We start from the raw sequence: 57,316 nt of genomic DNA, 5'->3' as shown, positions 1-57,316 counted from the left end.
TGCGCACGGCGGATCAGACAGTTGTGCTTGATATGCCGTTCTGCCGGGCCGGCGGCATCCCCGCCGATGGGAGCACTACCCCCCCTCAAATATCCCCGACCACGGACGGGGTGAAAAAAGAGCAGGTCAGGGTTTCAAGAAATAACAGACGTCTGTTGCGTCACCCCCGAAAAACTGTGGCCGGTACCCACCGCGACAGGGCAGCGCCACCACAGCCGGGACGGTGCAACGGATACGGCACCAGGCCCTTGGATCTGGTGGGGGATCGCCGCCCAGGGGCCTGGGGTGTGGGGTCGGCCGCTGCGGGAATCTTTTTTCCACACGTTTCCCTTCCGCCGTTGCTGCCGGGAACTATCCGCGGCGGGTGGAGCGGGCAATGAAAAAACCGGCCCCCGCCCGGTATGTGGTGGCGCAGGCCGGTCGATGGCGGGGGCAGGGGAGGGCGGATTGTCTGTGCCCTCCCGGTTTTCGCCCGCCGGTGCCGTTAGCCGGCGGTGGTGTCGTGGTCGCCGTCTTTGTAGCGGGCATGGGCGACCATGTCGTCCCATTCGACGATCTTGTGGCGTTCGCGGCCTTCTTTTTCGCCGAGGGCTTTTTCGGCCGCATCCAGGCGGTGCCAGCCGGCCCAGGAAGTGAAATCGATGTTCTTTTCGCGCAAAAAGTCGATGATGGCGTCCTGCTCCGGGTGCTCGGCAGGGGTCAGCGCGCCGGAGGTCCAGTCGCCGATGAGCATCTCGGTGGTTTCCTTGGCATCGGATTTGGTGTTGCCGATCAGCCCCACCGGGCCGCGCTTGATCCAGCCGGTGCAGTACAGGCCGGCAATCGGGGCGCCGGTGTCCGGATCCAGCACATGGCCGCCGTCGTTGGGGATCACATTGCGGGTGCTGTCGAAGGGCACGCCGTCAATGGGATCGGACTTGTAGCCGACCGCCCGGTAGACCGCCTGGACCGGCCATTCGGTGAACTTGCCGGTGCCGGTGACCTGGCCGGTGCCGGTGAGTTCCTGGCGTTCGGTTTTAAGACCGGTCACATGGCCGTCCTCGCCGAGGATTTCCACCGGGGATTCAAGGAAGTGGATGTAGAGCTTGTGCGGGGCGTCGGTGCGGTCGGCCATGGCGTAGCCTTCCAGCACCTGACAGACCAGATCCGTGGTCTTGGAATTTCTGCGGGCCTTTTCGCCGGCCTCGTCGTAGATGATGTCTTCCGGGTCGACAATGACCTCGATGGTCGGTGAGTGGGAGAGCTCTTTCAGCTCCAGGGGGGTGAACTTCGCCTGTGCCGGGCCGCGGCGGCCGAAGACGTGCACTTCCGTGGCCTGATTTTTCTTCAGGCTGGCGTAGACATTGTCCGGGATTTCGGTCACATGCAGTTCGTCCCCGGTTTTCGCCAGCACCCGGGCGATATCCAGGGCCACGTTACCGACACCGATGACCGCGACTTTCTCGGCCGACAAATCCCAGTCCCGCTGGAAATTGGGGTTGCCGTCGTAGAAGCCGACGAATTCACCGGCACCGCGGTGCTCGGGAAGATCGGCGCCGGGGATATCCAGATCCCGGTCGCCGTAGGCGCCGGTGGAAAACACGATCGCGTCGTAGAACGGCGCCAGTTCCTCCACGGTGACATCCCGGCCGACAGCCACATTGCCGATGAAACGCAGCTCCGGTTTTTCCATCACCTTGTGCAGGCTCATCACAATGCCCTTGATGCGCGGATGGTCCGGGGCCACCCCGTAACGGATCAGCCCGAAGGGGGCGGGCATCATCTCGAACAGATCAATGGCCACATCCTGGCCGGATTTCATCAGCAGATCGGAGGCGTAAATACCGGCGGGGCCGGAACCGACAACAGCGACGCGTAAAGGACGGGACATGGTTTTGTTCAACAACTTCCTGACAAGGTGGCCTTCGGGGCGGGCGGGCACGGGTGCCGGCCCGCGGGCCGGCGGCCACGGTGGGTTTTCTTCTTTATCGGTAACAGTGGCGGGCGCAGGGTGGTGAAACAACCACGGTGCACCCGCCCACACACTGTAGCCGGTGGGTGCGGTCAACCGGGTGGGGGTCCGGTGACCGGGGCACTGTCCCCGCTACCCCGGGTGGGTGGATCACCGGTTGCCGGGGCCCGGGCTGCCCCGGTTGCGGTGTCTGCGGGACAGTGGTGCCGACCGCCCATCCGGTGCGGGAAGTGACAGTGCGCCACCGCTGATCCAACCCCGCGCCGGGGTGGCGGATGCACGGCACATGCAGCGGTAACGGGACCTGCCGCGGGCCGGGTGGGGTGCCGGCGATACGGGGGGCGGTCTGTGTTCAGTCCGTCAGCCCGGTAGGCTTATGGCATGTTTCACACCGGCCCGCGGGCTATGTCCGCGGCCACGTGTGCTTCCAGCCGTGGCCGGTGGCCCGGCCGCTGCTTTTCCCGCGGGTAAGTTGTTCACGGGACCCGGGTGTGTGCCGCCCCGGTCGTGTGCGCCGCGGGGGACACACACAAGCCGCATACATTCGTTTTTACCGAGAGGACTCATTTTCGTGACCGACAAAGCCAGTAAATCCGTGCTGATTTCCACCGTGGGCCAGGCCCCCGGTGCGGTGGATTACACCGATATCGCGACTGCTCTCGGGCTTGCCTGCAAACCGGTGGTCACCGGCGAACCCGAACTGGCCGCCGTGGTGGGCAGCGAGCCGCTGGCTGACGGTCCCGCCCTGCTGATCGGTACCGGCAACACCGAATTCGATGCCAAAGCCGCCGCCACCCTGGGGGTTGCTCTGCTGCTGGTGTCCGACCATGCGGGACTGCATGTGGATATGGCCGCCGTCCAGGCCACCGCCTACGGGGCGGTGGTGGCGGGCCAGCTGGTCGGTGACGAGATTGATGCCCGGCATCTCAAAGAAGCCGTCGACCACTGCAGCGGTGTTGCGCCGGTCATGGGCCCGGAGGCTTTTGAGCACTGGCTGATCGGCAAAGCCAGGGAGAAGAAAACCCGCATCGTGCTGCCCGAGGGCGACGATGACCGGATCCTCGAGGCCGCCGATATTCTGCTGAAAAAAGATGTCTGCGATCTGATTATTCTCGGTGACCCGGAGACCATGACCGCCCGCGCGGCACAGCTGGGGCTGGATATTACGAAAGCGACCCTGGACGACCCGGCCAAATCAGCGCATGCGGACGATTTCGCGGAAACCTTTGCCGAACTGCGCAAAAACAAGGGCGTCACCCTTGAGCAGGCCCGCGACACGATGCAGGACATCTCCTATTTCGCGACGATGATGATCTACAAGGGCCTGGCCGACGGCATGGTCTCCGGTGCCGCGCACACCACCGCCCACACCATCAAGCCGTCGTTCCAGATCATCAAAACCAAGCCCGGTGTGTCGACGGTGTCGTCGATTTTCCTCATGGTGCTGCCCGGCAAACTGTGGGCCTTCGGCGACTGTGCCGTCAACCCCAACCCGACAGCGGAGCAGCTCGGCGAGATTGCCGCCGTGTCCGCTGAGACCGCAGCCCAGTTCGGTATCGATCCGAAGGTGGCGCTGTTGAGCTACTCGACCGGCACCTCCGGGCACGGCCCCGATGTTGACCGTGCGGCACAGGCGGTTGACAGGGCACGCGAGATCAACCCCGACCTGGTGGTTGACGGCCCGCTGCAGTTTGATGCGGCCGTCGATGAGGGCGTGGCGGCAAAGAAGATGCCGGAATCTGATGTGGCCGGTCACGCCACCGTCCTGATCTTCCCTGACCTGGAAGCCGGCAACATCACCTACAAAGCCGTGCAGCGGACCTCCGGGGCGCTGGCTGTCGGCCCGATTCTGCAGGGGCTGAAAAAACCGGTCAACGATCTTTCCCGCGGCGCGACCGTCCCCGACATCGTCAACACCGTGGCCATCACCGCCATTCAGGCGCAGGGCGAGTAGCACCCGCCGGCCGAGACTTCACCCGCAGCTTTTTTGACAACGACAACGAAACAGGCACCACCCATGGCACTTGCACTGGTCTTAAACTCCGGATCCTCCTCCATCAAATTCCAGCTGGTGGATCCGAAAAAACACGCCACCGACGAACCTTTCGCCGTCGGCCTGGTCGAACAGATCGGGGAGGAGGAAGGCACCGTCACCCTGACCTATGACGGTGAAAAACACCAGGTCCATGCCCCGATTCCCGACCACATGGTCGGCCTGGACATGGCCTTCAAACTGATGCACGACAAAGGCTGCGGTCCAGAAGACCTGGACATCACCGCAGTCGGCCACCGGGTGGTGCACGGCGGTATTTTGTTCTCCCAGCCGGAGATCATCACCGATGAAATCCTCGGCATGGTCAAAGACCTCATTCCGCTGGCCCCGCTGCACAACCCGGCCAATATTTCCGGTATCGAAGTCGCCCGCCAGATGCTGCCCGATGTGCCGCATGTGGCCGTGTTCGACACCGGTTTCTTCCACTCCATGCCCCCGGCCGCGGCCCTGTACGCCATCAACGCCGAAGTGGCGGCCACCCACGGTATCCGCCGCTACGGTTTCCACGGCACCAGCCACGAGTATGTCTCCCAGCATGTCCCGGAGATGCTCGGCAAACCGGCCGAAATGGTTAACCAGATCACCCTTCACCTGGGCAATGGTGCCTCGGCGACCGCCATCCGCGGCGGCAAAGCGGTCGACACCTCCATGGGCATGACCCCGCTGGCCGGTCTTGCCATGGGGACCCGCTCCGGTGACATCGATCCCGGTATCGTCTTCCACCTGCACCGCTCGGCCGGTATGTCCATCGACCAGATCGACCATCTGCTCAACCGGGATTCCGGTGTCAAAGGTATCTCCGGGGTCAATGATTTCCGGCAGCTGTCGAAACTGATCGAGGAAGACGACCAGGACGCCTGGCTGGCCTACAACGTCTACATTCACCAGCTGCGCCGCTACATCGGCTCCTACATGTTCGCCCTCGGCCGGGTGGATGCGATCACCTTCACCGCCGGTGTCGGGGAAAACGCCGCCAATGTCCGCGAGGACGCCCTGGCCGATCTGGAGTACTACGGCATCAAGATCGACAAAGACAAAAACAACCGCCGTGACAAGGGCGCACGGGAAATCTCCACCGACGACTCGCAGGTGAAGGTGTTTGTGATCCCCACCAACGAGGAACTGGCGATCGCCCGCTACGCGGTCACACTCGCCGCCGCCAACTCCTGACGCACCCGCTGGAGGAGAAAGAAAAACATATCTTCTGTTCCCCGGCCGCCACCTGGCTGCGTGCCGCCCGCACGCAGCCGGTGGCGGCTTTTTTTACAGGCTGTATGTGTCTTGCCCCGCGCCTTGTCGTGGTGCCATCCCGCCGCAGCCAGTAGGGTGTGACACACAATGCACCAGGGATCATGGGACAACCTGCGGCGCACCGGTGCCGGATAAAACACAGGGGAAGGAAAAGGTGGTGGCAATGGGTTTTTCACCCACACCGGCGCGTCCGCGCCGCGCGGGGGCGCTCGTGGCGGCAGGACTGCTGCTGGCACAGCTGGCTGCGCCACCAGCGGCGGCAAGCCCGGAGTCGGTGGCCGGCCGGGTCGGGCCGCTAACTGACCACGCGTTGGCCGGGGCTGTCGACGGGGCCGCCGAATCGGGGCTGCTGGGGGCCACGGCGCCGATTCCCGATCTGGGTCAGGCGGGAATGCTTGTCGGCATCATCAGTGATCTTCCGCCGGTCTTTGTCCGGGTTGTGGCGATGGCTTTTCCCGGCCCCCGGATGATCACCGCCGTGGAGACGACCCCTTTTGAAGGCGGCACCCGTTATCTGATCACTCCCGCCGCCACGGTTGCCGGACTGCCTGCCGCAGCGCGTTTCGCCGCCTGGGCGCAGGCGCTGGATATGGGGGTGCCCGACACCCCGAGCCTGCGGCACCAGTTCTACTGCCATTTCGATGCCCGGGGATTGATCGGCAACAAAAAGACCTGGAATATCGAATCCACCCGCCCCGACCGCGGTATGGAGGGCTTCTACCGTCACTGGTGCAACTAGCACACACCCCCTTCACCGCAGTGCGGCCCGTCACCGGCCCGCCCCCGGCAGGTGGTGTCCGCCCTGACGGGCGGCTCTACCATGGACACCATGGAGACAGGCAGCCTGAAAGAAACGGCGCAGGGCGCACTCGAGCAACTGACCGGCAGCAGTGACGCCAGATTCCGTCCCGGCCAGTACGAGGCCATTGAAGCGCTGGTGCACGGGCACAAAAGGGTGCTTGTTGTCCAGCGCACCGGCTGGGGTAAATCGGCGGTCTATTTTGTGGCCGCCTCACTGATCCGGATGGGGTTGTCGACCCCCGCGGCCGACGGTTCCCGGCGCACCGGGCCGACACTGATCATCAGCCCGCTGCTGTCGCTGATGCGCGACCAGGTGCAGGCCGCGGAACGTGCGGGGGTGACGGCGGTGACCATCAACTCGTCGAATGCGCAGGATTTCGACAGCATCCGGCAACAAATCGCCGACGACTGGGTCGATGTGGTGCTCATCAGCCCGGAGCGCCTGAGCAATCCGCGTTTCAAGCAGGAAGTGCTCGATGATCTGGTCTCCCGCATCGGGTTGATCGTGGTCGATGAGGCGCACTGCATCAGCGACTGGGGACATGATTTCCGCCCCGACTACCGGCGAATCTCCAGCCTGCTGTCCGCCCTTCCGGACGATCTTCCGGTACTGGCGACCACCGCAACAGCCAATACCCGCGTCACCGACGATGTGGCCGCCCAATTGGGCCGGGACACCCTGGTGCTGCGCGGCCCGCTGTCGCGGCAATCATTGCGCCTGGGGGTGGAAAAAACCATGCCCGCCGACAAACGGCTCGGCTGGCTGGCCGCCCACCTGAATGATTTCACCGGCTCCGGGATCATCTACTGTCTGACCGTCTCCGCGGCCACCGACACAGCCCGCTACCTGTCCAGCTGCGGCTACAACACCCGTGCCTACACCGGTGGAACCGACCCCGACGACCGCCGGCAGATGGAACAGGCATTGAAAAACAACGAGGTCAAAGCACTGGTTGCGACCTCGGCGCTGGGGATGGGCTTTGACAAGCCGGATTTGGGTTTCGTCGTCCACCTGGGCGCACCATCCAGTGCAGTGGCCTACTACCAGCAGGTCGGCCGCGCGGGACGGGCCACCGACACCGCTGATGTTCTGCTTCTTCCCGGCAGGGAAGACGAACGGATCTGGCACTATTTCGCCACGGCCTCCATGCCGGACGAAGACGATGCGCAGGCGATCCTGACTGCCCTGAAAGCCACGGAAGCCACCGGCAGCCCGCTGTCGGTTCCCGCCCTGGAACCACTGGTGACCGTCAAACGCTCCCGCCTGCAGCTGATGCTGAAAACACTGCAGGTCGACGGGGCGGTGGAGAAAGTCCGCGGCGGCTGGATCTCCACCGGCCGGCCCTGGAGCTATGACGCCGAGCGCTACGCCACGGTCGCGCAAGCCAGGAAAGACGAAGCCGATGCGATGCTCGCCTACCAGGACACAAACGGCTGCCGGATGAAGTTTCTGGCCCGCCAGCTCGACGATGACACCGCCGGTGACTGCGGCCGCTGCGACAACTGTGCCGGGCGCTGGTGGGATGAGACAATCCCCGACGACCAGACGGCCCGGGCCGCCACCGCCATTGGCGGGGTGGGGCTGCCGATTGAGCCGCGGAAAATGTGGCCCAGCGGGTTGCAAAGCATCGGCATTGATCTGGCCGGAAAAATCCCCGACAGTGACCGGGCCGCCGAAGGCCGGGCGGTGGCCCGCTTCACCGACTTGGGTGCCGGGCAAACAATCCGCGATTTCCTCGACCCCGCCCAGCCGGACCAGCCGGTTCCCACCGCTATCGCCAACCTGTGCATCAAGGTGATGGCCGACTGGTCGGCAACCTGGCCGCAGCGGCCGGAAACAGTGGTCACCATCGGCGGCACCGCCCGCCCGATCACCGTCGACAGTGTGGGCCGGGGGTTGGCGGCAGTGGGCAAACTGTCTTTCGCCGGTGAGCTTGAACGCATCCGGGATACCGGGCCGGAAGAAGTCAACAGCGCCTACCGGGTGAAAAACCTCTCCGGGGCATTCCGCGCCGATGACAGCCTGGCCGCAGCCATCCGCGGTCGGGTGGTGCTGCTGGTGGCCGCGACCACCGCAAGCGGCTGGGAACTGACTGTGGCGGCACAGGTTCTGCGCCGCGCCGGGGCGGCGGCAGTCATGCCGCTGTGCCTCGGGGTGAAACGCTAGGAAGAAAAACCACACCCGCCACGGGCACCGGAGGTGGGGCGGGGAAAACACCACCGAAGAAATCCCGGGTCCGGTGAACAGGAGATGGAAAGTGGAGAGCACTTTCCCTGTCACCGGACCCGGGATGGTGGCCGGGACAGCCGCGAAAGGACGATCTTGTGGGGGAGGTTCCTTTCTTTTTTCCGATTCCAATAATGAAGTGAAAAATACGGCTGCCCCGGCACGTTCCGCGGCTGTGGTGGCCCCCTCGCCCGTCACAGCCGAAGCCCGTGGAAAAAACACTGTGGAATTGTTCTTCTCCGGCCCCGGCGGATGGCCGCACGCCACAGGATCCCCCAGTGGCACGCCCACCCGATGGTGGCCAGTTATCGAACACCAGATAATCGCGAGATTAAAAAAAAGGAGTTCGATTATTGCCGTGCCACCACACTGTCCCCACCACCGCGCCCACGGATGGCTGCCCGTGGCCGGTTGCGGGGGATCAGGGATGCGCCCATCATTCACCGACTGGCCGTGGTGAGCGGTGTTTGCCCCCACAAGCCGCCTGACTGGCATTATCGAGCGGATTTGAGGCTGACCTTCCCGCTTCCCCGGCCGATGTTTCAGGCGGTGCATTTGGGTTGGTGTCCCGTCCCCTGTGCCGGTGGCACGGTGACCAAACTAGCGGCCGGACACCTTGTTTGGGAACGAAACTAAAATGTGAGAAAGCTGCACAGACTACGGTGGTGTATTCGAACACCGCGCGGCAGGCAGGGGGCTATTACTGCGAAAACACAAGTCTGTAACTCCGAAAGGGGGTAGCTGAGAGGAGCCTGAACGGGGGTGGGGTATGTGCCCTAAGTAAAGGGGGTAAAGTATTATGTGGTGTGACCAATTCCGGGGTGCTGCGGTCCTGTCGCGGCCGTGCCGGCACCATGGTTCGCCCGGTTTTTTCAAGCACCGGGGTTTCCGGCGGGTGTGGGCTGCCGCCTTGTCGAGTTGGCGGCGAGGGTGACTGCGGCGACAAGTCCCAGGGCCAGAAATGCCGTGCACACCGCAAGCGCCCACCCGGTGGCACCGGCGTAGCCGGTGCTGAGCGCGTCAATGAGTCTGCCGGTTTGTTCTTCCGCCATGCCGGGAAACGTGTGCCCGCTGCGCAGCAGCGTAAGGGCACCGCCGGCCGACTGCTCCACGGCACGGGTGACCGGTGTGAGGTGGTCCGGATCAAACCCCGCCTGTTCCAGGCCGCCGGCAAGGCTGTCGGGCAGATGTGCCTGCAGCGCCGCTCCGGAAACCGCGGCACCAACAGCCGAGCCGATCTGCCGGATGGTCGACTGGGTGGCCGACCCTTGCCCGGAAGCGGCCTTCGGAACATCGCTGAGCACGGTCGATGTCAACTGTGCCGAGGCCAGTCCCAGGCCAAGACCATAGATGACCAGCAGTGCACTGATCAGCCAGAGGCTGCCGGATAAACCGATGGTCAACGCCAGGACCACACATCCGGTGACCTCCAGGGCCAGCCCGATGACCACCACCACCGGGGCGGAGGTTCTGGCTGCCAGGTGCCGGGCCGAGGCCCCGGAGAAAAACGCCCCCAGCGCCATGGCGGCCAGCACCCAACCGGACTGCATCACCGACAGGCCGGCAGAGCCGACGAGAAACAGCGGCAGCAGGAACACAATGCCGAATTCGCCGACAGCCACCGCGAAAGCCGCGATATTTCCCCAGGTGAAGGTGGGGATGGTGAACAGTTCCAGCTCCAGGATCGCATCACGCCGGTTGTTTTTCCGGTGGATCTCCCAGGCGATGAACAGTGCCAGCGCCCCGGCCCCGATCACCAGCGCCAGGCCCGCCGCAGAGACCTCCGCCTGCTCCGGCCAGCTGTGGCCGAGGAAACTGAGCGGCTGGATCGGCGTCCACCACCCGATTGCCGGTCCCTCGATAATGCCGAAGACCAGCGCGCCGAAACCGATGGCCGACAACAGTGTGCCGTCGACATCGATTCCCCGCCGGTTATTCGATCCCCGGGTGGGGCAGACCCACACCACCGCACCGACCAGAACCACCGCGGCCAGGGGAAGGTTCACCCAGAAAATCCACCGCCAGCCAAACGATGAGGTCAACCAGCCGCCCAACAGCGGGCCGACGGCGGCCGCACCGGACATCACCGCCCCCCACACCCCGAAAGCCGCAGCCCGGTCGCCGCCGCGGAATGTGGCGTTGACCGTCGACAGGGTGGCGGGCAGGATCATCGCCCCGCCGACACCCTGCACCACGCGGGCGGATACGAGGTGCTCCACCCCGGATGATCTGGCTGCCAGAACGGAGCCGGCAGCAAAAACAACGATTCCGGCAAGGAAAAACCCGCGGCGTCCGTAGCGGTCGGCCAACCGGCCCATGGTCAGGAGAAGGGCCGCGAAAACCACCGAATACAGGGCATTGACCCATTGGGCGTCGGTGATCGACAGCGACATCTCCGCCATGATCGTCGGCAGGGCCACTCCGACGATGGTGCCGTCGATGACGATCATTGCCAGCCCCAGGGCCAGCACAACCAGCCCGTACCAGCGGGTGGCCGGGCTCTGCCCGGCAGCGGCGGTGGACGAATCTGAAGCCGTGCGGGGACTGCGGGTGCGGGTGATTGCGGGTGACATGGCGGTCACGCTCTCCTTGGGTGATGTGCGGGAAAGGTGGGGAAAGAAAAATCTCCCGCCGGTTCAGGCGCACCGGCCGTTTTCAACGGGGACAACAGCGTTGCGCCACACTCAAGAGTAGGAGTTGAACTGGGAAAACAACATAAACGGAAACGTTGATTTCTATCGTCGTCGAAGTGTTTGTGTCGGTGGCAGCCGAAAGTTTCATCTCCCCCGTGCTGGCGGGGACACGCCGCCCGTTGGGGTGTATGTGTTTTGCCCGTGATCGCCGCAGCCGCCCCCGCCTGCCGTGTGGGAGTGTTTTTTCGGGGCGGGTGGTTTCCGGGACAGTGCCCCGGGTGACGGCGGGGGAGGCTGGAGGTGTGTTAGAACCAGGTGGCGGGGCGGACCGAATTGGCCATATCCACCAGCGCGTAGCGGTGGCGGGGGAAGGGCGCATTGCGGGCCAGGGCGCGCAGCGCATCGGCCAAACCCAACCGCAGGCCCCGCTGGGTGAAGGGGAAGCCGAACAGATCATTGACGCTGGCGGCGGCATCCAGATTGGTGGCCCGCAGCCAGTTCAGTCCGGCGACAATAACCGCGATTTTGATCTGCAGCAGGCGGGGTTCGTTGGTCGGTATTTCCTCCAGGCGGCGGGCCGCCCGCCGGATTCTGGATTCGCTCAGACTGATCGGCGGCCCGGTGACCAGATGCACGATGGTGGTCAGTTTCGCCATCCGGTGGTGCCGGGAGGCCTGCGGGACTTTGTCGAGCGCCTGGACGGCCAGTTCCACCTGTTTTTCGGCCATCAGCTGCCGGGACAGCCCGAATGCCGACGATACGGTGGTCGGGTTGGTCGCCCACACCAAACCGTAGAGCCGCAGTGAATGAAACCGCAGGGCAATCGGGTCATCGGTTAAGTGGGTCCAGCGTTCCCCCAGGATTTCCTGGGTGCGGGCGTCGATGCCGTCGAGGGTGGTGCCCGGCTTGTTCGATGCCCGGGTGTTGGCTTCACCCAACAGGGCGGTGTCTTTCATGCCCAGCTGCTGCAGCCGCAGCTCATCGACGGCGGCCAGTGCCAGTTTCGGGGCCGCCTCCCCGGGAAGAATGTTGAGCACATTGTTGAAATGGTTCTGGCAGGCGGAGAAATCCTCCAGCAGAAGGCTGGTCACCCCCGAATACCACTGGTGGCGCCAGTCGCTGCCGAGGGTGGGTTCCAGCGATTTCAGCCAGGTTTTTGCTTCCGCGGTAAAACCCAGATCCAGCAGGGCGCGCACCACGCCCAGCGGGATTTCGGCACTGGTGGCGTATTCCTCGGAATGCATCGCCTCCCGCATGGTTTCCAGGGCCTCGGACGGCTCCGCGTAGGAGGAACCCGACAGCAGTGAGGCGCCCACATCGGTGCGGTCGATCAGGGGCACCGGCAGCGCCGCCACCACCTCGGGTGAGGTGATTTTCACCTGGCGTTCAATACCGTCGATCAGCTGGTCGGTGCGGAAGACCTTGTGTTTGGTGCCGTAGGTTGTGCGCTGCGGGGAAAACAGGGAATGCTGGGCGGGAAACTGTTTTCCGTCACGGACGGCCAGTACTTCCCGCAGCACCCCGTACAGCTGGGTGGTCAGCTCCCGGATATCGCGGAAACGCAAATCCGGATCCGGGTTGGTGGCGCGCAGCAGCAGCCGGTAGAAACTCAGATGCTCCCGCAGCAGCGGCATCTCGGTTGGCAGCGGCAGGCCCGGCTTGTACACCCCGTCTTCGACCGGCATCGGCACTGTCAGTACCGCCAGTGTCCGGCCGATGGAATAGATGTCGCTGGCAACCGATGGGCCCATGGTGGCTATTTCGGGTGCCTGGAACCCCTTGGTGCCGTAGATGTGCCCGAAAGCCCCGATGCCGGAGACCGCCCCCAGATCAATGAGTTTGACCTGGTCTTCGCTGACAATGATGTTGTCGGGTTTGAAATCGTTGTAGACCACCCCGCGGGCGTGCAGGTAGTCGATGGCGGGCAGCACTTCCAGCAGATAGCCGATGGCGAGAGTGACATCCAGCACATTGTCGGGTTGCCGGCGGCGGCGGTCTTTCAGCGACGGGCCTCCGACATATTCCATGACGATGAACTCGGCCTCGAGTTTCGGGTCGTCGATGAAGTTGAAGATTTTCACGATCCCCGGATGGGTGATGTCGGCCAGAAATTCCCGTTCGGCTTCGGCGATCGCCCGGGAGTGTTTCGAATCCCCGGTCAGCATGCCTTTGAGAACCACCCACCGGCCGGAGACATTGCGGTCTTTGGCCAGGTAAATCCAGCCCATGCCGCCGTGGGCGATGACCCCCGCAACCTCGTACTGGCCGGCAATGACATCGCCTTTGTGCAGGGTTGGTGGGCTGACCCCTTTATCGATGGCGCCTTGCGGATCAATGACCGCGGCCACCGGATCGGAGAGTTGGATAAACGGCAGCTGCACCATGCCGTCGGCGATGAAACGCCCCTCCCGGCCGCCGGTGCGGCGGGATTTGAAGGTGGTCAGCGCCTCCCGCCGGGAGCGTTCCCCGGCATCCTGTTCCGGCCCCGCCGCCGGGTCGGTGGCCACCAGGGCGGCTGTTCCCGCCAGCCCGTCGTCGCGCAAATCCTCCAGATTGTCCAGCAGCGCCCGGATGTCGGTGGCCCCGGTGTCGTCATCGTCGTCGAAGGGGTTAAACGGCACGGCCTCGGTGTGGATGTCCTCGCTCACCGCCGGTCACCTCCTGTGGGTTGGGTCTTACCTGGGGCGGGGTGACGGTAGTTCAGCGGCGGCGGGCCGACGGTCTGCTGGTAGGGGGCCAGCCACCGGTTGAACATCTGCCACCAGGTGCCGTCGCTGCGGATCCGTTCAATGGTGGAGTTGACCTGCATGATCACACCGACGGTGTCCACCAGCCTGGTGGGTGGGGCCACCGCGACCGCATAGTAGCCGTCCGCCAGGGTGGGGCCGGTGATTTTGGTATAGGGGTCCTGGGCGGCGATACCTGACAGCACGGTGTCATCGGTCATCACCGCATCGGCCTGCGCCTGCTGCAGCGCCACCAGACAGTCCGCCCAGTTTTTCACTTTCAGAATCCGCGAATTGTAGGCCACCGCCCGGGCCAGCTGCAGGGAGGTCGAGCCTTCGGCCACACACACTGTTTTCCCCGTGAGATCGTCAATGGTGGTGATGTGGTTTTTCTCCACCGACAGCAGCCGGGTGCGGGCCATGAAATAGGGGGTGGAAAAAAGCACTTCCTGCTCCCGCTGCGGGGTGACGGTCATGGTGCGCACCACAATATCGACCCGCCCCTCTTTCAGGGCGGCCACCCGGTCGGTGGAATCGACGAAACGGAACTCGATGTGGCCGGGTTCGCCGAAAATATCCTCCGCGATGGCTTCGGCCACATCGATTTCGAAACCGGCCAGCTGCCCGGTGGAGGGATCACGGAAACTGAGCAGATGCTGCGACTGGTCCACCCCGACGATCAACCGTCCGCGGGCGAAAATGTGCGGCACCCGCTCGGCCGGGCTGCGCCCGTCCAGCGCCGCCGAGCCGCTGCCCGGGCCCAAGGCCTCGGGCATGGGGGAGGGGTGCCCGCTGGCCGGTTCAAAATGCGCGCCGGGCGGCAGCGGCACCGATCCGGTGGCTGCCGGGGCGGTCCATTGCGGCAGCGGATCGGTGCCGGTGGCCCGGTGGCAGCCGCAGGCGGAGGCCGCAAGCGCCAGCGCGCACACTGCCGCGGCCAGGCGGCGGGCAGCGGCCGGGGGGAAGCGGTGGTCCATCACAGATACTCCTGCAACCGGCGCCGCATGCCCAAGGCCACGGCGATCATCGCCAGCAGTGACAGCACCATCACCACCGCCGACAGCAGCCGGGTGGCCGCCAGCCCGGTGTTCAGGTGCGCCCGCATCACGGTGCGGGCGTGGGTGATCAGGCCCGCCAGGTTGGCGTCCAGGCTGTCGAAGGCGTCCACCGCCGAAGGCACGGGTTGGGGTGGTGTTTGTGCCGGTGACGGTGTCTCGGTGTGTGTCCGGTCGGCTGCGGGCGGCTCGCCGGTACCCAGGGCAATGGCGGAGGCCCGGTCGAATTCGCCGTTTTTTTCCGCCGCGGTGAATAAGTCGTGGGCGGTGCGCCACCGGGCGACATCGTTTTTGGCCCGCTGGATTTCTTCCCTCAACTGGTGGTTGTCGGCTGCCGCCTGGCGGCTGTACTGGTCCAGCGCATTGTTGATCAGGGTGGTCGCGTCGGTGAATTCGCGTTCCGCGTTGTTTGTTTTCTGCCGCCGCACCAGGGCCAGGGTTTCGGCGGTGCGGGTCTGCTGGGCGACAATGCGGGCCTCTGTCAGGGAGGCCAACGGGGTGGCGGCCTCCTCGAAGCTGCGGGTGCCGGAATACCACATGGCGAAACTCGCCCCGCAGGTCCACATCAGGGCCACCAGCATCACCACGGTGGCGGCCACAAAACCCTTGTTCAGCCGCCGCCGGGTGCGCCACCACAACCAGATTTGGGCGGCCACAAGCATCAGCAGGGCAGCCACCAGCCCGGAGATCGGCACCCACTGCGGGCGGGTGAGTATGTCCTGCTGACGGGTCACCTGTGCCGATGTGTGGTCGAACAGTTGTGCCGCGGCCGGCAAAATGGTGTCCCGCATCACATGGGATGCTTCGGCAAGATACGCCGACCCGACGGGGTTTCCGGCCCGGTTGTTCGCCCGGGCGGTTTCCACCAGCCCGGCATAGACGGGCAGCTCCTGCTGCACCGTGACAATGATGCCGATGGCTTGTTCATCGCCGCCGGAAATACCGGCCGCGGCCTCAGTGGCCGACAGGGTGGCCCGCTGAATGGCCTGCATGTAGCGCTCCCGGGTGGCGGCATCCTCAATACCGGCCTGGGCGAACCCGGTGGTGGCGGTGGTGTCGGCCATCGACAGGGAGGTGTAGAGATTGTGGGCGGCAAAAGCCACCGGCTCCGTGTTGGTGATCAGCTGCGTGAGTTTGTCCTGCCGGGTCGCCGAGGACTGTGACAGGGAAAAACCGGCCGCCCCGATGGCCACGATCAACACCAATGTGATCAGGGTCATCACCCCCGGGGACGTGGCCGCAAACGTCACCATCCGCCGGGTGTAGGCCAGCGGCTGGGCGAAGGTTTCTTTGGCCACCGCCCACGCCGGGTGGCGGCCCGCCACCTGCCGTGGCTGGCGGTGGCCGTCCAGCCACCGGTCGTCGCCGACGTTTTTTCCGGCCGCTGCCGCCCCAGGCGGCGGCCCGGGATTGTCCCCGCCGCGTGTGCTCGCCCCTGTGCCGGTCATTGCCCCAGAATACCGCAGCAGACACCGGCTTCAACCGGCCGGCACGCCCGGCTGGTGCCGGCGCCCACCCGCCCGGCCCACCGGTTGAGCTGCTGTGGCAGACTTTCGTGGTGGGAGTGGTTTTTGCCTCCTGTGCGGTGGAAAAACGGGTGTCTTCAAAGAGGTGGGCTGTGACAGGTGGCGGCAACGGCTGGTCGGCCGGACCCGACGGAACCAGGCGCTGGGGGCGTTTCGGCGCCGCCGGGCTGCTGCTGGTGGCCGACCCGGATGACGGCGACACCGCGGCGACCGTGCTGCTGCAGCATCGGGCGGCCTGGACCGCTGACGGTGATACCTGGGGGATTCCCGGCGGGGCGCTGGAAGAAAACGAAAACGCGGTGGAGGCCGCGCTGCGGGAAACAGAGGAAGAAACCGGGATATCCCCGGCAGATGTCTCGGTGCACCGGGCGGTGACCACCGCAGGTCCCTTCCCGAAAGACCCCCACCGCCCGGAGCTGGCCGGCGGGTGGACCTACACCGTGGTGTTGGCCACCTGCCCCGGCCGCTTGGATGTGGTGTGCAACAACGAATCAACCGCCCTGGAGTGGGTGGAAATCGAGGATGTGGCCGGAAAAAATCTGCTGCCCGCTTTCGCCGACAGCTGGCCGCGGTTGAAAGCACTCATCGGATACGACCCCTCCACCGGCGGCCGGTAGTCAAACTCCCGGAAAAAAGGGGGCATCCCGCGGGCACCGTGGTGGTGGACGGTACAGGTGTGCCAGACTGTGGGCATGATTGAAGTGACCGGTTTAACCAAGCGCTTCGGTGATGTCACTGCCGTGGACGATCTGACATTTACTGTCCGTCCCGGCAAAGTCACCGGGTTCCTCGGGCCCAATGGTGCAGGCAAATCCACCACCATGCGGATGATCCTCGGGCTGGACAGGCCCACCCGGGGGCAGGCCACCGTCAACGGCAAGCCCTACACCACCCTGAAAAACCCGCTGACCACTGTGGGGAGCCTGCTGGACGCCAATTCGCGCCACCCCAACAGGTCGGCGCGCAACCGCCTGAAATGGATTGCCCAATCCAACGGCATTGCCGTCAAAAGAGTCGACGAGGTGCTCCACCTGGTGGGCTTGACTGAGGTGGGCAAGAAAAAAGCCGGCGGGTTTTCCCTCGGCATGGGCCAGCGCCTGGGACTGGCCGCAGCCCTGTTGGGGGATCCGGAAATCCTGATCCTCGACGAACCGGTCAACGGCCTGGATCCGGAGGGCATCGTCTGGGTGCGCACCCTGCTGAAAACACTGGCGGCCGAGGGCCGGACGGTGTTCGTCTCCTCCCACCTGCTCAGCGAGATGGCGCACACCGCCGACCATCTGATTGTCATCGGCCGCGGCAAACTGATCGCCGACGCGCCGGTGAACGAATTCATCAAACATTCGGCGAAATCGTCGGCGCATGTGCGCACCCCGGAGCCGCTGGCACTGACCGAGGCCTTGAACGGGCAGAACATCAGCTTCACCGCCGAGAAAGACCCGGAGGGCCGGGAGGTGTTCGTCATCCCCGGTGCCACCACCGACCGTATCGGCCAGCTGGCCCACACCAACAGCATTCCGCTGGCTGAACTGACCGAACACACCGCTTCCCTGGAGCAGGCGTTTATGGAATCGACCGGCGATAAAGCCCAGTACCAGGCGGCGTTCACCGGCATGAAGGACATGCCCGCAGTCGAGGAGGACAAGCAGTGATGCTCAACCAGATCAAAGCCGAGTGGACGAAACTGGTCACCACCAAAGCCGTGTGGTGGACCACCTTCATTTTCCTGCTGCTGTCGATCGGCATGTCGGCGATCGCCGCCCTGTCGGCGAAACTGGGTGCCCGGGATGCCGGTGTGGATGCCGGTTTCCTCACCCCGGACATGGCGCTCAACGGGCTGTTCGCCCTGGGGCTGCCGGTGTTGATGATTCAGGCCGCCATGGTGTTCACCAGTGAATACCGGCACAATATTGCGTCGATGACTTTTTCCGCCAACCCGCACCGCACGCAGGTGATTGTGGCGAAATGGCTGCTCTACGGGGTCATTGCCACGGTGCTGACCTTTGTTGCGGTCATCGGCGCCTACTGGGTCGGCATCCAGATCGCCAGCGGTGCGGCGGATTCGTCGATGGTGTTCAGCTTCTCCGACGACACCGCCCGGCGGCTGATGTGGGTCTACCCGCTGTATGCCTTCACCCTGGTGACTTTGACCATTGGGGTGGCGCTGCTGATCCGGCAGACCGCCGGGGTGGTCTCTTTGATGCTGATCTGGTTCATCGCCCTGGAAGCGGTGATCGGCATGCTGTGGACCCTGGGCGAAAAAGTGGTGCGGTTTTTACCCTTCACCAACTTCAACGCCTTTATGCGGGAAACCGATGTCGCGGGTTCCCCGTTGAGCTGGCAGCAGTCACTGTGGCTGTATCTGGCATGGGTGGCCGCCATCTTCATCATCGGCACCGTGGTGGCCAACCGCCGCGACGTGTAAGGCGCGAAAAAGCCACCGCAGGCCCGAAACCTGCGAGAAAACCCCGTCCCGCCCCGCTTGTGTTGTCCCTTGAAAAATCGGCACAAGCCTGGCTCGGCGGGGTTTTTGCTGTGGATGCCCCATGCCTGCGGCGGGATCCCCCGGTGATTGACGCGGCAGCGGGGAACACCCGGTGGCGTGTGCTGGAGGTGGCCGGTGCTGCATCCCCCAGCCGATTGTGGGCCGACCGTAAACAACAGTCCGCGGCACGCCAATCCGGTGAGTCAGCTGCCCGGTGCCGGGCAGCCTGCGCACACAATCTCCACCACCGAAAAAACAACGACGAACCGTTTTCCCCTTCGGCGGGGGATGATCGAGCCGTGACGTGGGCACCGGCGCCCGGGGTTGTGATCGTGGCGGACAGATGCCTTCCGCACACGCGGCGAGACTGCCGGGAAACTCCCCGCATACACACTGCTGCCCCGTTGCTTGGTATCAAGCAACGGGGCAGCGGACAGCGGCAGAGAGTTTCCTAGTCAGTGCTCGGGTGGGAGCAAACTAGAGCGGAGAGACTACTTGGGGCTCGGAAGTCCGGGGATGGCGGGAAGAGCCATGCCGGGGATCATGCCCTGGGAGACCACGAAACCGAGACCACCGAGAATGGCCGCGATCACAGCGATGATCGCGAAGATTCCGCCACCCTTGGACGAGCTGTCCTGGTCGTTGCTCTTGTTGTCGGGGTTGCTGGAATTGATGCTGATCTTGGGGCTGGACGAAGGCTGCGCACCGTTCTCGGTATCCTTGCCGTCCTTGTTGTCCTGTCCGTTTGTGGTGGAGGAGCCGGGGACGGTCGAGGAGTTTTTCCCGTCATCGTTGGCGGACGCGGGCTTGTTGTAGCTCAGCTTGAACAGCACGTCTTCCTGGAGGTCCCGGTCGCGGGAGGGCTTGGAGGTGACGAACACATTGCCCTTGCCGTCGGTGGACAGCTGGTTGAGGTAGGCGGTCTGGGCATCATCTTCTTCCAGTTTGCGGGTGGCCTTGATCTTCATCGTGTCGGGATCAATGATGTTCACACTCGCGCCGACCCGGTTCATGGACCAGATGACATCGTTTTCCGCGTCGTAGAGCACATCCACCGGGGAGGCGCCGGTGCGGATCGGGTCGCTGACCTTGTTGTTGTCGTTCAGGTCGACGACTTTCACCCACGACGGGGACTGGGTGGCAACCCACAGTCTGTTCCGCTTGGTGTCCAGGGCGAGGCCGGCACCACGGTCGCCGGGAGCATCGGGGTTGTTCAGCTCAATCTCGGTGATGTCGTCGTGGTTTTTAAGATTAACAACAGCGACCATCTTGCCGGCGAAGTCGACGGTGTAGAGCTTTCCGTCGTTGATCAGCATGTGAAGCGCGCCTTTGGGCATGGACGGAATACTGATCGTGTCTTTTTCTTCCAGTGTCTTCGCGTCGTAGAGCTTGATGGTGTCCTTGCCCTCTGTCGCTTCGCTGCGCGAGGTAACGTCACTGACGTAGACGGTGTCGCCGTCGATCGCGATACCGAACGGGTGGCTCAAGCCGTGGTTGTTGTCATCGAAATGTTTGACAACGTTGCCATCAAAATCGAAGACCGTGACGGACGCACCCAGGGTACGGGTGGTCCACACGTGTTCGTTCTTCTCATCGACGGCGATACCGAAGACTCTGTCATTCCTGTTGGTGACGAGCTCGCCGGTCTCCTTGTCCTTCACCTGCTTGGCAGGTTCGTAGGCTTCTTTCAGAGCGAGATCGCTCGGGTCGTAGGCCATCAGCTCGGACAAGCCACCATTGAAATCGGCGCGGGTGACAAACAGCGTGTTCTTGGAGGCGGAGTAAGCGGACTGGTACAGGCCGGGGGCAGTGCGAACCGCCTTCTCGACCTTGATCATGTCTTTGTTGAGGTCCTGCTCGTTGACCGTCACGCCGTAGCGGCGGTTGACCACCGAGAACTTCTCACCGGTGTAGGTGTTTTCAACGATGATGCCGAAGGGCGCATCCAGCGGTGCGTTATCGGCGACGAGAATGTTGGCAACGGTGACCTCTCCGGAGTCATTGACGATGAAATCGCCCTCGACGGGATTGTCTTCAATCTTGACACTGTCGTCGATGACACCGGCGTAGATGACCTTCAGGCCCGGTGTCAGTCGGGATGCGTGCAGGTCGACTGTGGTGCCCTGGGCAACGCCCTCGATGTCGGTGTTGGCGCGCTTGGCGGTCAGCCGACCCTTGGGGAACGGTGTGACGGTCGTGCTGGCGGCGGTGACCGTGAAATCGACTGTCACGCTCACGGGGGCATCGCCCCCGCCAAGAATATTGAATAAGTGATCGCCTTCTGCAATGGTTCTCGGCAGGCGGATTTTCAGCTCGGCTTCGCCGTTTTCACCGGGAAGATTCTTTTCCTCGGTGATGACGCCGAATATTTGGTCACTGCGTGTCATGATCTTGCTGAAGGAGGTTCCCGTGGTGTCCTCGGGAACTGACACGTCCCCGCCATCAATCTTCACGACCAGCCGACGGTTTTGCTCGCCCTCGAATTTTGTGCGGTCGGCGAAACCGCTGAGTTTCAGGGTGACCAGCGAGCCGGGAACAATGTTACGGTCCTGGTCTTTGAGGGTCACCGTGTTGGGGGTGGGGGTGCTTTCAGTGCTTCCGGTACCACTCGGGGCCGCCAGGGCTGCCGGTGCAGCCAGAACGGTGCCGGTGGTGATCATGGAAAAAGCTGCCACCGCGGCGATGGTGCGGCGGCCGATGGTGCGGGGTGAAACAGACAAAAGAAAACTCCTGTGCGTGAATTCCGGAAAAGGCCTCAGTCAACAAGGTTAGGCAGGCCTTTTATGTGCACGGCCTAAAGTAATCATCTGTATTACTTTAAGCAACCAGCATGTGTGGAAAGTGGTCAAGCGCACAGTATTCTTGTGTTATCGCCTGGGACACACTGATGTGGCCGACAGGGCGGGGTGTTCGAGGTGCCGGTGGCGGGGAGGGGGGTGAAACTGCTGCGCACTGTGGTTTTTCGGACGGTGGCGGAGGTGCTGGCCGGGTGCCCGTTGGCGGGGTGTGCGCTACGGAAAAAAGGGGTCAATAGTGTCGCTGCCGGAGCTTGATGGGCCGCTGCAACAGAAAAAGATACCTTAGCCAACACTTAGATAATGGCGGCAATGATGGGGGTGGACGGTTATTTCCGGCGGTGGTTCCCGGGGTTTGTGCGTGGGTTTTTCCGGTAATGGCCTGCCGCTACTGCAGGGCGCTGGTCAGCCTCATGGCGTTGTCGAGGTACTTCGACATCATTGTCCGCTGTGACCATTCTTCGGAGCTGAGTATTCTGCTGCGGGCGCAGTAGGTGTGGGTCAGATCGTGGAGCTGGTCGATCAGGCTGCCTTCGGCGACAAACAATGACACTTCGTAGTTGAGGCCGAAAGACCGCATGTCCATATTCGACGAGCCGACCACTGCGGCCCGGGTGCTGCCATCCGGATCGACCAGCAGATACTTCGTGTGCAGCACCATCGGCTTGGGGTAGAGGTGAATGATCACGCCGGCCTCCAGCAGCGCCCGGTAGTAGGAGGCCTGGGCGTGCCCGACCATGAACTGGTCGGATTCCTCGCACACCAGCAGGTGGACCTCCACCCCGCGGTAGCAGGCCGCGGTGACGGCCTGCATGAGGGATTCATCGGGGATGAAATAGGGCGAGCACATGATGATCTGGTGTTGTGCCTGGTGAATGAGGGCGACGAACATTTTCAGGTTCGGATCCCCCTGATACCCGGGTCCGGACGGCACCAGTTGGACCAGGTTGCGTTCTTTGTCCGGGTTGTCGTCGTCGTTGTAGGGCCGGGCGGCGATGGCGAGTTTCTCGCCGGTTTCCAGATACCAGTCGATGGCGAACAGCTGCTCCATCGACGCCAGCACAGAGCCGGACAGTTCCACCAGCACATCAACCCATTCCCGGCCGATTCTGACATTGCCCGCCGACAGGTAGCTGGGGTCGATGAGGTTCTGGGAGCCGATGAAACCGATCTGGCCGTCGACAATGAGCATTTTGCGGTGGTTGCGCAAATCCGGCCGCCGGAAACGCCAGCGCCACGGCGCCAGCGGCTGGGTGAGGTGCCACTGCACGCCAATGGCATCCAAACGCTGGCCCAGCTGCCGGTAGCCCGGGTATTTCCAGCTGCCCACCTGGTCGAAAAGCACCTTGACATCCACCCCACGGTCGACGGCGCGCTCCAGTGCCCGGAAAAACGGGTCGGTGACCGTGTCCCAGGCCAGAATGTAGAACTCGACATAGACGTAGCTGTCGGCCCCGTCGATAATCCGCGCCATCCGGGCGATGGCTTTGCGGCTATCGGGCAAAATGGCATCCACCCCGGCCCAGCCCGCCGGGACACCGGTCAGATGCCTGTTGAGGCGGACGATGGTGTCAATGGTGGGGGCCAGAGCGGCATCGGGGGGAAGATCCGGCATGTGTTTTTGTGGGTCACCGATGACTTGGGCGGCGGCAACCTGGTTGTCGTGGCGCCGGTCGTTGATCAGTTTCGACCCCATGAGCAGATACAGCGGCAGGCCGATGACCGGAACGAACAAAATAGCCAGCAGCCACGCTGAGGAGGAGCCGGGTTTCTGCCCGCCGGGCACAATTCCGATCGCCAGGATTTTGATGATGTATTCCAGCGCCAGTAGCGCCAGCTGCCACCATTCCATGTGCGCCAGGGCCTCAATGCTGTCCAACATGGTGCCAGCCCCCTTTCCGGGTTCAACAAACAAACGGCCATCCCGCCCGCCCGGCCCGCCCGTGGGGGCGGTGGGTGGGAAAACACCAGTCTAGCCCCTGTTTATCACGTCACGTCATAATCCACGATGACCGGGGCGTGGTCGGAGGTTGCCTTCCGGCCGCGTTCGTCAGTGTCGATGACACAGCCGGTGGCCAGGCGGGCCAGTGCCGGGGTGGCCCACTGGAAATCGATGCGCATGCCTTCCCCGGCGAAAAACCGTCCCTGCTGGTAGTCCCAGTAGGTGTAGGCGCCCGGGGTGAAACGGCGGGTGGTTTCCACAAGTCCCACGCGGCCTTCCAGGGCGGCGAAAAAAGCCCGCTCCGGCTCGGTGACATGGGTTTTACCGCGGAAAAACTCCCGGTCCCACACATCATCATCGGTGGGGGCGACATTGAAGTCGCCGACATAGACGCTCCGGGTGTCCGGTGCGGCAGCAAGCTCGGCGCGGGCATGCCCTGCCAGCGCATCCAAAAACCGCAGCTTGTAGTCGTAGTGCGGATCGCCGATCGCCCGGCCGTTGGGAACATACAGGCTCCACACCCGGATCCCGCCGCACACCGCCCCGATGGCCCGGGCCTCGAGGGTTTGCTCGGCCTGCTGGTCCTTGGCGAAACCCGGCTGGTTGTTCAAACAGGTGGCCACATCATCCAGCCCCACCCGGGAGGCGATCGCCACCCCGTTCCACTGGGAGAAACCGGTGTGGGCCGTCTGATAGCCGCAGTCGGTGAACACTTCCCGCGGGAAGTTCTCGTCGGTGCATTTGGTTTCCTGCATGGCCAGCACATCAATGTCATGGCGGGTGAGGAAATCGACGATCAACTCCTGGCGGGCGCGGGCCGAATTGACGTTCCAGGTGGCAATACGCATGGCCCCCACACTATCGGATGGGGCCGGTCTGATCCGGCGGCGAAGACGGCCGGGCGCCCGGGATGGTGTGCAGGGCACAGAAATGGCGGTGGTGCTCGAGAAAACCGAGTTTGCTGTACAGCCCGATACCGGCGGTGTTGCTGGCGATGACCTGCAGATACGTGGACTGGGCCCGGTGCTGTGCACCCCAGGCGAGCATCACCGTGCCCAGCAGGGTGCCCAGGCCGCGGCGGCGGTGGCCGGCTGCGACCTCCACCGCGGAATACCCCAGCCAGCAGCGCCCGTCAGCCGACTCGGTGACCGTGCCGCGGGTAATGGCCACCGTCTGTTTGGTGGCGGTGTCGATCAGTCTGCCAAACCCCATGGTTCCGTCGATTTCGCCGCGCAGGAACTCCAGGGCTTTCGCCGGCAGCGGGCGGCCGCGGAAATGGTACAGCCCCAGCCAGTCGTCATCCGGCTGCTCGTCGATGGTGAAAGTGATGCCCGCCGGGGGTTCCGGCCAGTCGGTGGCGCCGTCCATGCCGCGGGTCATGACAATAATGTCCGGTCCGGTGACCCAGCCCGGGGTGGAGGCAACCAGCCGGGCGGCCGGGGCGCCGATACGCTCCGGGATGAGAAGCCGCACCGGAAGGTTGTGGCGGGAGTAGAACTCGGTGATCTCCCGGATCGGTACCGGTGACAGCCCGGCCGACCGTCCCAGTGGCACCGCCGAATTCGACCGTTCGGTGATCCCGTCGCCGGCCCGCATCAGCCATTGGCCGGCCCAGGTGTGCTCGATCCCGGGAAACGCTTTCGCGGTGGCGGTTTCCACGGCCCTGATATCGGAATTTCTGACTGTCCGGGGGGCCAGGACCTTGATCACCTCGACAAGCTGCCGGGGGATGGTCACTGCCGGTGCATCCGATCTGATTCCCCCGACTGACTGGGGGCGGATGACCAGCGGGTCGAGCGATTCCACATGGCCGATGACATCGGTCAGATGCCCGGGGGTGCCGGGCAGGTGCCGCCGGACAATGACCCTGTCGCCGATGCGGGGGGTGGCCCGGCCGGCGGTTCCGGCGGGAAGGGGATGGGGGCTTGGCACAGATGACACCGATACTTGGTGGGGGGAAGGGACATGAGGGGTGGCGCACCCCGTGTGGCTAGTCGTTGTCGCTGCCGTGCGCCGGGCGCAGCGCATCCGGGATGGCTGTCGGCCCATCAGCCGGCGCGCTATCCGGCCCGCTGTCATCGTCGTCGTGGCCGAAAGGATCCTCGTCGACTCCCGGCATCCACGATTGCGGCGGCCCGTCATGCCAGCCGTTGGCTTTGATGGCTTTTTTCGCCGCCCGCTTGTGCCGGCCGATGAGGGTGTCGGTGTAGATGATGCCGTCCAAATGCCCGGTCTCGTGCTGCAGGCAGCGGGCGAAAAGACCGTAGCCCTCAATCGAAATCTCGTTGCCGTGCTCATCCAGACCGGTCACCCTCGCCCAGTCGGCCCGGCCGGTGGGGAAAGTTTCGCCGGGAACCGACAGGCAGCCCTCATCGTCGTCGCCGTTGTCCCGCGGCATGGTCTGCGGGATTTCAGAGGTCTCAAGGACAGGGTTGATCACACATCCCCGCCGGTAGGGGCCACCCTGGGCGGTGATGTCGGCCTCCGATTTCGTGGTACCGTCCGGGCCCTCGACATCCGGGCAGTCATAGACGAACAGTCTTTTGCCCACCCCGATCTGGTTGGCGGCCAAACCCACACCGTGGGCGAGATCCATGGTCTCGTACATGTCGGCGATCAGCTCGGCGAGTTCTTCCGGGCTTTCGGTGACAGGTTCGGTCGGGTTGTGCAACACCGGGTTGCCGTGGATAACGATGGGTCGAACAGTCATGCCGTCAATCCTATGCAACGGCGTGCCCGAAGCGATGAACCAGTGCCCCGGTGTGGTGGTCTGTCCGCCGCCCCGCGCTACCATCGGCGGTGATCATGACAACCGACGACACCACGCCCAGCCCGCAGTCTTGTGTGCCACCGGCCACCGGCGGTTTAACCCCGGTGGAGCGGTCCATTCTCGATTTCGCCGCGGCCACAGCCACCACCGCCCCCTCGCGCCGGGATGAGATGATCATCGACGAGCTGGATATGTCGCCGTGGCGCTACTACCAGAAACTCAATCTGCTCATCGATCATCCGGCGGCGGTGAAGGACTATCCGGGCCTGATCACCCGCCTGGCCCGCCTGCGCGATACCACCCGGCCCTAACACTTTCCCCCGTCCAGAACACGTCGGGGAACTCCCCGAACAGGAGCGTCTGGTCCACCGGCGCCCGGGGCCGGCGGCGTGGCTTGGACCCGCTGCCGGGGTGGTCGGATAGGATTTGCCACCGTGCGAGACAGATCCGAACATCCTGATCAATCCCCTGCTGACGGCGAAGCCGACGACTTCTACCTGCAGGGTTACCTGGCCCGGAAGCCCCAGCCGTCTGCCGGTGCCCCTGATGGGGCGGCAGCCCCGGCGGCAGGTGCCGCCGGCGGGGCGGTGGCACCTGCCGCCGCCGGGGCAGGTGGCGGCACCCCAAAACAGAAACCACCCCTGCGTGGACTGGCGATGATTCTTCTTGCCGTCGCGGTGATTCTGCTGGCCTGGGCGCTCTACCAGTTCCTGCGCGGCCAGGATGACAGCCCGGCCGGAGTGACCGGCACCACCGCCGTCACCACCGCCCCGGCGGCCACCACCGCCACCCCGGCCACCNCCACCACCGCCACCCCGGCCACCGCCCAGCCCGGTGACCCGGCACCGGCACCGGCGCCGGGCAGTGCTGCCGCACCCGGCGACCCGGCGGCACCTGCGCCGGATCCGGCCGGGGCGGAAGCCGCTCCCGGCGCCCCGGCACCTGCCCCTGCGCCGGCCCCCGGTGCTCCTCCGGCACCTGCCCCTGCCCCCGGTGCTCCTCCGGCACCTGCGCCGGTGGATCCGGCGGCGGTGAAACAGCTTCCGGTGGCGGTGATGAACAACTCCACCGTCAACGGACTGGCCGCCGCCACCGCCGATGATCTGCGCGGCAAGGGCTGGACCATCGGTGAGGTCGGGAACCTGCCCGGCTACGCCTTCGACCGGACCACGGTGCTGTTCACCCCCGGCAATCCCGTCGAAGAGCAGGCCGCCCGTGACCTGGCGGCCACCCTGGGCGGCATCGCCGCTGCACGGGAAGGCGACAACCCCGGTATGCCGCCGGGAGTGGTGGTCGCCCTGGTGGCGCGATGACACCGCCACCGGGTCCGGAATCTGCACCGTGACCTGACAAGAGATGGTGTTTTCGCGGAGTTGTTTGTCCCCGCCCGCCAGCGGGCGGGGACGACCCGGCAGTGGGCGGGGGAGCGCAAGTACCAGCCGGGGGAGCGGAAGAGAAAAAGTCTGACTTTTTCTGCGGCGCTCGCCTAATATGGGGGCACTCCGCGGTGACGGGAAGCCGGTGCAAGCAATCCGGCGCGGTACTCGCCACTGTGATAGGCGGATGGACGTGTGCGCCGGGCGTTGAAACGCCGGTCACTGGCAGGCGACGACATACTGTTTCCCGCCGGGAAGGCGCGGTCCGAGAAGAGCAACACCTTGTTGGCCCGGCTGCAGCGGGCTTTTTCCACACGGTGGGAAAACGCCCGCCCCGCCGGGGGAAGCTGGTGAGCGGCCGGTGAAGACAAAGACAATCATCGCCCGCACTACCCGATCGGTGGCCAGCTGTTTTTTCATCTTTCTTCGGGCCGGGGCGCACAGTGTCCACACTGCACCGGACCCACCGGGACCCACCCTGTGCGTCACCGTACGGCACGGTGTGTCCCATCCGGGTCCCGGTGCGGCACCCGCCTTCCGCCAGGAGACCGGCCGCGGAGATGACAGTTTTACTCACCCCCAACGAGATTTTTGGACGGTAATCCCCGATGACCATCACCAATAAACGTGCGGCCGTCGCCGTGGCCGCCGCTTTGTCACTGCTGGTGTCCGCCTGCGGCAAAGAAGACGACACCACCGCCACCCCGGCGACCGACACGACCACCACCACACAGGTTTCATCCACCGGGACCACCACCCCGGGGCAAGAAACCACCACCGAAGAATCCGGTTCCGCGGAACCGACCACCACCATGGTGGCCGCCGGCTACCCGGTGACGGTGAAAAACTGCGGTGTCACAGTCGAAGTGAAGGAAAAACCCACCCATGTGGTCACCCTGAACCAGGGCGCGACTGAACTGGTGCTGGCGTTGGGGGCCGCCGACCAGATGGCGGGGACCGCCTACCTGGACGATGAGATCGACCCGTCGGTCAAAGACGCCTACGACACGATCCCGGTGCTGTCGGACAAATACCCCTCGCAGGAGAAATTCCTGTCGGTGAAACCGGATCTGGCCCTCGCCTCCTACAACTCGGCGTTCGGCGAGAAGGGGGTCGGGTCGCGTGAAGAGCTGGCCGCACTCGGCATCAACACCTATGTCGACGGTTTCGCCTGCCAGGACAAGTCACAGCGGGCCACAGTCAGCTGGGATTCCATCTACGGTGAGGTCAGCCAGGTCGGCCGTCTGCTGGGGCGCGACGACCAGGCGGCCACGATCGTTGCCCGGGGCACCAACACACTGGCCGAGATTGAACAGGCCCGGCCCGCGGAAGGAAAAACCATCTTCTGGTACGACTCCGGCGGACGGGAAGAATCCAAAGCGCCCTTCGTCGGCGGTAACGCCGGCGGCCCGGCACTGATCATGGAGGCTGTCGGGGCGACAAATATTTTCTCCGGTATTGACGGCGGCTGGGGTGACGGCTCCTGGGAGACTGTGCTGCAGGCCAACCCGGACTACATCGTTCTGGCCGACGCCTCCTGGGATACGGCGGAGGAAAAAAAGGAATTCCTCACCAGCAATGCGCTGACCAAAGATTTGGACGCTGTGCAAAACGGCCGCTTCATCGTGGTGCCCTTCGCTGAATCAACCCCGGGTGTGCACCTGGTTGACGGTGCCGCCAAGGTTGCCGACGGCGTGAAGAAATAACGGCACGGTGGTTGCTGCTGTGCGGCGCCTGTGGCCGGTGGTGTTGTCCGCCGGCCTGACGGTGCTTCTGTTGGTTGGGGTGGTCGTCGGTGTCAACGCCGGGGCCGCCGATCTGTCGGCCCGCACCGTGTTCACCACCATTGCCTCGGCGGTCGGGTGGGCCGACAAACCCGATATCCTCACCTACCACATTGTTGTCGACATGCGGCTTCCCCGGGTGATCGGGGCGATTGCCACCGGCTGCGGGCTGGCCGTGTGTGGTGCTGTGCTGCAGTCACTGACCGGTAACCCGCTGGCCGACCCTTATATTCTGGGTATTTCCGGCGGGGCGCTGCTGGGGGCGGTGGCGGTGATTGCCGCCGGTGTGTCGATCGGTGGTTTCCTCGGTTTCGGGGCGGTGACGGTGGCCGCTTTCGCCGGTGGGGCGCTGGCCCTGCTGTTGGTGTTCGCACTGTCGGTCACCCGCACCGGCACGTTGGACGGTGGGCGGATGATTCTTGCCGGCGTCGCCATCGGCCAGTTGACCGGTGCCCTCAGTGCGGCAGTGGTCTATTTCGCCGACCGTGACGCCGCCCGCCGGGTGCAGAGCTGGACATTGGGGTCATTGGCCGGAACCCGCTGGGAATCAGTGCCGGTGACCGTGTGCGTGGTGCTGCTGCTGTGCGTGGTGGTGATGGCCCGCGCCCGGTTTCTTGACGCTTTCGCCTTCGGTGATGATGCCGCGGCAACGTTGGGCATCAATGTCACCGCGTTGCGGTGGATGCTCTACAGCGTGGTGTCGCTGGCCACCGCCGCCCTGGTCGCCCAAGCCGGGCTGATCGGTTTTGTCGGACTGGTGGTTCCCCACATTGTGCGTCTTCTGGTCGGACCCGCCCACGCGGTTGTGCTGCCGGTGACCATGCTGCTGGGGGCGACACTGATGCTGTGGACCGATATTGTCTGCCGCGGGATCGTCCCCGACCGGGAACTGCCCCTGGGCCTTGCGACCGCGATCATTGGTGTGCCGGTGTTTGTGTGGGTGCTGCACCGGGAAAGGAGCAGATGAGATGACCGCTGAGCCTGCACCGGGGATCGGTGTCACCGTGGACCATCTGGTTTTCCGGGCTGGTGCCGTCACGATTATCGACGATGTCTGCCTGACGGTTGCCCCCGGCTCGTTGACCGGGCTGATCGGCCCGAACGGCTCCGGGAAATCAACACTGCTGAAACTGATCCTGGGGCTTGCGGCGCCTGCTGCCGGAAGTGTCACCATCGGTGGCAAAGACCTGCGGCGGTGGAGCCGCCGGGAGCTGGCGCGGACTGTCGCGGTCCTGGCGCAGCATTCGACCGCGTCGACGGACATGACCGCCAGCCAGGTGGTCAACCTGGGGCGAATTCCCCACCAGTCCGGGTGGGCCCTGCCCTCCTCAAGTGACCGGGACATGGCACAGCAGCTGCTCGACGAGGTGGGGGTGGGCCATCTTGCCGACCGGCACTGGTCGCTGCTGTCGGGTGGGGAAAGACAGAAAGTCCAGCTGGCACGCGCGTTGGCGCAAAAGCCGCGGGCACTGGTGCTCGACGAACCCACCAACCACCTGGATCCGGCCGCCGCCTGGGATTTGATGGAGCAGGTCGCGGCGAAAAAACTCACCACCATTGCCGCCATCCACGACCTGGATATCGCCGCCCGGTTCTGTGACCGGCTGGTGGTGTTGAGCCGCGGAACAGTGGTGGCGCACGGCAGCCCGCGGGAAGTACTGACCACCGATATGCTGGCGGAGGTCTATGGCCTGAAAGCCGACATCGGGGTGCATCCGGTCGATGGTGGGCCGCTGGTCATCCACACCGGAGTCAGCCCGCTGGCCGGCCAAAGATAGACCGGAGGGTACATTTTATCTAGACCAGCTAAAATGATTCCACAATGTCCGCCGGCCCACCGGTGGCGAACAGCCTTCAACCAGAAACCGCAGCATAAGCCCATGAACCTTGAATTCAACCGCTCCGAAAAGCCCACAGTCGGTATCGAGTGGGAGCTTGCGCTGGCTGATCCCACCACAAAAGACCTGACGCCGAAAGCCCCGGAACTGATCGAGATCATCCACCGGGACCACCCCGACCGGCAGATCGAACGGGAATTTCTGCAAAACACCGTCGAACTGGTCACCGGCATCCACACCACTGTGCCGGAGGCGGTCGGCGATCTGGGCGAAGGCCTGTCACAGATCCAGGCCGCGGCCAAAGAGCTTGATGTGCTGCCGTGGTCGGCCGGATCCCACCCGTTCGCCGACTGGCGAACCCAACCGGTCAGCCGGAAAGCCCCCTACGAAGAAATCCTGGAACGCACCCAGTTCTGGGGGCGGCAAATGTTGATCTGGGGCTTGCACGTTCACGTCGGGATCTCCCACGAGGACAAAGTCTGGCCGATCATCAACGCCCTGATGACCAACTACCCGCATCTGCTCAGTATTTCCTGCTCCTCACCGGGGTGGAACGGATGGGATACAGGCTATGCCTCCCACCGGACCATGCTCTACCAGCAGCTGCCCACCGCCGGGATACCCTACGGTTTCAACAACTGGTCCCAGTGGTCGGATTATGTGGCGCAACAGTCCAAATCCGGGGTGATCTCGCACACCGGGGCCATGCACTTTGATATCCGCCCCGCCCGCAAGTGGGGAACCATCGAAATCCGGGTCTCCGACGCACCGAGCAACCTGAAAGAACTTGCAGCCATTGCCGCCCTGACCCATTGTTTGGTGGTCTACTACGACCGGAAACTGGAAGACGGCCAGTCGCTGCCCAGCCTGCAGCCGTGGCACAACCTGGAAAACAAATGGCGGGCCTGCCGCTACGGCATGGACGCGGAGATCATCACTTCCCGTGACACCGATGAGGCCTTCGTCAAAGATGACCTGCGCCGGTGGATGGAACTGTTGGCTCCTGTCGCCCGGCAGCTTCACTGCGACAACCAGCTGGCCTACATTGACAAAATCATCGACGGTGGCGCCGCCTACCAGCGGCAGCGTGCCGTCTACAAAGAAACCGGCACATGGGCCGATGTCGTTGATCTGACCTGCCGGGAAACAGCTGCCGGACAGCCCCTGTTTTAGGGCGGCTGCACAACAGGTGCCACCGCCCGCCCGGGGGGGGGCGGTGGCCGGGATCTTAAAAAAGCGGGAAGACTACCGGTGTGTGTTCTTGCGTGAATGCACCAGCAGGACAACCAGCATGACCGGTCCCGCGATCATCTCCAGGGCAGTGCCCACCGACGGGGCGGCGCCGAGATCGGCATTGGTGTAAAAGCCTGTCAGCAAGGTGAAATCCCACACAAAGTGGTACAGCATCAGCGGCCAAATCGCCCCCAGTTCCAGGGCGATGACAGCGTAGGTGATGCCGCCGACAAAAACCGTGGTCATCTGCACCAGTACTGATTCAACCGGCAGACCGCCGAGAATATTGACCACATGGAAGACGGAGAAAAACGCCGAGGAAATGATGATCGCCCGGATGCGCCCGGCGGTTTCCAGATAGGCGGGAAGCATGATCCCGCGGAAGATTATTTCCTCTGACACACCCACCAGAAAAGTGGTGGCCAGCATGAACAGCAGGAGTTTCTGGCTGCGGCCATCGAATGCGGCAGTGGTGAAAAACTGCCACAGCATCCACAGTGCATTCGCGCCGAGAAGTGCCGCGGCAACAACCAGCCACCGTGACCGCGGCGTCGACCGCAAACGGGTCAGCGAGCCGCGGAAAAACCGCAACCACACAAACACCGCCAGGCAGGTCATGGGGACCTCGAACCAGAACAGTGTGGCGGTCATGTCGTTGGAGGTGTAGGAGGAACCGGCCACATGTTTGATGACGAACATGGCCATGCCCATGATCGCGAAGTAGGCGGCAAAAGCCAGCAGGGCGATACGTTTCCGCTGGGCGGCGCTGCGGGGCTGCGCAGGCAGTACTTTTTCGGTCATGGCGTATAAGGCTATACCAGCCGATGTGGTGTCCGCTTCTTCGCGGCAGCCGACACCCCTATTCTGTCCATAGTTTTAGACAAAAATAGTGTCCGGGTCGTTGGATCCTTGTGCACGGGACTTAAGCTTCGATGCACTTTTCTTCAGATGCTCAATGACATCCGGGACTGAAGAGCCGGGATGCGGGAAGTACGTGTTCCCGGGGTGGCACTCCAGGCGATCTTTCGCTTCGGGCCACGTGTCGTAGGGGAATGTATCGGCCAGAATCTTCGGATTTTTCTCATCCCACCAGTCCAAGCTGGAGCGTGTGTCTCTGGAGACCTTGTGGACTCGATACTGATTCAGCAGGTTTCCTCTCATGTGCAATAAGCCACACCTCAAAACAAGTGGATGAGACAATCAAGGTGAATTGGTGTTTTTTGGTCGAGTTCTTTTTGCACAATGAGATTGCTCTTTCAATCTCTGCTCTGGGAGTATCATCCAGATCCACCACAATGAAAACCTGATCGAAGTCGTCTCGTTTGGCCAGCTTCAGAGCTTTTTGGGTGAGTTTGACCGGATCTAATCCATCCGACTGCACTTTTGCTCCCGACGCATGGTAAAGCGCGATGAGAGACTTGAAATATCGGTGCTCGGTTTCGATTCCCTGGCAAAGCACAAGTGTTGTGGAGCGCTCATTCTGTTTTTTTACGGACTCGTTTTCCCACTTTCATTCCCTCAGTTTTCGGCACTGCCATTTAGAAGTATGGACCTGAGTTTGCGGATCTTGGCCGGTGACAGGGGACGGGGGACCGGGAGTGCGGCATACCGGCCGGACAGATACCGGTGAAGCGGGTTGTGGTTGCTGCGGACACTGAAATCATCGAGACACACCAACGTGGACTCTGCCTTGTCTTTTTCCACGAACCACAGTCCATCGCGGGGGATGGGGGCTATTGACCGGGTATCAAGCAGCAGCAGAACCTGGGAGGTGAAAATCAGCTGGGCACCTCGGTCGTTGATGGTTGGATCAAGGAACAGGCTGATGGCGTACTGGACCAGTGAGGAGTGCAGGCTACCGCCCAGTTCATCAACCACGGCAACACCGCCGGTGGCCAATGTGCTCAGCAGGGGAACAATGACATTCAACCACTCCAGTGTGCCGGCCGATTCAGCTGCTTCCGGTAACTCAAACTCGGATTCTCCGGCGTCGTGGGTGAAACGCAGAGATCGGGCAACCAGTGTGGTGTCTGTTTTCGTCTCGCTGCCGGTCAGCAATTCCTCGGGAACCTCCTCACCGTCGAGGATTCGGCGCGCGATTTCGTTGACTTTTTGGATGGCTTCCGCCAGGCCCGGTGGTGCTTCCCTTTCGTCAACCTTGACGCCCGTGATACCCGTGTCGGCGGATTGGAGCAGTTCTGTACCCAGAACCAACCATTCCGGGACGCTGAGCTTGTCCAGGAGGTCATGGTGGTATCGGGCACGTCTTTGATGTGCCTCGGGGGTCTGATCACCAAGATCAAGCGTTGTCACGTCCTGCCAGAACTCGACTGCGGCATAGTAGGGGCCGCGTGTTTTCACGGTGCCCCACGCCGAGAAAACGAGAACCCACGGTTTGAGCATTTCACTGATGCCACGTGCTGCGGCAGCCGGAATTTTGGCGGACCGGCCGAAAGTGATTTCGTCTCTTTCCCGGTGGAAAACCACTCGCCATGCGCTGGTTTCCGATGCTTCGAGTGATTCCTCGACAACACCGTTGTTGTCCAAAATGAGTATCCAACGGTAGCGAACCTTGTTCCGGGTGTATTCCACCTCGAATCGGGTGTCTGATTCCGCGTGCAGGACATGGGGGTTTCGCAGCGGAAAAACGAACATCGAGTCCCGCAGTGATTCCGCCACTGCCCCGGTGATGAGTCCGAGGGGACGGATCAGATTGGATTTACCGGATGCGTTGGGGCCGAAGATGCCGGCTATCCGGGAGGTGACATCAACCCAATCGTTGTTTTTGGGGTGGAGGGTGGTGAAACTGCGTTGTTGAAGATCGAGTGTCGTCTCGTCAGCGAAGCTCGCGAAGTTGGTGACGGTGAAGGCGAGGAGCATGACCTAAATCTAGGTCGTGTGGCGCAAAAAATGCACAAAAAGTGCAAATACTGCACTAATGTCGTTGAATTACGAATATGTGGTTTTCCCTTTGTCAGTGGACAAGTTATTGGTGTTGTGCTGCCGGGTGGGGCACCGGCACAGCAGCAGCGAGGTGGAAAAACGGAAGTTGCCGCCGCAAAAAACACCGGGCAGTGGGAAATAACTGCCCGGTGTTTTTCTGTCCACCCCGGGAAACGAAGCGGCTGGCGTGCTGGATCAGTGGGTGCCTTCGGCGATTTCTTCGATCAGTTTGGCGTTGAAGGCGGGAAGATCTGCCGGTGTCCTAGATGACACCAGTCCCTGATCGACGTGGCACTGCTCATCAACCCAGGTGGCGCCGGCATTGATCAGATCGGTTTTGATCGACGGGTAGGAGGTGATGACCCGGTCTTTCAGTACCCCGGCGTCGGTGAGAATCCAGCCGCCGTGGCAGATGACACCGGTGGGTTTTCCTGCCTCGACCATGGCGCGCACGAACCCAACAGCGTTTCTGTCCATGCGGATTGTGTCGGAGTTGGCGGTGCCGCCGGGCAGGATCAGGGCGTCGTAGTCACCGGCTGCGGCTTCCGCTGTGGTCTTGTCGACGGTGACGGCATGTCCCTTCTTGCCGGTGATCTCCCCGGTTTCTGTGGAGATGATGTGCACTGTGGCTCCGGCATCGGTGACAGCGCTGACTGGTTCTGTCAGTTCCGAGTCCTCGAATCCGTGGGTGGCGATGACGGCGACGGTTTTTCCGGACAAGTTTTCCATTGGTGGTTCTCCTCGGTTGTTCTTGTCGGGGTCGGTGACGGTTGCCGACCATAGAAGATGCACAGGGTGTGTGCAGATACCACTGGTCATGGGGCTGCAGGACCGGTAGGTCGCGGTCTGTGCCGTTGTTTTCTGGCCTTTGACGCTGATCGGTTTGTGCGGGAATACCGGGGGCCCACTTTTGTTCTACTTGTCGGCGGTGTCGTCCCGGGAGAGGGCTTTTTTGTCGTAGAGCCGCTCTTTGCGGGCGATCCGGCCGACCCGTTGGGCGATCACCGGTGCAGTGATCAGGGTGAAAGCGATGATCAGCAGCAGCACCCCGATATCGCCTTTTTCCTCCGGGCCGGAGTCTGTGAGTCCCACGATCCGCATAATGGCGCCGGTGACGGTGAGTATCAGGCCGAGAGTCTGCGGCTTGGCAACCGCGTGCATGCGGGAGACAGTGTCGCGGAAGCGGGCAAGGCCTATGGAAGAAGACAGGGCCAGCAGCGCCCCGCAGACAATCAGTACCGCGGAGAGCGCGTCAAAGACAGGGGAGCTCATGGTTCGTTGTCCTGCTTTCGGAACCTGGTGACCGCCACTGTGGAGATGAATCCCAAAAGAGCGACCACGATCATCGAGTTCGACACGGTGGTATCCAGTGTGTAGCAGATGTATGTGGCCAGGGCGCACTGCACAATGGCCACCATGCCGTCCATGCTGACCAGCCTGTCCAGGGAATTGGGGCCGACCAGAAGACGCCAGAAGCTGATGAGAAACGCCGCGCCGAACATGGCTGCGGCCACCAGCATCGTCGCGTTGTAGATCTCCGGGGTCATGGGGTCCCCTTTCGTTTCCGGCTGCGCTGCGGCGGGGTTTCGAAGATGGTGATCAGTTGTTTTTCCAATTTCTCGATCCGCCCGACGGCCCGGTCGATGGCTTTCGGGGATGAGCCGTCCAACAGATGCAGTGTCAGACTCCGGTCGGCCACCGAGAGATCAGTGACTGTGCCGCCCGGCTGCAGATTCAGCATGGTCACCGCCAGGGAGAAAATCAGGTCGTCGCGCACCCGCATCGGCACCACCACAAACGCGGCCGGCGGCTGTGGGGAGGGGCGTACGGCGATGGCGGCGACATGGATGGAACTGGTGATCATGTCGGCGGCGAATTCGGCCAGCAGTGCCATTAGGGGGATGATCCGGACGGTGATGCCGTCCACCGGCATGGCCGGAAGCGGCAGCAGCATGGTCACCGCCAGCGACAACATAAGGCCCGCGGCCACATTGCCGATGGTCAGTTGACCGACCAGCAGCACCCACATGGCGGCCAGAATGATAATGCTCACCGGGCGGAAGCGGCGTTTGATTCCCTGTATCACCGGCTTTCCACCTCCTGTGTGCCGGCAGCGTTTCGCCCTGCCGGGGAAGGTTGTTTGTCCACCGGCGGCTGGTCGGTGCGGTCGGCGGCGGGTTCTGTTTGCGTGACGGTGGTGGTGGCTGCCCCGGTTTCGGTGGTGGTGGCGGTTTCGGTGACAGTGTGCTTGGGCTGGTCTGTTTTCACCGGTATCGCAGCATCGCCGTCGCCGCGGTTTTCCCGGTCATCGGGACGCTGGTCGGGTTTGGAATCCGGGGAAAGCAACCCGGTGGTGTCTGTGGTGCGACCCGGGGCAATGTATCCCGGACCCAGCACCGCCGAACGGTAGTTCGTGACATCCTGGACCGATTCGGCGGAGCGGCCCGTCACCTGGGAGATGGGGCCGGCCAACAGCGTCACCGACAGGGAGGCGACCACCAGGATGGCGGTGGGGGCGACCATACCCAGGGGAATTGTGCCGACGTCTTTTCTTTCCTCGATGGAGATTTCTTTCCCGGAGCCGGTCAACAGCCCGCCGTGGGCGATGGCCGTCTGCCCGTCGGGGGCATCCTTGCGGTCGCGCCAGAATGCCTTCTGCCACACCATGGTCATGGTGTAGAGGGTCAGAAGAGAAGTCACGACCGCGCCGATGACCAGCATCCAGGCGAAAAATCCGCCGTGGGCGGCCGCGGCCTGCAGCAGGATGATTTTGCCCAGGAACCCGGAAAACGGTGGTATGCCGCCCAGGTTCAACGCCGGGATGAGATACAGCACAGCCAGCACGGGGGAAAGATAGGCCAGGGATCCGAGCCTGCGCAGGGAGGAGGATCCGGCCTGCCGTTCAATAAGCCCCACCACCAGGAACAGGGCGGTTTGCACCAGAATGTGGTGCACGGTGTAGAAAATGGCGCCCGACAGGCCTGCCGCAGATCCCAATGAGACCCCCATGACCATGTAGCCGACGTGGCTGACCAGGGTGAAAGACAGCAGACGTTTGATGTCGTTTTGGGCCATGGCGCCCAAAATGCCCACCAGCATGGTCAAAAGGGCCGCCCACATCAAAACGGTATCGAGCCGGCCGTCGGTGAACACCACGGAACGCACCCGGATGATCGAGTAGACGCCGACTTTGGTCAACAGGCCGGCGAACACGGCTGTCACCAGTGCCGGTGCCGTGGGGTAGGAGTCGGGAAGCCACGAATACAGCGGGAACACGGCGGCTTTGATGCCGAAGGCGACCAGCAGCACGGCGAAAATAGCGGTGCGGGTACCTTCCGGGACAGTTTCCATGCGCACCGAAATCTGGGCCATGTTCATGGTGCCGACAGCCGCATACACCAGGCCCAGTCCAATGACGAAGATCAGGGAGCTGAGCATGGAGACCATTACATAGCTCACCCCGGCACGCACCCGGGCGGGCGAAGCCCCGATGGTCAACAGAACATAGCTTGCCACCAGCAGCACTTCGAAGCCGACGTAGAGGTGGAACAGGTCCCCGGACAAAAACGCCATGTTCACGCCCATGGAAAGCAGCAGGTAGGCCGGTAAAAACACGACAATCGGCTGGTCGGTGGTGCCGTCGCGCACACCCTGGCCGATGGCGTACCACATCACTGTGGTGAGCACGAGCGAGGACACCGCCAGCATGAGGGTGGACAGCCGGTCGGCGACCAGGGTGATGCCCACGGGTGCGTCCCAGCCGCCGATCTGCACGGTGGTGATGCCCGCCAGATCGGTCAGGAACACCATGGTGGTGGTGATGACGATTACCGCCAGCAACGTGATCGCGGCGATGACGCGGCCGATTTTCGGGTGCCGGGAAAACAGCAGGCACAGTGCCGCGCCGGCGGCGGGAAGAATCACCGGCAGGGCGATCAGGTAGGGCAGGATCGCGGAGGCCATCGCCACGGTCATGGGGTGTCCTCCTTGACGGGTGCCTCGAAAGATTCCGGCCCGAAGTCGTCGCCGCGGTCGGTGATCCGCCCGGTGTCCGGGTCGTCGGAGGCGTCATGGTCGGGGGCTGCCGACGCGGTGGTCGGCCGGGCCGCGACCTCTTTGTCTTCCGCGTCGTCGGAGATCACATCGGCGGTGCGGTAGCGGTACTGGCGGAAAGCAAGCGCGAGAATAAACGCCGTCATCGCCATGGAGATCACGATCGCGGTCAAAATCATCGCCTGGGCCAGCGGGTCGGCGTCGACTTCGGTCAGCGTGGTGTCCCGCCCGGCGATCGGTGGTGCACCGGCCCCGCCGCCGGCGGTGAGAAGCAAAAGATTCGCCCCGTTGCCGGCGATGAGAAGTCCCATGAGCATCTTGGTCATGGCGCGTTCCAGCAGCAGATAGACGCCGCAGCCGATCAGCACCCCGGCGGTGAGAAGAAGAACGAAATTGGCGACCATTACCTCTCACCTCCCGGGCGGGGCGACGAAGTTGGTGTGCTGCCGGTGATATCGGCTGCCGAGGTAGATCCGGTGACCGCAACAGATCCCCCGGCCAGGCCCGGTGAGCCGCCGGTTGTGTCGGCGGCAGGTGTGGCGCCTGCAGCGTCGCGGGGTTGTTTGTTTTCTTTCTGTTTCTGTGCCCGGGCCAGGCGTTGGGCGCGTTTGCGGGCACGCTGTTTGCGGGTTTCCTCGTCCCGGTCGAGCTGGGCGCCCAACGAGCCGAGGATATGCATCACCAGGCCGACCACGATCAGATACACCCCGGCGTCAAGAATCACCCCGGAAACAATGTGGATGTCACCGACCAGTGGAATATGCATCTCCCACAACGTTGAGGTCAACGGTGGGCTGGCGGCAACAAGCGGCACCACCGCCACAGACGCGGCGGTGACCAGGCCTGCGCCAAGAAGCTTCGACGGGTCGACCGGAAGGGTCTGGTCGAGTTCCTCCCGGCCGCCGGCCAGGTAGCGCAGAGTCAGCGCCAGGGAGGCGACCAGCCCGCCGGCGAAACCACCGCCGGGGGCGTTGTGCCCGGAGAAAAAGAAGTACAGGCTCAGCATGAGCATGGCGGCAAACAGCAGCCTGGTGGCCACCTGCACCATGAGGGTGCGGTTGATGACTTTGTCGTTGTCGTTGGCGGTGGCCAACCAGCCGGCCTCAAAGGTCGACAGGGTGGGCCGCCTGGACCGGCGGGTGAAAGTGCGGGTCCGGTAGACCAGGGACGACACCCCCACGGCAACGATCACCAGCACCGATATTTCACCGAAAGTATCGAAGGCGCGGATATCGACCAGCAGCACGTTGACGGCGTTGCGCCCGTGGCCGATATCTTCGGCCAGCCGCGGAATCCGGGCGCTGATCGGCTGGGTGGAGCGGGCGTTCATGGCAAACGCCCCCAACACGGTGACGCTCATGCCCACAGCCACCGCCAGCCAGGCTTTCAGCCGCGGATCGGCGGTTGTGCCCCGCGGGGCGATGGTGTGGGCGGGAAGTTTCCGCAGCACCAGCACAAACACCACCACTGAGATCGTTTCCACCAACAGTTGCGTCAACGCCAGATCCGGGGCGCCGTGCAGGGCGAAAATCACCGCCACACCCCAGCCGGTCACCCCGACCAGGATCAGCGCCGACAGCCGGTTGGACAACTGGGTGGCCGCCACCGCGGCGATCATGACCACCACGCACACCAGTGCCTGCACCGGTGAATCCCACAGTTCCATGCGGATGTCGGTGCGCTGGCCGGTCAGCAGCGCCGCCATCGGCAGGGCCACCAGGGTGATCAAAATGACGGCCTCGTTGATCGGCAGTGAACCACGCTGGGTGGTGGCGGTCAGCTTCAGTGAAATCCACCGCAGCACATCGATGACCCGGTCGTAGGCGACCGAGGCCGATCCCAGCGCCGGGCGGGAAAAAAACAGGTTTGACACCAGCCGCCGCTGCCAGAACACCAGCGCACCGGCGGTGATCGCGACCGCCGACAGTGCGAGTGCGGGGCTGAAGCCGTGCCACAATCCGAGATGGGTTCCGCCCAACTGCTGCCCGGCGGTGTCGGCCACCGGCCACACCGACGATGTGTAGGAGGAAATGGCGGCATCGACTGCCGTCGGCCAGAAACCGAACCACAGCCCGATCAGGCCGACCACCGTCGGCGGCAGCCACAGCGGCATGGGAACGGCATGCATCTTCTCAACTGCCGGGCTGAAGAAATTCGGCTTGTCCTGGAAGGCCGGTTTCACCGAAAACGCCCCGTGGAGGAAATACAGCGAATACGCCATGGTCAGTGCCGATCCCGCCACCACCCCCACCAGGGTGAGAATCCCCGGCATGCCGGTGAGCAGTTTTTCGTGCAGCAACGTCTCCAGTACCGCTTCTTTGGCGATGAAGCCGATCAGCGGTGGAATACCCGCCATGGAGGCGGCCGCCAGCACCGCCAGAAACGCCAGCGCCGGATGTTTGCGGCCCAGGCCGGACAATTCGTCCAGATTACGGGTGCCGGTGGTGTGGTCGATCAGCCCCACCACCATGAACAGGCAGGATTTGAACAGCGCGTGGGCCACCACCACCGCCAGGCCCGCGGTCATCGCCGCTTTCGACCCGATACCGACAATCGCGGTCATAAACCCCAGCTGGCTGACCGTGCCGTAGGCCAGCACCAGTTTCAGGTCTTTCTGCTTCAGTGCCATCCATCCGGACATGCACATTGTGAACAGTCCGAAGGGAATGACCACCAGATGCCAGGTCGGTACGGCGGAAAACTCCGGCGCGAGCCGGGCCACCAGGTAGATGCCGGCTTTGACCATCGCCGCCGAATGCAGGTAAGCCGACACCGGGGTCGGCGCTGCCATGGCCCCGGGCAGCCAGAAGTGGGCGGGCGCGATCGCCGACTTGGTCAATGCCCCCGCCAACAGGCACACCACAGCTATTGTCGCCCCGGGGGAGCGGGCGATATTCGATGAGGGATCGGTCAGCGCGGACAGGGTCCACACATTGGCGTCGATACCCAAAATCACAATGCCGACCAGCATCGCCAGGCCACCGGCGACGGTGACCATCAGCGCCTGGTTGGCGGCCCGCCGCGATGAGGCCCGCTCCCCGTAGTAGCCGACCAGCAGAAACGACAGTACCGAGGTGATTTCCCAGAAGATGTACATCACCAGCAGCGAGTCACTGATCACCAGGCCGTACATGGCCGCCGCGAACCCGGTCAGCTGCCCGCCGAAGACAGCCAGGCGCTTGGGGTTGGTGTCGAAATAACCCCAGCAGTTGATCAGAACCAGGGCGCCGACCCCCGCAATGATCAACGAAAACAGTGCCGACAGCCCGTCCATGCGGAAATCGAGTTCCAGGTGGGCCTGCGGCATCCACGCAAATGATGCCGTGGGCGGCGGGGACTCGCGGCCGAAACGCCCGTGCACCAGGCCCTGCACGATCCACAAGAAACCGGCCGCGGGAACCATCGCCACCAGGGCGAACGCCCATCTGCCCAGCAGTCTGATCAGCACCGGGGCGACAAGCGCTGCGGCGAATAGGGCGGCAAGCCAGATCAGCATGCTTGTGTCAGCTCCTCGCGGCAGGGGTGGCAGATGGTGGCGGTACCGGGGAGTTTACCGGCAAACCTCTGCTTCCACTCACCGGTTGGCGGCATAACCGTAGTCCGCTGCTGGTTTCACCGGAAGGCGTGCCTGCCGCACAGTGGTGCTTCCCAGATACACGGGCCGGTACGGGGTATCCCACCGGCCCACGGGTCAGATCACACCGCAGCACGGCGGTGAGCAGGACCGGAATCACCGTGGCTGTCACCGGCATGTCGGCGGCAGCCGGAAGGGCGTGGGGCATCCTGTCGCGGCCCCGGTACCAGGGACAGCCGCCGAGCGAGATTCGGCCAGCGACAGTGTGACATGAACCCGCTGCTGCCGGGTGGTTGATCACCGCGCCCGGACAGGCGAAACGTGGCGCACCAAAGGAGCAGAGCATGCCTGAACACAGCCACCTACCCCAGAAATAGTCGCCGCCTGGCTCGCGACAGACGACAACCGTGCTACAAAAGTCGCACAGCAGCTTGGATGGAAAATCCACACCCACAACCAGATTCAAGAAGAACCACATACCCCGCAAGGAGCCGTTGACCCATGACCCGCTACGCCCCCGTTATCAAACGGGATCACGGACGAATGCTCTACCGTGACCACAAGCCTTATTTCGCACCCGACAGTCTCGACGATCTGACAGGCCCCGCGCAAGGAATCTTCATCCTTCCCCATTCAGTCCGTTGGCAAAACGAAAAGGTACGCACCTTTGATGTGACAGTGGACGTGGAACGGCGTTGCGCCTACCGTGACCTGATCTCCGAAGGCACCGACGAACAGCAGTGCGAGTTCATCAACAAAGAACTACTGATCCAGGACTTCCCACACATCTTCCTGGCGGAGAGAGCCTACAAACTCTGGAAAGACTCATTTCCGGAACTGGCACAAGATGGGTAGCAGTATCCGACAACGGCAACGCCAACCCGGCCCACCTTAAGTCTTCCAGCCTGCTCCGGTAACGGCTTCGCCCCGGCCCGCACAGGACGCGGCAGGGTGCATCCGCCCCGGGGCACCACGGTCGATGGCAGCCACTTCACGCGTTGCCGGTTGGCGGGGACTGCGGTTGCCGGTCCCCGGGTGGCAAAGCAGTGAACTGGCCTGTCGCGTTGGCAGTACCGGCTTTTCTGCCTATTGCCGCTATGCGTAGAGGCGCTGTGCTGCCGCACTCATCGCCGCTGCCGTGGAATTGTCGCGGTCAGGACCCAATCCCATGACCCACACAGTGCGTCTGCCGGAGGTGACCTTCAGGAAAGTGGCGGTGGCCTCAAAGACGGTGAACTGGTGGAAAGACAGGATTTCAACACCGCGGCCCATATCGGCCAACCAGTGGGTAACCGCCTGTGCGGGGCCGGTGCCGGTGAACTCCCGGTAGGAGTGCAGCGGGCCGCGGGCACCCCGGGTGGTGATTTTCGCCGAGAAACGCCACATGCCGGCCCGCAGCTGTTCACTGTGCATGTCGGAGATCGTTGTCGATGCGGTCGGCGCGTAGGTGGAGACGAATTCCCGCCAATCCATGCCGACTGATTCCTCCCGCAACTGCTTCGGCAACCGGATGCCGTAGTGCAGATAGAACGGATCGTCGGTTTTGTTCTGTTCCCGGTCGTCGCTGCGGAACCGCTTCGGGGAGGTGAACGTGCCCGGCATGTAGCCGACCGTGTCGGAGATCTCCCGCCACATGCGGGTGTAGTCGCCGTTGTGGTCGAAACCGATCTCCCAGAAATCGGCGCTGGTGCCGGTGGGATTGAACGTGCGGGTGGTTGTGATGCTGGCGGTGGTTTCCATGATTTCTGCAGGTCCTTTGCTTGACCGTCTCGCCCGGGAGGATACGGGCGGGGTGGTGTGATGTGTTTTGCGTATGAAGGACCGACGCTGGGAGTTGGAAACCGTGACGGAAAATGTCTCGGGTGCTCGCGTGGAAGCCGGTGGCGGCTGGTGCGGGTGCCCGTCCACCTGTGGGCCCGGCAAAAAAGGGCCTGCAATCAGGTGGGAAGACTATCTCTGTGGTTGTCCGACTGGCTGGGTTGATAACGACTACTTCCCCGTGTGGAGGGGTCAGTCCGTTCATCAGCCTCCACAGGGGTATGTAGCCTGCGCTACTCGCGCTAGCGTTAGTAGCGCTGCTCGTCGGATCATCTGCGTCATGGGTCACATCCTAGGGTGATCTGGGCCACCAAAACAAGGGTCAACGAAAAGTGAATGTTGGTCGGGGGTGGCCCGAAGGGGGCAGGCGGGTGAGGTGGCGGGTCCCGTATCGCGGGATTGTGGTGGCCAGGTGATTTGTCGCCAAACTGTGGTCATTTATCGGCTGTTCCACCCGGTGGGATTTGCTGTTGTGTCGCGGGGGTGATGGATCTGTGGTGCGGGAGGCAGACAGCGGCCACGGGAAGCATGGTCATGCTCTCCCGCGGCCGCTGTGGCTGGTTGTTGTCTTTTTTGTGCGCCCTACTGCTTGAAGGTGCGGGCATACCGCATGAGGAACAGGGTTTCCGCCACCGCGATGCGCTTGATTTCCTCCGGGTCAACGGATTCGTTGGCCGAGTGGATCGCGCAGGTGGGTTCTTCCACCCCGTAGAGGGCGATGACCGCGCCGGGCACCAGTTCCTGCAGTTTGATCGTCAGCGGAATCGATCCGCCGGAGCCGGTGTAGACGGTGTCTTTTCCGCCGAAGGCATCGGAGATGGATTTTTTCAGTGTCTCCATGACGGGGCCGGTGGTGTCGGCTTTGAAAGGCTGGTTGATGTCGGAGAGCGTCACGGAAATGTGCGCGCCCCACGGCACATGGTTTTCCAGGTGTGCCTTCAATTTCTCCGCGACATCGTGGGCATCCTGGCCCGCCGGCACCCGCAGGTTCAGTTTCGCTGTGGCTGTCGCCGGAACCGCGTTGACGGCGTCTTTGACCGGGGTGGAGTCAAAGCCGATGCAGGTCACTGCCGGTCGTGCCCACACCTGGTCGGCCGGTGAATCGTTCTCGCCGCCCATGATCTCCACCCCGTCAAGCATCCCGGCATCTTTTCTGAAGGTCTCCGGGTCATAGGGGGCGCCATCCCAGGTGCCGGTGCAGTCCACCCCGTCAATGGTGATGGCTCCTGTTTCTTTGTCGCGCAGCGAATCAAGGGTGCGCATCAACGCTGCCACCGCATCGGGGGCGGCGCCGCCGAAAGAACCCGAATGCATCGGGCTTGCCAGGGTTTTCACCGTCACCTCCGCCAGTGCCCCGCCGCGCAGGGAAGTGGTCAGGGTGGGAACGCCGGTGGCCACCCCGCCGGTGTCGACAATCATGATCGCGTCGGCCTGCACCAGATCGGGCCGGTCCTCGATCAGCCGGTCGAGGCCTTCGCCGCCTTTTTCCTCACTGCCTTCGATGACAAGAGTCAGTCCCAGGCCGGTGTCGCCCAATTCTTTCAGTGCCTTCAGGGCGGCCAGGTGGGCGACCACATTGCCCTTGCAGTCGGCGGATCCCCGGCCGTACCAGCGGCCTTCTTTCTCGGTCAGTGTCCACGGGTCGGTGTCCCAGGCTGTGGGGTCGGGAACCGGGACCACATCGTAGTGGCAGTAGAGAACAACGGTCGGCAGATCGGCTGTCGGTTTTCTTTTGGCCACAATGGCCACCGAGCCGTCTGTGGTATCAAAGCTCTGGATGTCAAAGCCCATCCCCAGTTCGGTGATGGCGCGGGTCAGCCAGTCGACGGCCTGCGCCCGGTCGTCGGCATGGTCGGGGTCGCCGTGCACGGTATTAAGTCCCACCAGTGCCGCCAGGTTGGTTCTGATTTCGTCCGCCTGGGCGGCGATGGCGCCGGTGGCCGCCTGGGTGGCCGGGCAGGATGCGGTGGAGTCGTTGTCGGTGGTGGTAGTCATGTCACCCCAGTGTAGCCGCCGTCGGCCGACGTTCACCCGTGGCGAACTATCTTGCACTTGCATGGGTGGACTGCTAAAAAAGCAGTTAGCACTTGGATGCGTCGAGTGCCGGTTTTTCTTCCGGCACGCACCAGGGAAACTGCGGGGAACCGTTGTCGTCCACACCCGGCCACACCGCTGTGACATGCTCCATTGTCCCGGAGCCGTGACAGTGAGACCGGGTGGGCTTTAGGCACCAGAGGTTTCAAGCCGTCGCGGGCGTCCGCAGGACAGCAGCAGGTGGCCGCACGCCATCTGTATGCGGGTTTGTTTTTCAAGCACCCCCGCTGCCAGCTGTTTTCTTCCCTGTCCCGGCGTGAGCCCAAGTGGAACAAAAGACAACAAACGTCTCTTTCCGATTTCAAGGAGCAAGTAAAAGACATGGCAAAGATGATCGCCTTCGACGAAGAAGCGCGCCGCGGCCTGGAAAAGGGCCTCAACACGCTTGCTGACGCCGTGAAGGTCACACTCGGCCCCAAGGGCCGCAACGTCGTGCTCGAGAAGTCCTGGGGTGCACCGACCATCACCAATGACGGTGTGTCCATCGCCCGCGAGATCGAGCTCGAGGACCCCTACGAAAAGATCGGCGCCGAGCTGGTCAAGGAAGTAGCCAAAAAGACCGACGATGTTGCCGGTGACGGCACCACCACCGCTACTGTTCTGGCCCAGGCCCTGGTCCGTGAAGGCCTGCGCAACGTGGCCGCCGGCTCGAACCCGATGGGTATCAAGCGCGGCATCGAAAAGGCTGTCGCCAAGGTCACCGACGAGCTGCTGAAAACCGCCAAAGACATTGAGACCGAGGAAGAAATCGCCGCTACCGCAGGCATTTCCGCGGCCGATCCGGCCATCGGCAAAAAGATTGCCGAAGCCATGTACGCCGTCGGCGGCGGCAAGCTGAACAAAGAGTCGGTTATCACCGTCGAGGAATCCAACACCTTCGGTGTGGACCTCGAGGTCACCGAGGGTATGCGCTTTGACAAGGGCTACATCTCCGGCTACTTCGCCACCGACATGGAGCGCCTGGAAGCCGTCCTGGAAGACCCCTACATCCTGCTGGTGTCCTCCAAGATCGGCAACATCAAGGACCTGCTGCCGCTTTTGGAAAAGGTCATGCAGACCGGCAAGCCGCTGCTGATCATCGCCGAGGATGTTGAGGGCGAAGCCCTGTCCACCCTGGTTGTGAACAAGATCCGCGGCACCTTCAAGTCCGTGGCCGTCAAGGCCCCCGGCTTCGGTGACCGCCGCAAGGCACAGCTGCAGGACATGGCCATCCTGACCGGCGGCCAGGTTATCTCCGAAGAAGTCGGCCTGTCGCTGGAAACCGCCGACATCCCGCTGCTGGGCCGCGCCCGCAAGGTTGTTGTCACCAAGGATGACACCACCATTGTCGAGGGTGCCGGTTCCGCCGAGCAGATCGAAGGCCGTGTCAACCAGATCCGCGCCGAGATCGAAAACTCCGATTCCGAGTACGACCGTGAGAAGCTGCAGGAACGTCTGGCCAAGCTGGCCGGCGGTGTGGCCGTGATCAAGGTCGGTGCCGCCACCGAGGTGGAGCTGAAAGAACGCAAGCACCGCATCGAGGATGCCGTCCGCAACGCCAAAGCCGCTGTGGAAGAGGGCATTGTCGCCGGCGGTGGCGTGGCCCTGCTGCAGGCCGCCCATGTGCTTGACGAGATGGATGTCACCGGCGATGAAGCAACCGGCGTGAAAATCGTCCGCTTCGCCCTGGCTTCCCCGCTCAAGCAGATCGCCTTCAACGCCGGTCTCGAACCCGGTGTGGTTGCCGACAAGGTCGCTTCGCTCAAGGCCGGTGAAGGCCTCAACGCCGCCACCGGTGAGTACGTTGACCTGATGGCCGCCGGCATCAATGACCCGGTCAAGGTCACCCGCTCCGCACTGCAGAATGCCGCCTCCATTGCGGCTCTGTTCCTGACCACCGAGGCAGTTGTGGCCGACAAGCCGCAGCCCGCCGGCCAGGGCGGCATGCCCGACCCGGATGCCATGGGCGGCATGGGCGGATTCTGATCCCACGCCCCGGCTGAACCAGCAACAGCCACAACGTGAATAAAACAACCTGCGGCCCACCGGCCGGCGGGGATGGACGGCCACCACGGTGACCGCCTCCCGCCGCCGGTGGGCCGCGGTGTGTCAGCACAGGCCGGACGCTGCCCCGGGCAACGCGGTTCGTCTGTGGCGCGTGTGTCCGCACCAACCAACCGGCCGCCGGGGTGGGGCAGCACTTGTCAGCCAACGCACAGAGCGTTCTTCTGCTGGGCGGCCGGCACGGTCAACAGCAGGGCCATCACCCCCGGCAAAGATCCCCCACAGCGGACACTGTGACAAACATGCTGGCCTAAAGCTTGTGAAATAACAGACGTCTGTTGCATCACCCCCGAATCCCGGTGCCGGTAGCCGCTGCGACAGCACTGCACCGCGGCCCGCTTCCGGTGGCGGTTGACCGGGGAGCGACCCACCGGCGGCGAACACACCCTGACGCCCGTGGAATGCCCTGCGCACGTGACGCCGACACAAGCTGGGGCCATCCCGTCGGCGGTGTGCGGGAAATCGGGCTGCCGCCGGCAGCGGTGACGGTCAGTTATCCCATGTCATACAGGGGCTGGGGGCCATGGCGGCGACCTGTGACTGATCGCTGGCCGGTAGCCATGCGGGCACACAGTAGCCGGGGATCTCCGGCAATCCCCACCGGTTGTCGGTGACCGTGACCGAATATTCCCTCTCTTTGACCAGTGTCCTGGTCGCGTCAAGGGAAAACTCGGTGATGCTGAAATCCGGCAGTGTTCCGCTGTACTGCAGTTCCACCACCCCCGTGTGCCCCGGCTGCGGGATCATCGCCGAGGCCTGGAAACTACCGACATCACCCATGCCCGCCAGGATCAGCCCTGTGGCGGTGTCAATGGTGTCTGCGGTTGAGGTCCCCAGCACCACGGTGGCGTAGGGAACCTCATTCCAGTTGCTGTCGGTGTCGTAGACGCCGATGCGGACCATCATGTCCAGCAGACCGTCGCCGTCAACATCGGCCAGCGCGTACTCGTACTCACCGTTGCGGACCAGCGGCTGATCGTCCGGCGGGGTAAAAGGGATCGAGGTTGGATTGCCCAGAAGCGATTCGTAGAGCTGCCGCAGGTTATTGCCGTCGGTGGCGGTCGTGGGCGCGACGCCGGTCTTCCGGGCGGCTGTTGCGGGGGCGTGTGGGCTGCCGGCTCCGGCGGACGGTGCCGGGGCGGGCGAGCCCGTGCCGTGGGCGGGTGCCGGTGCCGTGGCTGTGACGGTGACAACCGTGGGCTGCGGATCGGGACCTGTGCCCGGCAGGCCGCAGGCGGCCAATGCGGTGGCGCAGGCTGCAATGAACGGCAAAGACAACAGCACTCGGCGGGTCATGGTGGTGGCTTTCCTGGAAAAACGACACGGCTCACGGTGGCCGCGTGCCCGGAACATCACAGACCACCTCCGGGAGGTCATGCAACCGGCGGGCAGGGCCTTGAAAAAAGGGGGAAGGGGTATACCGTCCCCTGGTGGCAGGCTACCCCCGCCGCCACCGGGCGGGTAGTGCCCGTGGGGTGGTGTGTACCTGAAATCACACCGTTACCGGGTTGCGGGCACCAGGCGGGGGCGGGTGAAAAAAGCATCTGCTGCGGCACACCTGCCGGGTGGGCGGGCCGTGTGCGGGATGGCCGGGAACGTTGACGGAGCCGCCGGTTGGTGGCGGCTTTCTTTCAGTTCTCGCAGCCCCCGGTGGTCATGGAATCCACCAGTGAGGTGTCGGCGACACTGTGCCAGGCAGGCAGGCAATAACCGCCGGGGGTGGGCAGAGTCCACGGGCCGGAGGTGTCGATGGTGTCGGTGTAGTCGCGCTCTTTGACCACCACGCCGTCGCCGTCGACGGAATAGATGTTGTTGGTGGTCTCGGTACCGACCGATTGCCAGAAAGCCTCCGCGATACCTGTCTGGCCGCCGGTCGGCATGAGGGTGCCGGCCCGGAAACCACCGGCGCTGGCCGCCCCGTCGAGGGTCACACCCTTGGCCACCACAATATTTCCCGGTGTCGAGCGGCTGAGGACAAAGGTGACATAGCCCACTGTCGGCCATCCGGGGCCGGTTTCCTCCATCGCGATATTGAGCATCATGTCCGGCTTTCCGTCACCGTCGACATCGGCCAGGGTGTAGCGGTAGTCACCGGTGGGATTGATCGGCCTGTCGGACGGGTTGGTGAAAGGTACCAGCCGCGGATTGGCCAGAATTGCCCGATAGACCTCGGCCAGCGGGGCGTCGGCGCGCCCATCCGGTGCCGTGTCCCGGCTGTGGCTGCCGCCGTCTTTTTTCACGGTGGTGGTCACTGTCACCGGTGCCGGGGACTCTGCCGTGCCCGCTGCGGAGGATCTGGTGGACGTCACCGTCACCACAACTTCTTCCGGCTGGTCGTCGCCGCCGAACAGGCTGCACCCGGACACTAATCCGGCGGTGGCGGCAACACAGGTGGCATAGGCGAATAGTCGGCGGGGCATGGCGGGTCTTTCGGTTGTGCGGGATGGACGCTGCGGGGCAGCAACGGGGATGGGGGAAGAACAGTCTGCTTCCCCCAGGAAGGATACCGCTGCCGCCGCTGGCGCGGGGGCGGCAGCGGCGGCAGCCGTCAGCGGCCGTCGGCTCCCGGCTATGGTGATATGCGCCATAGTTTCTGGGTGAATGTGCCCGTCGGCGCAACCTGTGTGGCTGACACTGTGCTGCTGGGTATACAGTCTGGTTCCGTTACCAGTTGAGTTTTGTTCCCGGCATCGACGACGGGACCCGACCCGGGGGGTTGTTCCACAGCCATGCACACCACGCTCGCGGAGATCTTTGTCTCTGAATTGTTCGGGACCCTGATCCTGCTGCTCATCGGTATCGGGGTGGTCGCCAACGAGCTGCTGCCCGGCACCAAGGGCAGGGGGACCGGCTGGATGCTCATCGGCTGGGGCTGGGGGTTCGCGGTGTTCACCGGTGTGCTGGTGGCCTTCAAATCCGGGGCGCACCTCAACCCGGCGGTGACAATCGGTATCGCCGTATCGGGTGCGCCGGAATATGTTCCCGGTATCCCGGTGGATACGGCATCGACCGCCACCTATCTGTCGGCCCAGGCAATCGGTGCCGCAGCCGGGGCGCTGGTGGCCTGGTTGGCCTACAAGCCGCACTACGATCTTGCCGACTCGCCGCGCGATATTTTGATGACCTTTTGCACCGACCCTGATGTGCGGCGCACCCCGTGGAACTTTTTCTCCGAGGCACTCAACACGTTCGTGCTGGTTGTCGTGGTGCTGTCGGTCGGCCCCGCCGGGCAGGCCTCCGGTCTGGTCAAAGTGGATCTGGGCCTTCTCGGCGCGTTGGGGGTGGCGCTGCTGGTCACCGGCATTGTGCTCGGCCTGGGGGGAACCACCGGCTGTTCGATCAACCCCACCCGTGATCTGATGCCCCGTCTGGTGCACGCTGTGCTGCCCATCGCGAACAAGGGATCATCGCGCTGGGACTACGCCTGGGTTCCGGTCATTGGCCCTGTTGTCGGCGGAATTCTGGCCGGCCTTGTCGCCCCGATGCTGTTTTAGCCTTTGTCCCGTTGCCGGTGCCTGGTGGATGCCGCCGCCGGTGCCACCGGCTACCATAGCCGACACATGTGACTGACCACACGCCGGTGTATCCCGGCGCCACACCACCACGACCCGGCGGGATTTGGTTTTTGAAAATGACACCACGTACACGGATATTGCTGCGCCTGCCAGCATCACTGGCAGCTGCAGGGGCCCTGGTGACTGCGGTGGCGTGCGCCCAGTCGCAGCCCACCGCCGGTGTGGTGACCACCGGCACCAGCCACACCACCACGACAAGTTCCGGGGCATCCGCCACCGGCAGACCGCCGGCGCGTGCAGAAGTGTCCCCGTCCGGGACCACGACCACGGAAAACAGCCGGGAAGATGGACGGCACACACCTTCGTCCAGTGCCGGTTCACCGGCCGAAAGCCCGGATCAACCGGCCCATTCCGCACCGCCGGACACCGGCGATGACACACCTGTCCATCTGGGGGATCCCTCAGGGCTGGCGCTGCTGAAACAAGCCCCCGAATGGATTGTCGGCACCTGGCATTCACCAGGCCACACCGTCACCGTCAATCCCGACGGATCAGGCACCCTGTCGGTTGATGCCACCGCTGACGGAAAAACCATCGACCTGGCTTTCCAGCTCAACAGCGTCGACGGCACCCGGCGGCTTGGCACAGCTGTCGCCCAGATCATGTCCGTCGGCCCGCGAAACACCTACCGGGGCCTGTCGCTCAATTCGAAAGTCACATTCACCTTCACCGACAGTGTGGTCACCGATTCCCTGACCGAGAACACCCGCGCCCGCTGACAGCGGCGGCACAGCAAACAACCGCCTACGCTATCCGGACCGGGTCGGTGGGGTATCGGCGGCAACCACAGCCACAATCGCCGCGACGGCGGTGGCCAGATCACCGATGGTCGCCGGGGCGCGCAGCCTGCCGGGATCGCTGTGCGGGTGCGCAGGTCCGCGGGGAGCCTGACCGTCCGGTCGGCTGCCGGAACCTGCACCTGGGATATCCCGGTTGTCCTGCCGCAGGGCGGGAAGATGGATAAACGCCGCCGGAACCCCGAATTCGGGAAGCAGATAGGCCAGGGTGTTGCACACGAAACTTCCCGCATCCGTTGACACAACCGCTTTCAGGCCGGCATCACCGACTGCCTGCACCAGGGGATCGGCGGGAAAGGTCAATTCCCGGCTGCCGGGGGCGGAAGGGGAAGCGTCGATGGTCATTTTCCGCGGTTTGTCGCCGCTGTTGTCGGCGATCCGGGCGTGCATCTGATTGATTCCGCGGGTTTCGACATTGATGTAGCGGCGCCGGGTGTCCTCGCCGAAACCGACAATGGCATCCGGCTGGTGCCGGGAGACCGCTTCAGCCAGTGCCCTGGTGCCGGCGGCGAAAGCAACCGGCAGCACCTCCACGGCGATCTCTGCGCCATCGATCGGGGATGAGCGCAGCCGGGCGCAGAATTCGCCCAGCGCCTGTTCGGAGGCATTGACGGGACTGCCGCCAAACGGTTCGAAGCAGGTCAGAAGAATCTTTTTCACACCTTTCAGCGTAGCTGCCTCTGTTTCCGGAACCCTGCAGTATGCGCTCATGCCTCCTGCGGTCACCGGAGCAGGAGATGACTTGCCGGAGCGGAAAAAACGGTGGAACGGAAAAAACCAGTGTTTTCCGTTCCACCGTCAGCAGGGTGGTGTTGCAGCAAGCCGGAATGCCGGTTTTTATTTTCCGGTATCCCTGGACAACCGTGAATATCAGTCGCCGAGCTGCTTGTGGATGGCGCTTCTTATGTCCTCCTCGCTGCCGTTGAGCAGGATGGTGCGCAGGTCACTTTTGACCAGGCCCCGGGCTAGTTTTGCCAGAAGCTTCAAGTGGGTGTTGCCCCCACTGTCCGGAGTGAGCATTCCGACTGCGACACGTACCGGTTTATCTCCGGTCCAAGACACCGGCTCCGGGGTGCGGACCACCACAATCACAGGGTGGTTCACTGCAGCATTTTTCGTGTGTGGAATAGCGATCAGGTCGGTTTGGGCCGTGGTGATCTGTGTTTCACGTTCCACCATTCCTGCCATAATCGCATCAGCCGAGGTAATGTGGCCGCCCAGGGCCGCTAATTGGCTGATTTCACGGAGCACTGAGTCTCTGTCCGCGGCTGTGATTGTGGTGTCGACAATCAACGGAACATCACCGGAATCGGCACTGGGCTGGGCAGCGGTCTGGAGGACTGCTGATGGGGACTCAGTTTTCCGGTGCTGGCCACCGTTGTCCGGACGGTTGGGTGTGGCGGATGCTGCGCTGCCGACAGCGACGGGGGCGGGTGTGCCGGAGTGTGTACGGGATGGTGAGGGCTGGGCTGTTTTTTCACCCTGAAGCCTGTGCATCCTCCGGGTCATGTATGCGCCGTAGAGCAGTCCTCCCACCAGTGCACCGATGAAGATTGCGGCAACCCATCCGAACGGGTTCTCGATAATCGGCAGAACCAGGAAGCCGCCGTGTGGGGCGGGGGAACCACAGTGCCACAGCAGGGACAGAATCGCACCAATCGACGAGGAAAGCATCAGGATCGGAAGGACCACGAGAGGGTTCTTGGCGGCGAAGGGAATGGCGCCCTCGGTGATGTGGGTTGCGCCGAGAATGTAGTTGACCCAACCTGCGCGGCGTTCACCGGGTTCGAAGGATCGCGGGAAAATGGTGCACGCGATAGCAATGACAATCGGCGGAACCATGCAGGCTGCGGACACTGCGGCCATGAATTGGTAGTTGCCGTCGGCCAACAGTGCAACACCGGTGACGTAGGCGGCCTTGTTCACCGGTCCACCCATGTCGAAGGCACACATACAACCGAGAATGATGCCCAGAACAATCGGGTTGGCATCCTGGAATCCCGACAGGAAATCCTGCATGCTCGTCGAAATTGCCGCCATCGGCTGCGAGATGACCACCGTAATCAGGCCGAATATGGCGGCTCCGAGGACCGGGAACAGGAAGATGGCTTTCAGACCGTTAAGAGACTTGGGCATCCACTCGAGGGCTTTGGCCAAGGCAATCATGCCAAAACCGGACAGGAAACCGGTCACTATTCCCCCGAGGAAACCGGTGCCGTTTTGCATAGCGATCATGCCAGTGATGAAACCGATGACAAGGCCCGGACGTTTCGCGATTGATTCCGCGATGTAGGCCGACAGTACTGGCACCATCAGTCCCAGGCCTGCACCACCGATCGTTTTCAATGAAGCGGCCAGTGCGTTGTATTGCTCGCTTTCCGGATCGGCGGAGTAGATGCCCCACAGAAACGACATGGCTATCAGGACGCCGCCACCGACAACGAACGGCAGCATGTTGGAAACACCGTTCATGAGGTGCTTGTAGATCGCCCGGCCGACTTTCTTGCCGCCCGTGGCAGTTCCGTCGTCGTTGGTGGCGAACATGTCATGGTCCATGGCATCAGTGTCGTCATCCGCAGTGGACGTGATACCTTCTTTTGCTCGCGCCAGCACCTTGTCGATGAGGGCATCAGGGTCGTGGATCGCCTGGGATACTCCCACGTCGACCAAGGGTTTACCGGCGAAACGCTCAGCCTGGACATCCTTGTCGGCAGCGACGATCACACCCGTGGCGCGTCTGATGTCTTCACGCGTCAGGCCGTTTTCAACACCGACTTGACCGTGAGTTTCGACTTTGATGGCGATGCCGCGTTTGGTGGCCGCTTGAATCAGGGCCTCTTCAGCCATGAAGGTGTGCGCAACACCTGTTGGGCAGCCGGTGGCTGCGATAATGAATGGTTCAGACATTTGTGTCATGGGTCCTTTCGGGCCGGCCCACAGGCAATAGGGTGCTGCAGGCGGGGGAGGGGTTGAGGCTGTCCCCGGTGCGGGCGGTCTAACACGGGAACGTGGTTGTGTGTGTGGGATTTTCGGGTGGAGTGGAATCCATGTTGATGCGGCGGCAGGCTTTCAGGCCGCTGCGGGATCGGACAACATTCGTTCAGGATCTGAGAGTTCACTGACGCTGATGCGATCTGTGAATGTGTCGTTGACGTTGAAAAGAGTGGTGGAACATGCCACTGCTGACGATCCCCACAGGGCAGCGGCAAACAGGGCATCCGAGTCCAGGGTTCCGGTGGACAGAAAGCCGGCGAGCATTCCGTCACCGGCTCCGACAGCGTTGGCAAACGGAATGTCATGGCTGACCGCCACCAGTGCGGAATCGGCCGTGATAAGCATGGAACCGTCGACGCCAAGGGAAGCCAACACATTTTTGGCCCCCATGTCTATGGCCCGCCGTGCTGCTTGCTCAACATCGCCGACGCTGCGCAGATCCATGCCGGTCAGCCATGCGAGTTCCTGACAGTTGGGTTTGATGAGATCAGGTTGGGCAGCGAGGGCTTCCGATAGAGACCCGTTGGAACTGTCGACCACAACGCGGATGTCTGGATTGGAAGCCCTGGCTGAACGGGCAAGCTGGGCGTACAGATCGTTGGGGGATCCCTGCGGCAATGAGCCGCAGAAAGCGATGGTGCGGGCAGTTGACGCTGCGTCTTTGACAGCGTCAGCCAGAGCGGTGAGCTCCGCCTCGGAAAGGTGTGTACCGGGTTGGTTGATTTTTGTGGATTGTCCGGGGGTGATCAGGGAAACGTTCGTCCTGGTTTCACCTTCGATCTCGACCAGACGGTACGGCAGCTCGCCGCGATCGAATTCCTGCTTGAAATAGGGGATGGCCAGTCCGCCAACAGGCGCAACGGCTTCGGTGCGAACTCCTGCCCGATGGAGGGCCCAAGCGACGTTGACACCTTTACCGCTGGCTTCCTTCCTTGATTCTTCAATGATGTTCACGCCGCCGAGAGCGAATTCCCCGACA

General features: G+C 63.3%; 44 protein-coding genes. 17 read left to right on the top strand and 27 right to left on the bottom strand.

Features of this window, described 5'->3' with window-relative positions; translation table 11 throughout:
• Positions 1-484: 484 nt before the first annotated feature.
• Positions 485-1,870, bottom strand: a complete 1,386-nt coding sequence (locus JZY06_RS11115; protein WP_207279625.1) for an FAD-dependent oxidoreductase — start codon at positions 1,868-1,870, stop codon at positions 485-487.
• Positions 1,871-2,522: 652 nt separating this feature from the next.
• On the opposite strand from JZY06_RS11115, the gene pta reads away from it, so the two are divergent.
• The 4 genes from pta (at position 2,523) to JZY06_RS11095 (ending at position 8,223) form a co-directional block, all read left to right on the top strand.
• The gene (gene pta, locus JZY06_RS11110; RefSeq protein WP_377769058.1) at positions 2,523-3,905 is read left to right on the top strand and encodes a phosphate acetyltransferase; all 1,383 of its coding nucleotides are present in this window, start codon (positions 2,523-2,525) and stop codon (positions 3,903-3,905) included.
• A 63-nt stretch (positions 3,906-3,968) separates the two neighbouring features.
• Positions 3,969-5,174 (top strand): acetate kinase, encoded by a 1,206-nt coding sequence (locus JZY06_RS11105; protein ID WP_207279623.1) that lies wholly within the window; start codon positions 3,969-3,971, stop codon positions 5,172-5,174.
• 244 nt (positions 5,175-5,418) lie between these two features.
• Positions 5,419-5,994 (top strand): DUF2599 domain-containing protein, encoded by a 576-nt coding sequence (locus JZY06_RS11100; protein ID WP_207279622.1) that lies wholly within the window; start codon positions 5,419-5,421, stop codon positions 5,992-5,994.
• Positions 5,995-6,084: 90 nt separating this feature from the next.
• Positions 6,085-8,223, top strand: coding sequence for a RecQ family ATP-dependent DNA helicase (locus JZY06_RS11095; protein WP_242516955.1), 2,139 nt, complete (start codon positions 6,085-6,087; stop codon positions 8,221-8,223).
• Positions 8,224-9,155: 932 nt separating this feature from the next.
• Here JZY06_RS11095 and JZY06_RS11090 read toward each other — a convergent pair.
• The 4 genes from JZY06_RS11090 to JZY06_RS11075 all read right to left on the bottom strand — a co-directional run bounded on the left by JZY06_RS11090 (position 9,156) and on the right by JZY06_RS11075 (position 16,145).
• Positions 9,156-10,856: an MFS transporter gene (locus JZY06_RS11090; RefSeq protein WP_207279620.1), complete on the bottom strand. Its 1,701-nt coding sequence runs from the start codon at positions 10,854-10,856 to the stop codon at positions 9,156-9,158.
• A 365-nt stretch (positions 10,857-11,221) separates the two neighbouring features.
• The gene (locus JZY06_RS11085; RefSeq protein WP_207279619.1) at positions 11,222-13,564 is read right to left on the bottom strand and encodes a serine/threonine protein kinase; all 2,343 of its coding nucleotides are present in this window, start codon (positions 13,562-13,564) and stop codon (positions 11,222-11,224) included.
• A complete protein-coding gene (locus JZY06_RS11080) occupies positions 13,561-14,619 on the bottom strand; it encodes a glutamate ABC transporter substrate-binding protein (protein WP_207279618.1) in 1,059 nt (352 codons plus the stop codon). Before JZY06_RS11080 ends, JZY06_RS11085 begins: the two co-directional genes overlap by 4 nt.
• Entirely contained in the window at positions 14,619-16,145 is a 1,527-nt protein-coding gene (locus JZY06_RS11075; RefSeq protein WP_207279617.1) for a hypothetical protein, read from the bottom strand. Before JZY06_RS11075 ends, JZY06_RS11080 begins: the two co-directional genes overlap by 1 nt.
• Before the next feature lie 170 nt (positions 16,146-16,315).
• Here JZY06_RS11075 and JZY06_RS11070 point away from each other — a divergent pair, with 170 nt between their 5' ends.
• The 3 genes from JZY06_RS11070 to JZY06_RS11060 all read left to right on the top strand — a co-directional run bounded on the left by JZY06_RS11070 (position 16,316) and on the right by JZY06_RS11060 (position 18,648).
• On the top strand, positions 16,316-16,840 hold the full coding sequence (locus JZY06_RS11070) for an NUDIX domain-containing protein (protein WP_207279616.1): 525 nt from the start codon (positions 16,316-16,318) through the stop codon (positions 16,838-16,840).
• A gap of 75 nt (positions 16,841-16,915) precedes the next feature.
• Positions 16,916-17,875 carry an ABC transporter ATP-binding protein gene (locus JZY06_RS11065; RefSeq protein ID WP_207279615.1) on the top strand — a complete coding sequence of 320 codons (960 nt, stop codon included), beginning with the start codon at positions 16,916-16,918 and terminating at the stop codon, positions 17,873-17,875.
• Positions 17,875-18,648 carry a multidrug ABC transporter permease gene (locus JZY06_RS11060; RefSeq protein ID WP_207279614.1) on the top strand — a complete coding sequence of 258 codons (774 nt, stop codon included), beginning with the start codon at positions 17,875-17,877 and terminating at the stop codon, positions 18,646-18,648. Before JZY06_RS11065 ends, JZY06_RS11060 begins: the two co-directional genes overlap by 1 nt.
• A 551-nt stretch (positions 18,649-19,199) precedes the next feature.
• Here the strand turns inward: JZY06_RS11060 and JZY06_RS11055 are convergent.
• From JZY06_RS11055 to JZY06_RS11035, 5 genes are all read right to left on the bottom strand, one after another.
• Positions 19,200-21,428, bottom strand: a complete 2,229-nt coding sequence (locus JZY06_RS11055) for a YncE family protein (protein ID WP_207279613.1) — start codon at positions 21,426-21,428, stop codon at positions 19,200-19,202.
• A gap of 463 nt (positions 21,429-21,891) precedes the next feature.
• The gene (locus tag JZY06_RS11050; RefSeq protein WP_207279612.1) at positions 21,892-23,385 is read right to left on the bottom strand and encodes a phospholipase D-like domain-containing protein; all 1,494 of its coding nucleotides are present in this window, start codon (positions 23,383-23,385) and stop codon (positions 21,892-21,894) included.
• A 104-nt stretch (positions 23,386-23,489) separates the two neighbouring features.
• Positions 23,490-24,293 carry an exodeoxyribonuclease III gene (locus JZY06_RS11045; protein ID WP_207279611.1) on the bottom strand — a complete coding sequence of 268 codons (804 nt, stop codon included), beginning with the start codon at positions 24,291-24,293 and terminating at the stop codon, positions 23,490-23,492.
• 10 nt (positions 24,294-24,303) lie between these two features.
• Positions 24,304-25,377: an N-acetylglutamate synthase, CG3035 family gene (locus tag JZY06_RS11040; protein WP_377769057.1), complete on the bottom strand. Its 1,074-nt coding sequence runs from the start codon at positions 25,375-25,377 to the stop codon at positions 24,304-24,306.
• A gap of 58 nt (positions 25,378-25,435) precedes the next feature.
• On the bottom strand, positions 25,436-26,155 hold the full coding sequence (locus JZY06_RS11035) for a peptide deformylase (RefSeq protein WP_207279610.1): 720 nt from the start codon (positions 26,153-26,155) through the stop codon (positions 25,436-25,438).
• Between the two features lie 95 nt (positions 26,156-26,250).
• Between JZY06_RS11035 and JZY06_RS11030 the strand changes: the two genes are divergently transcribed.
• The 6 genes from JZY06_RS11030 to JZY06_RS11005 all read left to right on the top strand — a co-directional run bounded on the left by JZY06_RS11030 (position 26,251) and on the right by JZY06_RS11005 (position 32,386).
• Positions 26,251-26,526, top strand: coding sequence for a DUF3263 domain-containing protein (locus JZY06_RS11030; RefSeq protein ID WP_207279609.1), 276 nt, complete (start codon positions 26,251-26,253; stop codon positions 26,524-26,526).
• 345 nt (positions 26,527-26,871) lie between these two features.
• Positions 26,872-27,528: a LytR C-terminal domain-containing protein gene (locus tag JZY06_RS12500; protein WP_304503416.1), complete on the top strand. Its 657-nt coding sequence runs from the start codon at positions 26,872-26,874 to the stop codon at positions 27,526-27,528.
• Positions 27,529-28,199: 671 nt separating this feature from the next.
• On the top strand, positions 28,200-29,297 hold the full coding sequence (locus JZY06_RS11020) for an ABC transporter substrate-binding protein (protein WP_207279607.1): 1,098 nt from the start codon (positions 28,200-28,202) through the stop codon (positions 29,295-29,297).
• 7 nt (positions 29,298-29,304) lie between these two features.
• Entirely contained in the window at positions 29,305-30,342 is a 1,038-nt protein-coding gene (locus JZY06_RS11015) for a FecCD family ABC transporter permease (RefSeq protein ID WP_330617274.1), read from the top strand.
• A gap of 1 nt (position 30,343) precedes the next feature.
• Positions 30,344-31,153 carry an ABC transporter ATP-binding protein gene (locus tag JZY06_RS11010; RefSeq protein WP_207279606.1) on the top strand — a complete coding sequence of 270 codons (810 nt, stop codon included), beginning with the start codon at positions 30,344-30,346 and terminating at the stop codon, positions 31,151-31,153.
• Between the two features lie 102 nt (positions 31,154-31,255).
• Positions 31,256-32,386, top strand: a complete 1,131-nt coding sequence (locus JZY06_RS11005) for a glutamate--cysteine ligase (protein ID WP_207279605.1) — start codon at positions 31,256-31,258, stop codon at positions 32,384-32,386.
• Between the two features lie 72 nt (positions 32,387-32,458).
• Here the strand turns inward: JZY06_RS11005 and JZY06_RS11000 are convergent, their stop codons facing one another.
• The 10 genes from JZY06_RS11000 to JZY06_RS10955 all read right to left on the bottom strand — a co-directional run bounded on the left by JZY06_RS11000 (position 32,459) and on the right by JZY06_RS10955 (position 42,938).
• Entirely contained in the window at positions 32,459-33,247 is a 789-nt protein-coding gene (locus JZY06_RS11000; RefSeq protein ID WP_207279604.1) for a CPBP family intramembrane glutamic endopeptidase, read from the bottom strand.
• Between the two features lie 280 nt (positions 33,248-33,527).
• Complete coding sequence (locus JZY06_RS12655; protein ID WP_207279603.1) at positions 33,528-33,905, bottom strand: RloB family protein; 378 nt, start codon at positions 33,903-33,905, stop codon at positions 33,528-33,530.
• Between the two features lie 59 nt (positions 33,906-33,964).
• Positions 33,965-35,326, bottom strand: coding sequence for an AAA family ATPase (locus JZY06_RS10990; RefSeq protein ID WP_207279602.1), 1,362 nt, complete (start codon positions 35,324-35,326; stop codon positions 33,965-33,967).
• A gap of 258 nt (positions 35,327-35,584) precedes the next feature.
• Positions 35,585-36,118, bottom strand: coding sequence for a type 1 glutamine amidotransferase domain-containing protein (locus JZY06_RS10985; RefSeq protein ID WP_207279601.1), 534 nt, complete (start codon positions 36,116-36,118; stop codon positions 35,585-35,587).
• Positions 36,119-36,304: 186 nt separating this feature from the next.
• Positions 36,305-36,661 carry a monovalent cation/H(+) antiporter subunit G gene (locus JZY06_RS10980; RefSeq protein ID WP_207279600.1) on the bottom strand — a complete coding sequence of 119 codons (357 nt, stop codon included), beginning with the start codon at positions 36,659-36,661 and terminating at the stop codon, positions 36,305-36,307.
• Positions 36,658-36,936 (bottom strand): monovalent cation/H+ antiporter complex subunit F, encoded by a 279-nt coding sequence (locus JZY06_RS10975; protein ID WP_207279599.1) that lies wholly within the window; start codon positions 36,934-36,936, stop codon positions 36,658-36,660. The genes JZY06_RS10980 and JZY06_RS10975 overlap by 4 nt, the downstream gene beginning before the upstream one ends.
• A complete protein-coding gene (locus tag JZY06_RS10970) occupies positions 36,933-37,475 on the bottom strand; it encodes a Na+/H+ antiporter subunit E (protein ID WP_330617273.1) in 543 nt (180 codons plus the stop codon). Before JZY06_RS10970 ends, JZY06_RS10975 begins: the two co-directional genes overlap by 4 nt.
• A complete protein-coding gene (locus JZY06_RS10965; protein WP_207279597.1) occupies positions 37,472-39,364 on the bottom strand; it encodes a Na+/H+ antiporter subunit D in 1,893 nt (630 codons plus the stop codon). Before JZY06_RS10965 ends, JZY06_RS10970 begins: the two co-directional genes overlap by 4 nt.
• The gene (locus JZY06_RS10960; RefSeq protein WP_207279596.1) at positions 39,361-39,846 is read right to left on the bottom strand and encodes a Na(+)/H(+) antiporter subunit C; all 486 of its coding nucleotides are present in this window, start codon (positions 39,844-39,846) and stop codon (positions 39,361-39,363) included. The genes JZY06_RS10965 and JZY06_RS10960 overlap by 4 nt, the downstream gene beginning before the upstream one ends.
• Positions 39,846-42,938, bottom strand: a complete 3,093-nt coding sequence (locus tag JZY06_RS10955; protein WP_207279595.1) for a Na+/H+ antiporter subunit A — start codon at positions 42,936-42,938, stop codon at positions 39,846-39,848. Before JZY06_RS10955 ends, JZY06_RS10960 begins: the two co-directional genes overlap by 1 nt.
• Before the next feature lie 579 nt (positions 42,939-43,517).
• Here JZY06_RS10955 and JZY06_RS10950 point away from each other — a divergent pair.
• Entirely contained in the window at positions 43,518-43,871 is a 354-nt protein-coding gene (locus JZY06_RS10950; protein ID WP_207279594.1) for a hypothetical protein, read from the top strand.
• Positions 43,872-44,111: 240 nt separating this feature from the next.
• On the opposite strand, the gene JZY06_RS10945 is transcribed toward JZY06_RS10950, so the two are convergent.
• Both JZY06_RS10945 and JZY06_RS10940 read right to left on the bottom strand, forming a co-directional pair.
• Positions 44,112-44,756, bottom strand: a complete 645-nt coding sequence (locus tag JZY06_RS10945) for a 2-isopropylmalate synthase (RefSeq protein WP_242516954.1) — start codon at positions 44,754-44,756, stop codon at positions 44,112-44,114.
• Between the two features lie 660 nt (positions 44,757-45,416).
• Complete coding sequence (locus JZY06_RS10940) at positions 45,417-46,829, bottom strand: dipeptidase (RefSeq protein ID WP_207279593.1); 1,413 nt, start codon at positions 46,827-46,829, stop codon at positions 45,417-45,419.
• A 420-nt stretch (positions 46,830-47,249) separates the two neighbouring features.
• Between JZY06_RS10940 and groL the strand changes: the two genes are divergently transcribed.
• Complete coding sequence (groL, locus tag JZY06_RS10935; protein WP_207279592.1) at positions 47,250-48,893, top strand: chaperonin GroEL; 1,644 nt, start codon at positions 47,250-47,252, stop codon at positions 48,891-48,893.
• A 567-nt stretch (positions 48,894-49,460) separates the two neighbouring features.
• Here groL and JZY06_RS10930 read toward each other — a convergent pair.
• Both JZY06_RS10930 and JZY06_RS10925 read right to left on the bottom strand, forming a co-directional pair.
• Positions 49,461-50,267 (bottom strand): hypothetical protein, encoded by an 807-nt coding sequence (locus JZY06_RS10930; RefSeq protein WP_207279591.1) that lies wholly within the window; start codon positions 50,265-50,267, stop codon positions 49,461-49,463.
• Between the two features lie 335 nt (positions 50,268-50,602).
• Positions 50,603-51,391: a hypothetical protein gene (locus tag JZY06_RS10925; RefSeq protein WP_207279590.1), complete on the bottom strand. Its 789-nt coding sequence runs from the start codon at positions 51,389-51,391 to the stop codon at positions 50,603-50,605.
• Between the two features lie 309 nt (positions 51,392-51,700).
• Here JZY06_RS10925 and JZY06_RS10920 point away from each other — a divergent pair, with 309 nt between their 5' ends.
• Together JZY06_RS10920 and JZY06_RS10915 are read left to right on the top strand one after the other, a co-directional pair.
• The gene (locus JZY06_RS10920; RefSeq protein ID WP_207279589.1) at positions 51,701-52,465 is read left to right on the top strand and encodes an MIP/aquaporin family protein; all 765 of its coding nucleotides are present in this window, start codon (positions 51,701-51,703) and stop codon (positions 52,463-52,465) included.
• A gap of 137 nt (positions 52,466-52,602) precedes the next feature.
• Entirely contained in the window at positions 52,603-53,265 is a 663-nt protein-coding gene (locus JZY06_RS10915; protein ID WP_207279588.1) for a hypothetical protein, read from the top strand.
• Between the two features lie 30 nt (positions 53,266-53,295).
• Here the strand turns inward: JZY06_RS10915 and JZY06_RS10910 are convergent, their stop codons facing one another.
• The 3 genes from JZY06_RS10910 to JZY06_RS10900 all read right to left on the bottom strand — a co-directional run.
• Positions 53,296-54,003, bottom strand: coding sequence for a pyroglutamyl-peptidase I family protein (locus tag JZY06_RS10910; RefSeq protein WP_207279587.1), 708 nt, complete (start codon positions 54,001-54,003; stop codon positions 53,296-53,298).
• A 210-nt stretch (positions 54,004-54,213) separates the two neighbouring features.
• Complete coding sequence (locus tag JZY06_RS10905) at positions 54,214-56,250, bottom strand: fructose-specific PTS transporter subunit EIIC (protein ID WP_207279586.1); 2,037 nt, start codon at positions 56,248-56,250, stop codon at positions 54,214-54,216.
• A gap of 162 nt (positions 56,251-56,412) precedes the next feature.
• Positions 56,413-57,316: 1-phosphofructokinase family hexose kinase (locus JZY06_RS10900; RefSeq protein WP_207279585.1), on the bottom strand; the 904-nt coding region annotated here is incomplete at its 5' end.

The organism is Corynebacterium mendelii (assembly GCF_017307055.1).
Taxonomy (GTDB): Bacteria; Actinomycetota; Actinomycetes; order Mycobacteriales; family Mycobacteriaceae; genus Corynebacterium; species Corynebacterium mendelii.
Note: the sequence above shows the minus strand (reverse complement) of the source record. Positions and strands in the feature narration are given on the sequence as shown.

Excerpts from the sequence above, each read along its gene's own strand:
- JZY06_RS10905 (WP_207279586.1), bottom strand. The coding sequence starts at position 56,250 with ATGTCTGAACCATTCATTATCGCAGCCACCGGCTGCCCAACAGGTGTT.
- JZY06_RS10975 (WP_207279599.1), bottom strand. The coding sequence starts at position 36,936 with ATGACCCCGGAGATCTACAACGCGACGATGCTGGTGGCCGCAGCCATG.
- JZY06_RS11080 (WP_207279618.1), bottom strand. The coding sequence starts at position 14,619 with ATGGACCACCGCTTCCCCCCGGCCGCTGCCCGCCGCCTGGCCGCGGCA.
- JZY06_RS10950 (WP_207279594.1), top strand. The coding sequence starts at position 43,518 with ATGACCCGCTACGCCCCCGTTATCAAACGGGATCACGGACGAATGCTC.
- JZY06_RS10980 (WP_207279600.1), bottom strand. The coding sequence starts at position 36,661 with ATGAGCTCCCCTGTCTTTGACGCGCTCTCCGCGGTACTGATTGTCTGC.
- JZY06_RS10940 (WP_207279593.1), bottom strand. The coding sequence starts at position 46,829 with ATGACTACCACCACCGACAACGACTCCACCGCATCCTGCCCGGCCACC.
- JZY06_RS11045 (WP_207279611.1), bottom strand. The coding sequence starts at position 24,293 with ATGCGTATTGCCACCTGGAACGTCAATTCGGCCCGCGCCCGCCAGGAG.
- JZY06_RS10930 (WP_207279591.1), bottom strand. The coding sequence starts at position 50,267 with ATGACCCGCCGAGTGCTGTTGTCTTTGCCGTTCATTGCAGCCTGCGCC.
- JZY06_RS11005 (WP_207279605.1), top strand. The coding sequence starts at position 31,256 with ATGAACCTTGAATTCAACCGCTCCGAAAAGCCCACAGTCGGTATCGAG.
- JZY06_RS11065 (WP_207279615.1), top strand. The coding sequence starts at position 16,916 with ATGATTGAAGTGACCGGTTTAACCAAGCGCTTCGGTGATGTCACTGCC.
- JZY06_RS11075 (WP_207279617.1), bottom strand. The coding sequence starts at position 16,145 with ATGACCGGCACAGGGGCGAGCACACGCGGCGGGGACAATCCCGGGCCG.
- JZY06_RS10920 (WP_207279589.1), top strand. The coding sequence starts at position 51,701 with ATGCACACCACGCTCGCGGAGATCTTTGTCTCTGAATTGTTCGGGACC.
- JZY06_RS11020 (WP_207279607.1), top strand. The coding sequence starts at position 28,200 with ATGACCATCACCAATAAACGTGCGGCCGTCGCCGTGGCCGCCGCTTTG.
- JZY06_RS10945 (WP_242516954.1), bottom strand. The coding sequence starts at position 44,756 with ATGGAAACCACCGCCAGCATCACAACCACCCGCACGTTCAATCCCACC.
- JZY06_RS11000 (WP_207279604.1), bottom strand. The coding sequence starts at position 33,247 with ATGACCGAAAAAGTACTGCCTGCGCAGCCCCGCAGCGCCGCCCAGCGG.
- JZY06_RS10985 (WP_207279601.1), bottom strand. The coding sequence starts at position 36,118 with ATGGAAAACTTGTCCGGAAAAACCGTCGCCGTCATCGCCACCCACGGA.
- JZY06_RS11030 (WP_207279609.1), top strand. The coding sequence starts at position 26,251 with ATGACAACCGACGACACCACGCCCAGCCCGCAGTCTTGTGTGCCACCG.
- JZY06_RS11010 (WP_207279606.1), top strand. The coding sequence starts at position 30,344 with ATGACCGCTGAGCCTGCACCGGGGATCGGTGTCACCGTGGACCATCTG.
- JZY06_RS10965 (WP_207279597.1), bottom strand. The coding sequence starts at position 39,364 with ATGACCGTGGCGATGGCCTCCGCGATCCTGCCCTACCTGATCGCCCTG.
- JZY06_RS10925 (WP_207279590.1), bottom strand. The coding sequence starts at position 51,391 with ATGCCCCGCCGACTATTCGCCTATGCCACCTGTGTTGCCGCCACCGCC.
- JZY06_RS11035 (WP_207279610.1), bottom strand. The coding sequence starts at position 26,155 with ATGACTGTTCGACCCATCGTTATCCACGGCAACCCGGTGTTGCACAAC.
- JZY06_RS11105 (WP_207279623.1), top strand. The coding sequence starts at position 3,969 with ATGGCACTTGCACTGGTCTTAAACTCCGGATCCTCCTCCATCAAATTC.
- groL (WP_207279592.1), top strand. The coding sequence starts at position 47,250 with ATGGCAAAGATGATCGCCTTCGACGAAGAAGCGCGCCGCGGCCTGGAA.
- JZY06_RS11090 (WP_207279620.1), bottom strand. The coding sequence starts at position 10,856 with ATGTCACCCGCAATCACCCGCACCCGCAGTCCCCGCACGGCTTCAGAT.
- JZY06_RS11100 (WP_207279622.1), top strand. The coding sequence starts at position 5,419 with ATGGGTTTTTCACCCACACCGGCGCGTCCGCGCCGCGCGGGGGCGCTC.
- JZY06_RS11060 (WP_207279614.1), top strand. The coding sequence starts at position 17,875 with ATGCTCAACCAGATCAAAGCCGAGTGGACGAAACTGGTCACCACCAAA.
- JZY06_RS10955 (WP_207279595.1), bottom strand. The coding sequence starts at position 42,938 with ATGCTGATCTGGCTTGCCGCCCTATTCGCCGCAGCGCTTGTCGCCCCG.
- JZY06_RS10990 (WP_207279602.1), bottom strand. The coding sequence starts at position 35,326 with ATGCTCCTCGCCTTCACCGTCACCAACTTCGCGAGCTTCGCTGACGAG.
- JZY06_RS10960 (WP_207279596.1), bottom strand. The coding sequence starts at position 39,846 with ATGGTCGCCAATTTCGTTCTTCTTCTCACCGCCGGGGTGCTGATCGGC.
- JZY06_RS11050 (WP_207279612.1), bottom strand. The coding sequence starts at position 23,385 with ATGTTGGACAGCATTGAGGCCCTGGCGCACATGGAATGGTGGCAGCTG.
- JZY06_RS11095 (WP_242516955.1), top strand. The coding sequence starts at position 6,085 with ATGGAGACAGGCAGCCTGAAAGAAACGGCGCAGGGCGCACTCGAGCAA.
- JZY06_RS10915 (WP_207279588.1), top strand. The coding sequence starts at position 52,603 with ATGACACCACGTACACGGATATTGCTGCGCCTGCCAGCATCACTGGCA.
- JZY06_RS11115 (WP_207279625.1), bottom strand. The coding sequence starts at position 1,870 with ATGTCCCGTCCTTTACGCGTCGCTGTTGTCGGTTCCGGCCCCGCCGGT.